The sequence below is a fragment of the Oribacterium sp. KHPX15 genome (assembly GCF_900107835.1).
Taxonomy (GTDB): Bacteria; Bacillota; Clostridia; order Lachnospirales; family Lachnospiraceae; genus Oribacterium.
The window spans coordinates 1-56,713 of sequence record NZ_FNRG01000027.1; the positions used below are offsets into that span (position 1 = coordinate 1).

At 41.6% G+C, this 56,713-nt stretch carries 44 protein-coding genes; 2 read left to right on the forward strand and 42 right to left on the reverse strand.

Features of this window, described 5'->3' with window-relative positions; genetic code table 11:
* Positions 1–622: 622 nt before the first annotated feature.
* The 10 genes from BLV86_RS13730 to BLV86_RS13770 form a co-directional block, all read right to left on the reverse strand.
* A complete protein-coding gene (locus BLV86_RS13730; RefSeq protein ID WP_139297929.1) occupies positions 623–2,578 on the reverse strand; it encodes a hypothetical protein in 1,956 nt (651 codons plus the stop codon).
* 12 nt (positions 2,579–2,590) lie between these two features.
* Positions 2,591–4,483: an ABC transporter ATP-binding protein gene (locus BLV86_RS13735; protein ID WP_242873318.1), complete on the reverse strand. Its 1,893-nt coding sequence runs from the start codon at positions 4,481–4,483 to the stop codon at positions 2,591–2,593.
* An 81-nt stretch (positions 4,484–4,564) separates the two neighbouring features.
* Positions 4,565–6,283, reverse strand: a complete 1,719-nt coding sequence (locus BLV86_RS13740; protein WP_090818554.1) for an ABC transporter ATP-binding protein — start codon at positions 6,281–6,283, stop codon at positions 4,565–4,567.
* Between the two features lie 101 nt (positions 6,284–6,384).
* Positions 6,385–6,909: an S-ribosylhomocysteine lyase gene (locus tag BLV86_RS13745; RefSeq protein WP_090818560.1), complete on the reverse strand. Its 525-nt coding sequence runs from the start codon at positions 6,907–6,909 to the stop codon at positions 6,385–6,387.
* A gap of 148 nt (positions 6,910–7,057) precedes the next feature.
* On the reverse strand, positions 7,058–7,729 hold the full coding sequence (locus tag BLV86_RS13750) for a hypothetical protein (RefSeq protein WP_090818563.1): 672 nt from the start codon (positions 7,727–7,729) through the stop codon (positions 7,058–7,060).
* Positions 7,730–8,239: 510 nt separating this feature from the next.
* The gene (locus BLV86_RS17620; RefSeq protein WP_139297930.1) at positions 8,240–8,431 is read right to left on the reverse strand and encodes a hypothetical protein; all 192 of its coding nucleotides are present in this window, start codon (positions 8,429–8,431) and stop codon (positions 8,240–8,242) included.
* Positions 8,415–9,269, reverse strand: a complete 855-nt coding sequence (locus BLV86_RS13755; protein WP_175456565.1) for a GGDEF domain-containing protein — start codon at positions 9,267–9,269, stop codon at positions 8,415–8,417. The genes BLV86_RS17620 and BLV86_RS13755 overlap by 17 nt, the downstream gene beginning before the upstream one ends.
* A 299-nt stretch (positions 9,270–9,568) precedes the next feature.
* Entirely contained in the window at positions 9,569–11,740 is a 2,172-nt protein-coding gene (locus tag BLV86_RS13760; RefSeq protein WP_242873319.1) for a methyl-accepting chemotaxis protein, read from the reverse strand.
* Positions 11,741–11,880: 140 nt separating this feature from the next.
* On the reverse strand, positions 11,881–13,125 hold the full coding sequence (locus BLV86_RS13765) for a hypothetical protein (protein WP_090818569.1): 1,245 nt from the start codon (positions 13,123–13,125) through the stop codon (positions 11,881–11,883).
* 67 nt (positions 13,126–13,192) lie between these two features.
* Positions 13,193–14,575, reverse strand: coding sequence for a zinc ribbon domain-containing protein (locus tag BLV86_RS13770; protein ID WP_090818572.1), 1,383 nt, complete (start codon positions 14,573–14,575; stop codon positions 13,193–13,195).
* Positions 14,576–14,861: 286 nt separating this feature from the next.
* On the opposite strand from BLV86_RS13770, the gene BLV86_RS13775 reads away from it, so the two are divergent.
* Entirely contained in the window at positions 14,862–16,721 is a 1,860-nt protein-coding gene (locus BLV86_RS13775; protein WP_175456566.1) for a CASTOR/POLLUX-related putative ion channel, read from the forward strand.
* Positions 16,722–16,790: 69 nt separating this feature from the next.
* Here BLV86_RS13775 and mutT read toward each other — a convergent pair whose 3' ends face one another.
* From mutT to BLV86_RS13875, 20 genes are all read right to left on the reverse strand, one after another.
* Positions 16,791–17,183, reverse strand: coding sequence for an 8-oxo-dGTP diphosphatase MutT (gene mutT, locus BLV86_RS13780; protein WP_090818578.1), 393 nt, complete (start codon positions 17,181–17,183; stop codon positions 16,791–16,793).
* Positions 17,184–17,311: 128 nt separating this feature from the next.
* Positions 17,312–20,461: a DEAD/DEAH box helicase gene (locus BLV86_RS13785; protein ID WP_090818581.1), complete on the reverse strand. Its 3,150-nt coding sequence runs from the start codon at positions 20,459–20,461 to the stop codon at positions 17,312–17,314.
* Positions 20,439–20,747 (reverse strand): hypothetical protein, encoded by a 309-nt coding sequence (locus BLV86_RS13790; protein WP_090818584.1) that lies wholly within the window; start codon positions 20,745–20,747, stop codon positions 20,439–20,441. Before BLV86_RS13790 ends, BLV86_RS13785 begins: the two co-directional genes overlap by 23 nt.
* Positions 20,748–20,801: 54 nt before the next feature.
* Positions 20,802–21,239, reverse strand: a complete 438-nt coding sequence (locus tag BLV86_RS13795; protein ID WP_090818586.1) for a flavodoxin — start codon at positions 21,237–21,239, stop codon at positions 20,802–20,804.
* A 97-nt stretch (positions 21,240–21,336) separates the two neighbouring features.
* Positions 21,337–21,855: a macro domain-containing protein gene (locus BLV86_RS13800; RefSeq protein ID WP_090818588.1), complete on the reverse strand. Its 519-nt coding sequence runs from the start codon at positions 21,853–21,855 to the stop codon at positions 21,337–21,339.
* Positions 21,856–21,908: 53 nt separating this feature from the next.
* The gene (locus BLV86_RS13805) at positions 21,909–23,420 is read right to left on the reverse strand and encodes a DEAD/DEAH box helicase (protein WP_090818591.1); all 1,512 of its coding nucleotides are present in this window, start codon (positions 23,418–23,420) and stop codon (positions 21,909–21,911) included.
* 19 nt (positions 23,421–23,439) lie between these two features.
* On the reverse strand, positions 23,440–23,973 hold the full coding sequence (locus BLV86_RS13810; protein WP_090818594.1) for a P-loop nucleotide/nucleoside kinase family protein: 534 nt from the start codon (positions 23,971–23,973) through the stop codon (positions 23,440–23,442).
* Positions 23,974–23,996: 23 nt separating this feature from the next.
* Positions 23,997–24,563, reverse strand: coding sequence for a GrpB family protein (locus BLV86_RS13815; RefSeq protein WP_090818597.1), 567 nt, complete (start codon positions 24,561–24,563; stop codon positions 23,997–23,999).
* A gap of 42 nt (positions 24,564–24,605) precedes the next feature.
* The gene (locus BLV86_RS13820) at positions 24,606–25,472 is read right to left on the reverse strand and encodes an EamA family transporter (RefSeq protein ID WP_090818600.1); all 867 of its coding nucleotides are present in this window, start codon (positions 25,470–25,472) and stop codon (positions 24,606–24,608) included.
* An 80-nt stretch (positions 25,473–25,552) separates the two neighbouring features.
* Complete coding sequence (locus BLV86_RS13825; RefSeq protein WP_242873321.1) at positions 25,553–26,044, reverse strand: GNAT family N-acetyltransferase; 492 nt, start codon at positions 26,042–26,044, stop codon at positions 25,553–25,555.
* A gap of 182 nt (positions 26,045–26,226) precedes the next feature.
* The gene (locus BLV86_RS13830) at positions 26,227–26,445 is read right to left on the reverse strand and encodes a helix-turn-helix domain-containing protein (RefSeq protein WP_090818606.1); all 219 of its coding nucleotides are present in this window, start codon (positions 26,443–26,445) and stop codon (positions 26,227–26,229) included.
* A gap of 121 nt (positions 26,446–26,566) precedes the next feature.
* Positions 26,567–28,189, reverse strand: a complete 1,623-nt coding sequence (locus BLV86_RS13835) for a recombinase family protein (RefSeq protein ID WP_090818609.1) — start codon at positions 28,187–28,189, stop codon at positions 26,567–26,569.
* Positions 28,182–29,900, reverse strand: a complete 1,719-nt coding sequence (locus tag BLV86_RS13840) for a recombinase family protein (RefSeq protein WP_090818612.1) — start codon at positions 29,898–29,900, stop codon at positions 28,182–28,184. Before BLV86_RS13840 ends, BLV86_RS13835 begins: the two co-directional genes overlap by 8 nt.
* Before the next feature lie 10 nt (positions 29,901–29,910).
* Positions 29,911–31,533, reverse strand: coding sequence for a recombinase family protein (locus BLV86_RS13845; protein ID WP_175456567.1), 1,623 nt, complete (start codon positions 31,531–31,533; stop codon positions 29,911–29,913).
* Positions 31,534–31,678: 145 nt separating this feature from the next.
* Complete coding sequence (locus tag BLV86_RS13850; RefSeq protein ID WP_090818617.1) at positions 31,679–31,921, reverse strand: DUF6870 family protein; 243 nt, start codon at positions 31,919–31,921, stop codon at positions 31,679–31,681.
* Between the two features lie 145 nt (positions 31,922–32,066).
* The gene (locus tag BLV86_RS13855) at positions 32,067–33,557 is read right to left on the reverse strand and encodes a glucosaminidase domain-containing protein (protein WP_090818620.1); all 1,491 of its coding nucleotides are present in this window, start codon (positions 33,555–33,557) and stop codon (positions 32,067–32,069) included.
* Entirely contained in the window at positions 33,557–33,988 is a 432-nt protein-coding gene (locus tag BLV86_RS13860; RefSeq protein ID WP_090818672.1) for a phage holin family protein, read from the reverse strand. Before BLV86_RS13860 ends, BLV86_RS13855 begins: the two co-directional genes overlap by 1 nt.
* A gap of 82 nt (positions 33,989–34,070) precedes the next feature.
* A complete protein-coding gene (locus BLV86_RS13865; protein ID WP_090818623.1) occupies positions 34,071–35,474 on the reverse strand; it encodes a hypothetical protein in 1,404 nt (467 codons plus the stop codon).
* Between the two features lie 10 nt (positions 35,475–35,484).
* A complete protein-coding gene (locus BLV86_RS13870) occupies positions 35,485–37,359 on the reverse strand; it encodes a hypothetical protein (RefSeq protein ID WP_090818625.1) in 1,875 nt (624 codons plus the stop codon).
* A gap of 264 nt (positions 37,360–37,623) precedes the next feature.
* A complete protein-coding gene (locus BLV86_RS13875; protein ID WP_090818628.1) occupies positions 37,624–38,661 on the reverse strand; it encodes a YeiH family protein in 1,038 nt (345 codons plus the stop codon).
* Between the two features lie 126 nt (positions 38,662–38,787).
* Between BLV86_RS13875 and BLV86_RS13880 the strand changes: the two genes are divergently transcribed.
* A complete protein-coding gene (locus BLV86_RS13880) occupies positions 38,788–39,681 on the forward strand; it encodes a LysR family transcriptional regulator (RefSeq protein WP_090818630.1) in 894 nt (297 codons plus the stop codon).
* Positions 39,682–39,940: 259 nt separating this feature from the next.
* Here the strand turns inward: BLV86_RS13880 and BLV86_RS13885 are convergent, their stop codons facing one another.
* From BLV86_RS13885 to BLV86_RS13940, 12 genes are all read right to left on the reverse strand, one after another.
* Positions 39,941–40,681, reverse strand: coding sequence for a DUF134 domain-containing protein (locus tag BLV86_RS13885; protein ID WP_090818633.1), 741 nt, complete (start codon positions 40,679–40,681; stop codon positions 39,941–39,943).
* Positions 40,682–40,772: 91 nt separating this feature from the next.
* A complete protein-coding gene (locus tag BLV86_RS18805; RefSeq protein WP_442950766.1) occupies positions 40,773–40,988 on the reverse strand; it encodes a MoaF C-terminal domain-containing protein in 216 nt (71 codons plus the stop codon).
* A gap of 82 nt (positions 40,989–41,070) precedes the next feature.
* Positions 41,071–42,288 (reverse strand): restriction endonuclease, encoded by a 1,218-nt coding sequence (locus tag BLV86_RS13895; RefSeq protein WP_090818639.1) that lies wholly within the window; start codon positions 42,286–42,288, stop codon positions 41,071–41,073.
* 27 nt (positions 42,289–42,315) lie between these two features.
* Complete coding sequence (locus BLV86_RS13900) at positions 42,316–42,612, reverse strand: hypothetical protein (RefSeq protein WP_090818642.1); 297 nt, start codon at positions 42,610–42,612, stop codon at positions 42,316–42,318.
* A gap of 117 nt (positions 42,613–42,729) precedes the next feature.
* Positions 42,730–44,448 carry an ATP-binding domain-containing protein gene (locus BLV86_RS13905; protein ID WP_090818645.1) on the reverse strand — a complete coding sequence of 573 codons (1,719 nt, stop codon included), beginning with the start codon at positions 44,446–44,448 and terminating at the stop codon, positions 42,730–42,732.
* A gap of 3 nt (positions 44,449–44,451) precedes the next feature.
* A complete protein-coding gene (gene drmB / locus BLV86_RS13910; RefSeq protein WP_090818648.1) occupies positions 44,452–46,806 on the reverse strand; it encodes a DUF1998 domain-containing protein in 2,355 nt (784 codons plus the stop codon).
* Between the two features lie 2 nt (positions 46,807–46,808).
* The gene (locus BLV86_RS13915) at positions 46,809–50,465 is read right to left on the reverse strand and encodes a helicase-related protein (RefSeq protein WP_090818651.1); all 3,657 of its coding nucleotides are present in this window, start codon (positions 50,463–50,465) and stop codon (positions 46,809–46,811) included.
* Positions 50,466–50,478: 13 nt separating this feature from the next.
* The gene (locus tag BLV86_RS13920; RefSeq protein WP_090818655.1) at positions 50,479–53,094 is read right to left on the reverse strand and encodes a DrmE family protein; all 2,616 of its coding nucleotides are present in this window, start codon (positions 53,092–53,094) and stop codon (positions 50,479–50,481) included.
* Positions 53,095–53,114: 20 nt separating this feature from the next.
* Complete coding sequence (locus BLV86_RS13925) at positions 53,115–54,227, reverse strand: HpaII family restriction endonuclease (protein ID WP_090818658.1); 1,113 nt, start codon at positions 54,225–54,227, stop codon at positions 53,115–53,117.
* Complete coding sequence (locus BLV86_RS13930) at positions 54,227–55,237, reverse strand: DNA cytosine methyltransferase (protein WP_090818661.1); 1,011 nt, start codon at positions 55,235–55,237, stop codon at positions 54,227–54,229. The genes BLV86_RS13925 and BLV86_RS13930 overlap by 1 nt, the downstream gene beginning before the upstream one ends.
* Positions 55,230–55,652, reverse strand: coding sequence for a very short patch repair endonuclease (locus BLV86_RS13935; protein ID WP_090818664.1), 423 nt, complete (start codon positions 55,650–55,652; stop codon positions 55,230–55,232). The genes BLV86_RS13930 and BLV86_RS13935 overlap by 8 nt, the downstream gene beginning before the upstream one ends.
* A 63-nt stretch (positions 55,653–55,715) precedes the next feature.
* On the reverse strand, positions 55,716–55,955 hold the full coding sequence (locus BLV86_RS13940) for a helix-turn-helix domain-containing protein (protein ID WP_031548910.1): 240 nt from the start codon (positions 55,953–55,955) through the stop codon (positions 55,716–55,718).
* Positions 55,956–56,713: the final 758 nt, after the last annotated feature.

The following is a 56,713-nucleotide window of genomic DNA, read 5'->3' on the forward strand; positions in this document are numbered from 1 at the left end:
AGTCAATGTAACCTGCCATTCAGGATGACCCAAATGCTGGTAACCGGAATATGGGTCAATGTAATGCCTTGTTCACTGCGAAAATAAGGCATCCCGGCTGAACTGTTACATAAAAACAGGGACAGCTCTCGAAAGAACTGTCCCTGTGTATAAGGACTTCTTAAGCTTATCTCACTAATAATCCTTTACAATATAAATGACCTTATGATAAACTCGCCACCCAGGATGTCACCTTTAACACGTAAGTGTGGTGGACGGTAGGCCTTCCGCTTTGTTCGGAGGTCGAATATTCAAATGTGATATGCCCTCCGGACTGGAACTGTTGTACTGGAGCCTATGCTCTTAGTCTTCACCGAGAAGGAGGTAAATGCAGATGTTGACGATAGAAGGATTAATCGCAGTAATCAGCCTTGCGCTGTCAGCGTTCGGTCTCGGATACGCCATCGGACGCAACAGCAAAAACGCAAAAGAATAGCCGCCCCGGTGTGCGAAACTAAGGCGGCTGTCTCTTTGATAGCTTAATCAGGATTGCCTGCCGTTTAACCGGTGGCATCCTTTTTTATTTATCTTTACGCTTTTATCTTACCATTCTCAGAATGCTCTGTCAAACAAAGCAACTATATTACGAGCAGATCTCATTGATCCAGTCAATCATGGTTCCGGTTGATGTCCCCTCGTTGTTGCCATGCTGCATATCCCATACAAGATGATAATCTACTGTCGCGCCTCTTAACTGTGCTGCCAGAAGGATATTGTAGCCTATAGAGAAGGAAGTATGCTGATCGGCGGTTCCGCTTCTGTCTCTCCAGTAGTGAGCAAAGTTTACGGCATTATGGCCATTATTTGCCAGAAGGATTTCTGTTGCATTAAGGAGATTTGTCTGCTCCTCTATGAGGGCGGATTTATCACTGTTCAGAACCTCATCAATGTAATTATCAACGGCTTCCTGATCAAAACCTTTAAGAACAGAAAGTTCTTCATAGTTATCTGAAAGGATCTGCGCCACGCTCTTGGAGAAATGAACTACCTGATCTGTATCTGTACCGAAGGCATCACCTTCTGCCGACTTATCCATGGTGTCAAATCCCGGAATAGCTTTATTACGCTTGCTGACCAGACCTGTACCGATCATGAAGCCATCGAGATCTGTAACCTGCCATGTTTCATCATCATTTTTCGTCAGCCAGTCCGAATAGTTTTTGTATGCCTCATCAGGATTAATGTCTCCGTTTGTGACTGCAGCATTTAAAGCATCGGAAATATTCTGAAGGATGGCGTCATAGTAGCTTCCTTCACGAAGACTTGTCAGGGTTAAGGCATTACCCTTTGAATCCCTGAGGTTAAGGCCGTTAATGTATTCCACAAATGCTTCGGCCTCAAGTTCCTGAAGCCGCTTCTCAAAATCAGTGATGGAGCCGTTATATACACCACCCTTATCTGCAAGGTTAACCCACCACCAGGCGTAAGCGATATCGGCATTTTCAAGATCTGCGATCGGACAGTAAAGCTGCGCGGCATAAACACTGTCATCGAAGACACTGGAGTAGTTTCCGTCAGCATTCTTTGTGACTCCCAGAACTCCTGCCTCATACATGTACGGATAGTAAACCGCCATATTTCCGGAAGCACCAAGTATTGAACTCATCTGTCCGCCGCCTGAAGTACCGGTGGAGATGATCTTTGTCATATCTCCCGGGATGACGTCGGTGTTTGCCCTAAGCTCGATGAGACCGGACTTAAGGTCCACCATCTGTGTAGGCGATTTTCCGGTAATGTTTCCGTTCTCATCCACCGCATCCCTGCTGCGTCCGCCGGCGGAAACGTAGATCATTCCTTCATCAAGGAAAGACGTATCGGCTGCCTTCGGGGAACTTGAGCGCCAGCCGCCCATTTCATTCAGATATACAACCGGAGCTGTGTCGGCAGTATAGTTTCCTATCTTCGCCTCATGATTAATGCCTGTAACATTACCATCACTATCTGTTTCCATATAGTCTTTGGGAACATAGATTGCCATGGTCTGGTACTCGGTGTTAGTGATGTTTGAGTTAATGTAAACGCCCTGATATACAGTGCCCCGGTTCATCATTGCCATCATGCCACCGCCCTGATTCTGACCGCCACCGCCTTGTCTTTGTCCGGCACCGTCACCTTTTTTATCTCCTCCTGCGAGGTCGATAGACTCCTGATTATTGGCGCCAACATTTATTGCTTTCTGTACTGCTTCGATGGGTTCACCCTTTTCATCGAGGGCTGCAAGGATATAGTAATTTTCATCCTCACTGAGAATCCACTTGTAGACGCCTGCTTCGATACCGGCTGAGTAGTCGAGATATAAAGCCGGATCTATGTTGCTGTTTTCAATGGATGAAACATACTGTGAAGCGTCTGTCATTAAGATGTCGGATTCCTTTTCCTGAGTGTTTTCTGTATTATCGGTGGTGTTGGTATCTTCCAGTGCCATCTCAGGCCGGGTTATTGCTTCTGTGGAAGTTGATTCAGGGACAGATGTTGAATTACATCCTGTTGCTATGACACAGGCGGTCATACTAAGTGCTAATAAACTCTTTGATTTCATAATACTCCTTTCCTATATCTCCTGTCCTGCGAACTGTGTCATATAAAGGTCATAATATCTGCCCTTCTTAGCAAGCAGCTCCTCGTGGTTTCCGCTCTCCACTATCTCACCATGATCCATAACGATGATCTCGTCTGCATCTTGAATAGTGGATAGACGGTGGGCGATAATGAGGCTGGTACGCTGATTCATAAGTTCCGTCATGGCATCCTGAATGCACATTTCGGTTCTGGTGTCGACGGAGGAGGTAGCCTCGTCCAGAATCAGAATGCTGGGCTTCGAGAGGAATGCACGACATATAGTGAGTAGCTGCCTCTGGCCCTGGCTGAGGTTTGCCCCGGAGGATTCCAGCACTGTGTCGTAACCGTCTGTGAGATTTGCGATCAGATCATCACAGTGACTGGAGGCGGCAGCTGCTTCCAGTTCTTCCTGTGTGATGTCCCTGGATGCATAGCAAAGGTTATTGCGAATAGTGTCTGTAAAGAGCACCGTATCCTGCAAAACGATTCCGATGGCATCTCTCAGCTCATCTGTGGAGATATCGTAAATGCTCTTTCCGTCCAGAAGTATCTCACCGGAATCCACGTGGTAAAAGCGCATCAGCAGATTAATGATGGTGGTCTTACCGCTGCCGGTGGAGCCTACCAGCGCAATCTTCTTTCCGGAGCATACCTGTAATGAAAAATTCCTGATAACAGGTTTCCCCGGCACATATGAGAAGTTGACATTTCTAAACTCTATTACGCCCTTAATAGGCTTTACGATCTCTCCACCACTCTTATCTTCTTCCTTCTCGTCCAGTATCCGGAAGATACGTTCTCCGCCGGCAAGGGCTGTCTGGATCTGACCGTAGAGCTGGGCGAGTTCATTAATCGGTCGTGAGAACTGCTTTGCATATATGATAAATGCAGAAATCACACCGATGGAAATGTCTCCGCTCAGGGCAAATCGTGCGCCGAAAACCGCTACCACCACGAAGGAGACATTGCTCAGCATGTTCATGATGGGACCCATGGAACCGCCGATGATCTCGGCTATGATTCCGGTCTTCGTAAGTTCGTCTGCCGTTTCGGAAAATCCCTGAACTTCTGCTGCCTGACGATTATAGGCAGTGACGGTACGGGTGTTGGTCACCATCTCTTCCACTGTGCCGTTAAGCTTTCCCAGAAGCTCCTGGCGTTTCACGAAATATTTCCGCATGTACCTGGTGATGTTTGTCGTAAACACCACTGTAAGCATTACCGTAGAGCAGCTGAGCAACGTCAAAAGCGGGCTGTAGGAAAGCATCATGGCGATGGTGCCGATGAGCATAAGCATTCCTGAAAGCAGGCTACTGAGGGATGAAGAAACAATGTTAGCGATGTTCTCTGCGTCGTTGGTCATGCGGCTCATGATGTCACCGTGGGAGTGGGTGTCAATGTATGCGATCGGCAGGTTTGTGATCTTTCGGAACAAGTCTCCCCGCAGTCTGAATATGACTCTCTGGCTAAGCTTCGCACTGAGAAAACCCTGTAAAAGTGTGCTCAGTCCGTGAATCACATATGCAGCAAGCATGAGTATGAGTATCTTTTTGAGAGACCCAAGCTCGGAACTTTTTATGTGGTCAATGGCTTCGGCCTGAAAGCGTGGAGCCATAACGCCCATGCACACGCCGAGGATGATGGTGACACACAGAAGCATCACGTATTTCCATTCATTTTTAAAATAATTTAACAGGCGCTTTAGGGTACCTTTTCTGTCCTTTGCTTTTTCTAAAGGAGCTCCCAGGTTTCCTCGCATACCCCGACGTCCAAGGGAAGGTTGAGGCGTGTTTGAGACAGATTTCCAATTCCCGGGTCTGCTCTGTGTTGAACTCATCGAAAGAATTCCTAAGGATTCAGGTCTTACATTCATTTGTTGACTCATTATTTTTCCTCCGAGATCAAGCACGACTTAGATATATATGAGCTCGTATCTGATCCGCTAATAAAGTTTGGATGTGTATTTTCAAACTTTTGCATCTCCCTTCCGAAGTTGGGAATCATAGATTTCGCGGTAAACGTCACAGTTTTCCATAAGCTCGTTATGGCTGCCAATGCCTACGATTCGACCCTTGTCCATAACCGCAATACGATCCGCACGCATAACAGTTGCAATGCGCTGGGCAATGATGATCCTAGTTAATTTCTCATAACCCTCGTCCAAAGCTTTAAATAATCTGGCTTCGGTACCCAGATCCAGGGCGCTGGTGGAGTCATCCAATATAAGGATCTCCGCCGGCTTCAGGAGTGCGCGGGAAATTGCGATGCGCTGCTTCTGCCCGCCTGAAAGGCTCATACCGGCCTCGGCTACGGTGGTATCATATTTATCAGGCTGATGTAAAATGAATTCATCGGCCTGAGCTGCCCGGGCAGCGAAAATCATCTCCTCTTCACTCGCCTCGGGATTACCGATCATGATGTTCTTTCGTATGGTGCCTGTAAACAGCTCGCTTTTCTGAAGCACGAAGGAGATACGGTCTCTTAATTCGTGAAGAGTAAAATGCTTCACATCCTCTCCATCCACCAGTACACTTCCCTCCGTAACATCATAAAAACGCGCAATAAGAGAAACCAGAGTACTTTTACCGCTGCCGGTGGCGCCGATAACCGCCAGGGTCTGACCCGGGGCCACGGTGAAACTGATGTCTTTTAATACCTCATGATGGTGACCGGGGTAATTGAAGGAAACATTTTTAAACTCGATGCTGCCGCCGCGTTTTTCTATATCTTTTGCGTCACCGTCCCGAATAACAGGTACGGAGGCAAGCACCTCCTTAAGACGCTTTGCGGAGGCAAGACCCAGTGTGATGGTCTGAAAGATCATCGCCATCATCATCATTCCACTCAGAATCTGACTTAGATAGGTAATGGCCGCCATCAGGCTTCCTATTTCCATCCTGCTTGCCGCAACCTCCATACCTCCGATATAGATGATGGCTACAGTGGCTGCATTTAAAACAATGTTCATGACCGGCCGCATCCAGCTGATCAGGATCTGTACTTCAAATCGGGTGTTGACCAAATCAAGATTACTCTTATCGAACTTTTCTATTTCACTCTGTTCCTGTACGAAGGCTTTCACTACACGCTCGCTGGCAATATTTTCACCGATGACAGAGTTCACGCGATCAAGCCGGGTCTGTAAATGCGTAAACATTGGACCGCTCTTCCACACTACAAAGGCGATTTCTGCCAATATGATGGGAATGGTAAACATTAAAACGCGGCTGAAGGCCACGTTGAGAGTAAGCAGGAATGAGCTGCCGGCAAAGAAAAACATCATGCATCGTACAGCGCCGCGGATGAGCTGGGAAACCATAGTCTGCACCTGGGTTACGTCCGAGGTTGTTCGGGTGATCAGGCTTCCTGTGGTGAAGTCGTCGATCTGCTCAAATGAAAAATTCATGATGCGGTCGAACAGTGCTTTACGAAGATCATTTCCGAAGTGCTGTGAGCAAATGTTAACGAACACTCCCGAAAGGATGCCGCAGCAGCCACCCAGAAATACTATAAAAATCATTCGTATGCCAACGCTCCATACCAGATCTGTATTTCCTTTGAGTATACCGTTATCCACGATTTGAGCCATCATCCTGGGCTGTATCAGATCGATCAGCACCTCGCACACCATAAACAGCGAGCCTATAAGACCGATCCACAAATGTTTTTTCAGAAACTTGAGCAAAGTGTTCTCCACCTTTCGATTAGTTTAAGATTTGAGAAATCCCTCAGACTAAAGCAAAGTGCATTAGCTTGAGGGATACTTGAAGCATAAATATTATTCTTTTATGAATCAAAGAACTGACGACCGTCATCGGTTACCAGTCTCTCTGTTTTCGGATACTCGAAAATTGCCTGATTGTTTTTGTTTTCCTCAAGATAATCCGCAAACTTTTCTGCATGCCACTTTGCAAGCCAGAGATTGTGCATGAGGTAGTTTCCGCAGTTCTCTTCATTGGAACCGGGAACACTGTCTGCATCAGCCACAGATCTGAAGGCTCTGAGAAGAAGATCATGAATCTCCTTAGGAGCTCGGTTTCCCTTTAAGATAAGATAAAAACCGGTGAGGCATCCCATGGGTCCCCAATAGATCACTTCATCCTTCCAGTCAGGATCGTTTCTGAGATATGTTGCGATAATATGCTCAAGGGTATGCATTGCAGCCACATCTACCGGGGGCTCCCGATTTGGCTTTGTAACTCTGATATCGTAAGTAGTTACCTTTTCGTTACCCACCACATCTACTCTGCTTACGAATATGCCGGGAATGATCAGTGTATGATCAACTGAAAAACTTGGTATTAAATCCATTATATTAGTCTCCTATTGAAATATTCATTTTGCTATAGGCATTTTAGCATAGGAATCTGTTGATATAAATGTGCTTTTATTATTCTTGTCTGATATGTATTGAGATTATAAATTAAGATAACATAATATCATCGTTATAGACGGTATCTCAGTCCTTCTGCTCCAGCACTTTACTTCTTTCATCAACCTTCAGGGTGTTACGAAGAAGTGTTGTATTCTTCCAGATATCGTCTTCCGACATGCCGGAAATCTCCTTGGCTGCCAATTGCTTTGCTTCTTCCTGATTCTTGGCCTTTACAACGATTCTTCCATACAATTCACAAACAAAAGGAACCTTATACTCTTTATAAAGGGTCTGCTTCTCTGCTTTGTATGCCATATCGCCAAAGATCTTGGCATTGGTATTAAAGGTCTTCTTTGAAACACTTGAAGGCAGGAAAAGGATTACGTTGGTAGAAGGCTCACCCTTTTCGGAAGCCGGTCCAAGGTCATAAGCAAGAATTACGGAAGCTTTAGCAGGAGTCTTCTTTTCTTCCAGTGTTTTGGCTACTCTTTTTGCCATGTCGAGGTCTCTGGTCTGTGAAGAACGGTTGTATTCTGCAACAAGCGCTATACCGTATTCTCCTTTATATTGTGCAAGGCAGCATCTTAAGCCATCCTTGTTTTCTTCCCAAAGCTCCGAATACACGCTCTGCAGATCTTTAGGAAGCTCATCATAACTCAGATCTTTGCCATCTTTTTCAAACTGTCCATGGCTGTCAGACCAATAAACGAAGTTATTAAGAAAATCCTCTTCCATTTCCTTGATGTAGTAAATCATGGTGTTTTCTCCTTTTAAAAATCAGCTCCATTCCCGGAAAATTGTTCTGACTGCGAGAATGGTTTTATCACGTTCATTAAACATTAGTGAAAAGTATTTTTCTCACCCATGTATGTATGAAATGATTTTACCACAAAAGGTGCGGAACTTGCATCATGGAATCTAACTATTCATATTGATAAAAAATGAAAACTGCCATCAGATTATTGAATCTGTTGGCATTCTGCACTTGAAAAATAACCCATATCAGAAAATACCTGTATTGCAGTCAAGAAAATTATGATGATGAAATGGTCCATATCAGAAAATACCCGTATTGTAGTCAAGAAAATCATAATGATGAAATGGTCCATATCAGATAATACCTGTATTGCAGTCAAGAAAATCATGTTCATGTAATGACCCATATCAGAGAATATCAAATTTGAAGTCATTCAACCAAAAAAAGAGCCATCAGCTCAGTGTTACTCAGAGCCGACGGCTAATGGAATGTCAGTCAATTGGACACCATTAATTCCTGATCCTGTTTATATGGACAGCGAGATAAAGCTTCTCCTGCCCTGTCATGGTTTTTCCGGTTTCCTTGTAGATGTAGTCCTGTACGGCATCCACGCAGGCGAATTCCGACTGGCAGGCTGCGGCGATGTTTTCATACAGAAGGCTTTGCCGCTGTGTAAGCAAGGAGTTAGCGATTTGAATCAAAGAACTCTTTTTTTGATTTTAAGTGGTATTCAAAATTGCTTTCATCCACTACCCGGTTTTTACTACCATACTTACCTGCATACAGCTTTTCATCGGCATCTCTTATAACTTCATCTATGTTCGGCTTTCTTTCTGAAGAATGTGCGAGACCGAAGGTCATTGTGACTTTAAGCTCCGTTCCTTCATAGACAAAAGGATGATCCTCTATGGTCTGCCGTAAATCATTCAGAAATGCAAACCGGTCCGGAAGGGTCTCTGACTGCTCTTCTACAAATATAAATTCCTCACCACCCCAGCGACAGCATTGTACTCCTTTTGAAGATAAAATTTCTCCAACTGTTTTCAGGATATAGTCACCGCAATTATGTCCGAAGCTATCGTTTATCTTTTTGAAATCATCTATATCTGCGATGGCGATCCAAAACGGCCTGTTATTGTTTTTCAGTGTTTCAAATTTTTGTGAAAGAAAATATCTGTTGGGTAATCCTGTAAGATGATCGTGGGAAAGCTGATATTCAAGCTTTAACTGGGAAGAATCAGCTATGATGACCATTAGCTGCAGGATGAAAATACTTACCACAAAAACTATGAATCCCCACAGGAGCGACAGCCTTAATTCGGCTATCTTTGGTAGAGCATAGGGTGCGGGGTGATAATTCAGATACACACAGGATCCAAGATATAAAAACATTCCGGCTATGCTCAGGGGAAGTACGGGAAAAACCTTTAGTTTTAGTGTACGTCCGGTATATTCCGCATAAAAAGCAAGGACATTCATGCCGATCAGGGTGACCTGAAATCCGCTTTCCCAGCCTGTAAGAATCACAGCCAGGGTCATATGTACCGCAACCTCCGTATACACTGCGAAGGTATAAAAAGGAAGCCAGCCTTTATGTACAATGAAAAGCATTGACAAATAAAATAATATGCTGAATATATTGAACCTTGCCATAGGGACGACGTTGCATTGTAAAAATACATTGAACATCAAAATATGTATAAGTAAAAAACATATCGCCATCCCAGAGGCCAGGATTTTTGCTTTTTTCATATTCAGAAACATAAAAACCGCCCCCATAACTTATCAAAATCCGTGTTTGAAACTTTATAGGATCAAACACGGATCTTGACAGAAACTTAATTCTTCAACCGGAACTTTGATACAAGATCATCCAGTCTTTCTGCCTGAGTTGAAAGCTCCTGGCTGGCTGCCGCACTTTGTTCTGCAGTAGCTGAGTTTGTCTGTACAACAGAGGAGATCTGATCGATTCCGTCGGTTACCTGCTGTATGCCGGCACTCTGCTGCTCTGATGCTTCAGAGATCTTGCTTACCAGCTCATCGATTCTTGTAAAGCTGTCGGATACCTTGTTAAGGGCAATTGCAGTTTCATCAGTGATTCCTGCACCCTTACGAACAGCCTCAATGGTATCTTCGATAAGCTTCGCTGTACTGCTTGCTGCATCCTGGGATTTCTTCGCAAGATTTCCTACTTCGTCAGCTACAACTGCAAAGCCCTTACCTGCAGTGCCTGCTCTTGCTGCTTCGATGGCTGCATTAAGAGCGAGGATATTGGTCTGGAAGGCAATGTCATCGATGGTCTTGATGATCTTACTGATCTCATTTGCCTTCTCGGTGATCTCATTCATGGATTCAGACATCTCACTCATCTTGTTGTTAGATGTACGGACTGCTTCATTTGAACCCTGACTGATAGCTGCAGCCTCTTTCGTAAGCTCCGTAGTACTGAGTACCTTCTTGGAAATTTCAGTCATGGTCTTTGAAAGATCCTCAACAGAAGAAGCCTGCTCTGTAGAGCCCTGTGCCAATGCCTGAGAACCGGAAGCAACCTGCTCAGCTTCACCTGAAACCTGATTTGCAGATTCTCTTATCTCCCGCATGGTTACAGAAAGCTCTGTACTTATGCTGTTCACTGCATCCTTAAGAGGTGCATAAGCTCCGACATAAAGCTCTCTGTGACGATTGCTGTCTGTGTTGAAATTTCCATCGGCAAGCTCTGTGAGATTCTCGGAGAGATCTCCTATGATATTTCTGAGTCTTTCTATAAACTGATGTATTGAATTTGCCAGAACTCCGATCTCATCATTACCGTTATAAGATACATCAACGTCAAAGTCACCTGCCGCAACCTTCTGAGCTGCTTCACCGATACGATTAAGAGGTGCCAGAGTCCTGGTCAGAAGAGCTACTACAACAAAGCTGAGCACTGCTAATGCTATTACCGCGAAAATAACCACGAAGAAGAAAATCTCGTAATTCGGAGCATAATAATCATTCTGCTGAAGTGCACACTGTGTCCACCAGTATCCGTTTCCTACTACGATCGGTGAGAAGTAACGGATTACCTTACCGTTTTTCTGTGAAGTACTTGTGATCTTAAATCTCTCATGGGTCTTTTCGCCTGCTGTGAAATCTGCAAAGCACTTATCTCCGATGACATCCTTGAAGCTGGTACCAATGATGGCCAGGTTACTGCTGAGAAGGAAATCACCCTCTCCGCTGAATACGTTATAGATCATATTGTTGAAAGGAGGGTGAGCGTCAACAATGATACCGAAGGATTGTGTATCGAGAGTGATGACAACAGCTCCCTTGAAGCTTCCACCGGAAACGATGGGATAATAAAGGGTAACGACCTTCAGTTCATTCAGCTCGTAAGCAGATGAATAACCATTTGCAAGAGATGACTTTGCGTTGGCATAATAATCTGCACCTGAATAGCTGGCGTAATCAAGGTTTTCCACTACTCCCTTTGCATTGTCTTCTTTTGAGATATAGGGCGCAAACTGATTTGCATCTTTGGAAAATGCACCCGGCTCCATAAGAAGACCTGCACCAACTATATTGTCGTAGGTTGAAACTGCATGAATCAGGTTGTTCAGTACAACGGTTTCAGCCGCATATCTGGAACCGCTGATCTTCTCTCCCGTCACACGGCTTATAAAGTTTCCTGTGGTGGGCTGAGGCTGATCATTTACTGCCCCCTCCACTGTCCAGGATGCCTTGATTCCGGAGTCATTATCTTCAGATTCGTACATACGTTTAATAACAGTCTGGATGTTCTCGTCGATATCATCGGAAACATTCAGAAGTGCCTGGACTTTTGATGCAGCATTGTCTGCCATTGCATACATGGTCTTGTCTGTGGCAGTAAGCATTTTACCTCCGACAAAAACAATGATGCACACAGTCATGACTGCAAAAACTCCTAAAAGAACTGCTGCAACGATCACAGCCAGTCTTTTACTGATACTGCCTTTGGTTTGTTTTGTCATCTTCCTGAAACTCATTGTGGTCCTCCTCACTCATTTATAAAATCCCTTTTGAAGATTAAACATACATATGGTGAGTGTTATATCGGCATTATCACCTGAAAAATAACGGGTATCCAAAAAAGATACCCGTTATTTTTGATAAAACAGTATTTTTTTCATTCAATGAGCGGGGTCCAGTAGTGATGGCCGTCATAATCCGTCAGCCGGTATGCCACGCTGGTGACAGTTCCCTCCTCGAGGGCAATGTTGGCGATCAGTGGTTTTTCTCCTACTTCAAATCCTTCGCCCAGGAAATAGTTGTCGATAAAGTCACCTTCATATGAATAAACATCACAGATGGGCTCAATGAGATCTCCCTCGTTTAAAAGCTCCAGTCCGCTGCACATTTCTTCTGTGGACAGGTCTCCTCCGGGACTGTCAGGAAGAGGTTTAACTCCGAGGATTTTTCCGTCAGGATTCGTGTTATCAAACTGCAGGACGATATTTGCGTGCTGACCATTTACAAAAGCAGGAATATATCCCCGGGACTGGTATTTGCTTCCTTCGTGCCAGCCGTCCAACTGATAGAAGGCGACAACATGCTTATCGAGAGACAGCCAGGTGTCGTCGAACTCACCTATGAGGTTAAGGTCATCGTCAAAATCATACAGATTGTCGAGACCAAGGTCTATGAATGCACTTCCGGTATCTACAAATACGTTAAGCTTTACATATTCAACCGCATCCCATTCATCGTCTGTAAGGATCAACACCCTCTGGCCTTTTTTGTTTTTAGACCACACAAGGTGAGATGGATCAATGGCTTTTCCTTCAGGATCAGCATAACCCTGAGAGTTTTGTCCCGAAGAAGTGCCTCCTGCTGCTGAAGAAAGAGCTGATCCTGCGGCAAGACCCGGTATTATACCCTGGCCTCCGGATATAGGAAGCAGATTTCCGTCCTGATAGGAGTTGGTCAACAGTGATTTTGCTGACTGGTCTGCATCTACTTTACTGCTGCCGGAGATCAATCCTGCTCTTCCGTTGTTGTTTTCTCCCGAACCGCCGGTTATACCCTGGACAGCATCCTGTATGGCACCGATACCTGTATCGATACCATCCTTTACACTTCCGTCCTCCACCTTTGTGGCTGCTGTATGAAGTACTGTAGAAATAAGCTGGGATCCACCATTATATATCATTGCAATGATGATAATGACTATAAAGATAAATCCCGGTACGCAGCCGCATCCACTGCAGCCGTTACCACCTCCGCCTCTGTCACCAAGTCCGGGTCTTCCATTATAACCTCCGGAATTTCCTACCGGTCCTCCAAGTCCCAGACCACTGCCTCTGGTGGATACCCGGCTTGATCCGCTTGTTGTATTTCTTTGACGGCTTCCGCCTCCTCCTGTTCTATCCATATGTTTCCTCCCATATTTTATTGTCTGCCTGAGCCACCGGTTATCCACCGTGGAAGGTTTTGTAAGCTTACTTCAAGGTGCATGTTTCTGTGATGCCAGCCTCTGAAACCACAAGTACATTACCGTTATCCATAACTGACATAAGCGCTTTTAATCCTGAGTTTTCTTCAGCAAGATATACTCCGTGGCCAAGGGGTGTAAGGTCATAAACCTGAGGGGTGCCTCCAAATTGTGTATAGGTATATGATGCAGTTCCGTACCTGCCATCTTTTGTGATTGCAACCTTCCATGTTTTGACATAGCCCTCATATGTACCGGTCATGGGCTCAGGATCTTCATTTCGTTGTTTAACGCTCTGATCCCAGGCACCGTCTGAACCGCACCAGTACCCATCTGCACTATAGTTGTCTTTAATTATGGAACCATCAGGTCCTGTGTAATAATATTTACCATTATCCTCTACCCAGACATTCGCGACATAGTCACCTATAGAATTCATGTACATGATTGTGCCGTCCTGAAGTATGTCTCGTTTTCCCTTTTTTGCAAAAGTGGACGGAAGAAACTCTTCATCATTACTGCTCGTGTTTTGACTGCTGTCTGAATTATCATCACTTTGGGTTCCGGACGTTTCTTTTGCCTTACGTTCGGTCATATCGGTATCTTTTGAGTCATTGTCAAGGGCAGCGGCCTGCTCTCGTGCAGATTTACCTTTTGAAGCTTTTGAAGCTTTTGAACCTTTTGAAGTCCGGGTGTCTGAATCATTCTGAGAGGATGACCGGTCAAAACCTGAGGTGGTTTCTTCCGCTATGCTCTCCTCTTTATTTTGTCCGCCTTTGATTTTACCCAAAACAAGGAATGCGCTGATTGCAGCAATAGCAACTAAAGCAACAGCAGCTATTATTGCTCCCTTTGGGAGGCCGGTTTTTTTTGGATTTCCCGGGGCAGGAGCATATCCCCGGTTCTGTACATCGTTCGGAGAATAATATTGGCCGGGCTGTTGACCGGGATTATTATAACCCTGGTTCTGGGCATAATTTGAGTTAAAACCATTAAAGGAACCGGGCTGTTGAGGACCCGGAGCAGAGCCGGGATAACCCTGGTTCTGAAAGTTTCCGGGGTTGAAATTATTATATGACCCGGGTTGCTGTTGTCCCGGAGCAGAGCCGGGATAACCCTGATTCTGAATGTTACCCTGGTTATAACTATAGAATGCGTCGGGATTCTGCGAACCGGGCACAGGTGAACGGTAATTCTGTTCACTGTATTGAGACTCATTTCCAAATGAACCTATATTTCCCGACTGTTGATTATGGTCAAAGTTCTGCCCTGTATCCTGCGCTGACTGTGGCGGTACTTCCGACATGGGAAGTATCTTTGCACCACATTCCTCGCAAAATTTTGCTCCTTCAGCCAACTTCGCGCCACAGTTTTCACAAAACCTGTTCATAATACTGTCCTCCCAACTTTTTTGAAAAATCTATCTTTATTTTATAATAAATCGGATATAGTATTCAATAACCATCCTGTATAACAGATGTAAAAAAAGAACCTTGCCATAATAAAGAGGCAAGACTCTCAAACACTTACTGAAACCGGGTACGTGGTTATGTTTGATGAAAAAAGATCTTTTCAATCAAATTTGACCATGTATTCAGGGTAAAGGTATAATGATAACAAGTGACATATATTCGGACGGAACAAAAATACTGGATGAAAATCGGAAAGGTATCTATATGGAAAAGAAAAATGAGACAAGGAAAATCCAACGATCATATACTCTTCGTGAACGATTTGATTACTGGTTTGACAATCGTGTTTCCAAGGGTTCTCTCGGCTTTATCCACTTTTTGATAGTTGCGTGTGTTGTTTGTGCGGTCCTCATTGCCGGACTGATCATTTTATTTGGATTCAACGAAGAAGGTGAAGTTGCATCAGTATTCTGGGACAGTTTCGCCACAGTAATCAATGCCTGGATGCCTTCTTTTGAAGACGGGAGCCCCGGATATCTTGTAATGATGTCGATCATTGCTATCCTTGGAGTGCTTTTCACCAGTGTACTGATTGGTATCGTCACTAGTGCCATTGAGGAAAAGATAGATAATCTGAAACGTGGAAACTCTCTCGTTCTTGAAACAGATCACATCGTGCTTCTGGGTTTCACTCCGGGCGAATGCACTCTGCTTAATCAGCTGATTCTTGCTTCTGACGGAAAACCCGGATGTATAGTGGTTGCGGAAGATTTAGAGCGTGAAGAAATGGAACAGAGTATCCTGGAAAATCTTGATGTCCCCAAAAACTTCAGAATCGTTTGCCGGACAGTTGATATTACAGACCCGGCTTCCATTGAAAAGTGCTCAGTTGAAACATGCCGGACCGTGATAGTAAATCCAACGGATGATTTAAAGACAATTAAGGCAGTTCTTGCTGTTTCGGCCTTGCTGGAGGAAAAGGGTGTTCCTGAGATACGCGTAAATGCCATTGTTTCCAGGAATGAATATCGATTCCCTCCATCTCTTGTTGAAACAAACAATATCACAACTCTGCAATCCAATGATATTCTGGCCAAATTGATCGCACATTCCTGCACCCAGAACGGACTTTCTAAAACATTCCGGGAACTGTTCAATTTTGAAGGCTCAGAGTTCTTTCTGGTCAGCATGGCCGGGATTGAAGGGAAGACTTTTGAAGAACTGATGGTCCGGATGGATAATGCTACTCCCATAGGCATTATGCGGGAAGGAACAATATCGTTGAACCCACCCGGTGAATGTCTGCTGCTTGAAAGCGACAAGATACTTATATTTGCTGAGAATCCTGATACAGCTAAGCTGCTCTCCTCTCAGGAAACGACATTGTTTGATCAGGAACTGAATATCGTTGATGATGAAACTGAAACCGATACAGTGATTTTTGGTCATAATGAGACCTTGCCTGTAATTCTGCATGAACTGCCTGAAAACATTTCCCATGTCCATCTGGTTGGACAGCAAACCAGTGAGGAAGAACGTGAGGAACTGGAGAATGTTGCTGCTGAGAGGGATCTGGAGTTAAAGTATATTACCGAAAACATCCAGTCAGAAACGGCTCTTCTGAAGATTGCAAAAATTGCTGAGCATATAGTAATACTCAACAATCATGATTTGGATTCGGATGAAGCAGATATGGAAACGATTTTTCTCCTGTTGAACCTCAGGGATATCAGAAAGCGCTATAACCTCTCTTTCAATATCACAGTTGAAATGCAGAGTGAACGTAACCAGAAACTGGTTGGCAGCGGTGATAATACGGATTTCCTTGTATCCTCAAGTATGTCTTCATTATTCCTTGCACAGTTGGCAGAAAGTCCGGAACTGATCGGAGCTTTCAGGGAAATTCTGTCTAACAAAGGCAATGAAGTATATTTGAAAAATGCAGGCTTACTTAATCTTACCGGTAAGCATACCATCAGAGAACTTCGTCAGATCCTGCTTAAACAGAGATATATTCTGTTAGGATATCTCGATAGTCAGAAAAACAGCAGTTTCAACTTTCCATTACAGGAAGAGCTGGATTTGATAAGTACAGACAGTCTGATTGTACTTGGAGAGAATTGATATCCTTTACACTACAGTTTATTTAACCCGGTACCATGAACTGGTACCGGGTATTTTATTCATAATCCTCTACAACTCAATCCGTTCCTTGATCTTATCGATCAAAGTAATATCCGCCGGCAGCCACTCCACGCTGTCTATGGTTTTAATGTCCAGCCACTTCGCAGCCTCATGTTCCTTCAGTGTGAGATGTCCTTCCTTAATGCTGCACCAAAAGCAATCCATGGATAGATGAAAAGTAGGATAGTCATACTCTATCGTATCTATGTACTCGTCTACAGAGATCTCAGTATCAAGCTCCTCCCTGATCTCGCGGGCCAATGCTTCCTCCGGTGTTTCTCCCGCTTCGATCTTTCCACCGGGAAACTCCCAGCCATCTTTGAATTCTCCGTAGCCTCGTTGGGTGGCAAATATTTTATTGTCATTTCTTATAACTGCTGCAACAACTTTGACTGTTTTCATGTGAATTTCAGTTCCTTTAATCAATCAATTAACACGCATTTATTGCGTGTTGATCTTTTTCTGGACCCAGGGACAGAGTTGATGGGTTGTATTTTCAAACTGGACTATCACCCCGTCCCTTTGGTCTATCAGCTTACCAGCATCTTTCTTGTTTTCCTTATATACTTGGCCGGAATCTCATCTGTGAGCCTCCATACTACATTCATCGGATTGCTGCCCTCATGTTTAACATAATCTACAAATCCAAGAACACTATAAGGCGATGCATTTCCCCACGAATCCTTTTTATCTTCTCTTACACAAAGAAGCACTTTACTTCCCTGTGCCCTATGATTAATGTATCTTTGTCCTGTTGGAGAAGAAGCACTTGTTGTACTCTGACTCTGCCAATGGAACATTGTTTCACTAATTGAATAATCGTTATACATTGTCGTAGGTGAATAGTCTTTATCCGATTTATTCAAAGTTACAAACAAAACATCAATCTTCTTATCCGGAAGCCACTTTACACCCTCTCGTACCGTTGAAGGTTTCATAAAGTCCATTGCTACGAGAAGTTGATCTCTCGAATAAGTACAATGTAGATCAAGCGGACAATCAAAATCGAAATCCAGCTTTTTGTCCACAAAATCAATATGCTCATGTAGGTATTTTAAAAGCTCTTTGATTTCATTTAACATGGTTTTACTATTAGCTAAAGACTTCAGATTGTTATATGCAACCTGCGGATTTTCATAATCAATGACATCCGTCCAAATACTCACATAAAACATCTGTAGCATTCGTTTTTCGCCATCATTTAATAAATCAAAACTAAGCTTGTCAATTCCATCATCCAATACCCGAAGAACAAATCCCAATAAGCGTCGTGAATCAATATATGCCAGTCTTGATAATGCTTTGGAAATGTCTTTCTCCAATGGTTCACTGAAATCCTCCAAAACCCCGGCAGTAACACAAAGTCTTGAAAAACTATCCTTTTTATATAATGCTCTGGGATCCATTCTGTAATGTTTCAGGAAATTGGCCAGTGTTAGATCCTTCCCTGTATCATTCGTGAATGATGCAATCTTACCTATGATTCCGTTCTTTGTCTCAATAGAACTCTTTATATTTTGGAGTACATACTCACTTGCCTTCTTTTCAAGATGGATATAGCATCCTTTCGGTACGGACACAAATCCCTTCTTCAGCTCGTACTCCACACTATGCTTTGTGTTAGCGAGAAGAGCTGCGAATTTCTCTTCATAGTTATATTTCTTGTTTGCCTGCCCAATGAAATCCAGAACTGTCAAACAATCCTTACTATCATCCAATCGTAAACCACGTCCTAACTGTTGAAGGAATATAGTGAGTGATTCTGTTGGACGCAAAAACAAAACCGTGTTGACAGATGTAATGTCTACACCCTCATTATACAAATCCACAACGAAAATAGTCTTTATTTCTCCTGCTTCCAACCTTTTCTTTGCAGACGCACGGTCTTCTTTACTCGAATCTGAATCCAGTTCTAATGACGCAATACCATACTTATTGAAGAACTCCGCCATAAATCTCGCATGCTCCTTCGACACACAAAATCCCAAGGCTTTCATATCATCTATAGAGGCTACGTATTTATCAATGTTTCTTAATATGCTTACTGCTCTTTTATCTGCTATCTCACCGCTAAACGAATAAATATTGCTTAATTCTCGCCTGTCATATCCACCACGTACCCATCTAACTTCCGAAAGATCAACATCATCGGAAAGACCAAAATATTGAAATGGGCACAGTAGTTTTCTGTCAATTGCTTCCGGCAAACGTATTTCCGCTGCAATTCGACCATTAAAATACTGCAGGATATCTTCTCCATCCATTCTCTCAGGTGTAGCTGTTAATCCAAGCAAAATCTTTGGTGAGAATTTAGCCAGTGGTTCTTTATAAATAGGAGCCGCAGCATGATGAAACTCATCCACAATTATAAAGTCATAGTAATCATTTGGTAATTCATCATAGAGTTTTTTTGAATTCAGCGTTTGTATGGATACAAATAAATGATCAAGTGATTCCGGCTTATAACTTCCAACCCACAGATCCCCAAAGTTAAGGTCCTTTAATACACCACGAAATGTTTCTATGCTCTGTTCAAGGATCTCTTCTCTATGTGCGACAAACAATAATCTGTTCTTTTGTCCCGGATTCTTCTTACAAAATCTTGCGTAATCAAATGCTGAAATAACAGTCTTTCCACATCCGGTTGCTGCAACGACCAGATTTCTGGTATATCCCAATACTTCGCGTTCAGCATTTAGTTTATCCAATATCTCCTGCTGATATGAATATGGCTGAATATCAAATACAAATTTTCTGTCGTTTCCTTCTCCTATATATTTTTCATTTTTTAGAGCCTGAATCAACCTAGGTTTTTGTGAAGCATCATATAAAACAAACTCTTTATCATTCCAATAACTATCGAAGGTTGCTGCTACCTTTTTTATGGTTTCAGCCAGATCTTTTTCAGTAGCTTTGACATTCCATTCCAAACCGCTTGTTAGCGCGGCATTCGACATATTGGAGGATCCTATGTAAGCAGTAGTAAATCCTGTCTCCCTGTAAAAAACATAGGACTTAGCATGAAGTCGAGTTCTTTTTGTATCATAGGATATTTTGACTTCTGTATTTACAAGCTTGCTAAGTTCCTCGACAGCCTTTACATCTGTTGCGCCCATATAAGATGTACAGATAACTCTTAGCTTGCCACCCTTGCCGGTAAAGTCCTTTAGTTCATCAAGCAGTTCTCTTAACCCGCTCCACTTTATAAAGGATACAAGCATATCTATCCTATCAGCAGATGCTATTTCTTTCTTTAATTCGTTAAGCATCTGAGGTTCCCTGACGGCACCGGTAAATAAGCTGCTATAAGCCATAGATGTTTCCGGACGTTCTATATCTTTAGCCTTTTTCCCAAGCAACAAACGCTCATCCTTATTGCTCATGATGGACAGAAGCTGTTCACCAGACATTTCGACCATAGTTTGATCTTTTGATTCATCATCAATAACGCTTATGACTTTGTTTATATATTCAATCTGTTTGTCTAATGCATCATCCCCTGATGATTCATAAATTGTATCCATCTTACGTTGCAGTAATTCTGCAACATAAGTAGACAGAACTCTGGAAGCCTCTGCCGAATCTACTTTTTCCTGATGTTTACAATCAGCCGGAATCTGCTCCAACTCATTGTTCATTTCTTTATTGATTATCTGCTCATATAAGCCCGGTTTCATCATCGAATAAACCTTCCCACAACATCCTGTTGTAATTTGCATTTGCTTCTTCGCATGCCTTTTTCTCTTTCCATCTGTCGATCTCGTTACAGATGGAAAGCATCTCATCAGCTATAAGTTCAGCACTATGCGGTTCCACATTGTTTAGGTAACCACACATTCTACGCATAGCCTTGGGACTTCCTAGCTGTTTTGCTATCTGGTTGCCAAATTCTTCGGGAAATCCGAGGCTTACAATGGCACTGACTAATTCATCCCGGCACAGTATCCATTCTTTACGATTATCCATATGTTAATTTACCAGTTTTAATAAACTTAATCCCCATCTATATATGGTCATTCATCAAATCTCCGAAGCAGTCCGGATACGTTTTGCATCAACGATATGTCCTCCGGCAACAGATGGCTGAAGCTTCTCCGCAGTTTTGCCTATCCCGCTACCACCTGATGTAGCAAAGATGTGAATGTCTTTGCCGGTCCAGTCGTAGCCTTTACAGAAGGTATGAACCACTCTCGGAGCCTGTCCGTACCAGATTGGAAATCCGATATAAACGGTATCATATTTTCCAAAGTCATCAATCTTCCCATTGACCGGAACATCCTTATTGCCAAACTGCTCGCGGTTGCATCTTGCCAATGGATTTACCCAACGTATATCTGATGCAGAATAAGGTACTTCCGGAACGATTTCAAACAGATCTGCCCCAACCTTTTCTGCGTATTCCTTTGCAACTTTTGCTGTTGTGCCTTCGGCACTGAAGTATGTTACTAATGTACTCATAAACACCTCAACTTCCAAATCTTTATTTTATTCTTTCTAACAATGCATCCACCAGTACAGCCATATGCCCATCTGCCACGGAATTGCTTATCCAGGTTTAGACAATATCTTTAAGAGTTTTCTCTCCGACAGCTATAATCTTATCATCTAGTACAGCAAAGATGATCTTAATGTCATAATCCAGATTATTCTTTATAAAGTCATTGCAAGCCTGGATGGCTTTTCTCCATGCTCCATCCAACGGATAGCCAAAGATACCGGCTGAAATAAGTGGGAATCCGATTGAATGGAGTTTGTTCTCTTTTGCCAGAATCAATGACTGCTTATATGCACTGTATAGAAGCTTTGGTTCATCATGATTGCCGTCCGTCCACCTAGGGCCTACTGCGTGAATCACATACTTCGCCGGAAGATTAAATCCCGGAGTAATCACTGCATTACCGGTCTTACACCCGCCGATAGCGTTGCAGGCCTTTGTCAGTTCTTGTGATCCTGCATCCCGGAAGATTGCCCCGCATACTCCTCCGCCCTGCCAAAGACCTTCATTGGCTGCATTTACAATGGCATCTGTATCAAGCTTTGTTATACTAATCTTCTTAATATCGATAGAACTCATGAATATCCCCTTTTAGTTAAAAACATAACAGATTTTCTTCTAACAACTAATATTTATACTCCGCCCATATCCTTGTAGTAATTCTTCAGGTCGTTCCGCAGCTGCTTTTTGATTCTGTCAAAATCCTCTTTTGTAAGTTTACTGTACAACGCATGATTCATAGAGATAATGCTCAAGTTCTTTGAATAATATAAGAACCTCTTTCTCTCAAACTTTTCAAAAGGATTTGTCAGCATATTTCTTTTAACCGCGCTTTTATCCTTAAGCATCTTATCATCATATGGACAAGATTTACGATCTACCTGTAATCCCCTGTCAAGTCTTGATCTATAGAACGAAATATAGTCTTCAAGTATATCCTCAATCTTTGCATCACCTATGGAATTCAGATGCTTCAATAAACTAAGCATAAATGGCATCTTATAGGAAAGTGAATAATCCCTCTCCTCCATAAACTCAAAGAAATCTTCCTTGATTGTTTCATCGTTATGTTCTTTTATTTCAAGTTCTCTTCTATACTTCTCCACAGCATCCGGACTGAACAGATACATTGATTTACTTCCGAATTTGTATTCCACTGATGGTTCTATTTTACCCTTTTTTATCCAGCTTGTAACAGTACCTGTACTTACAAAATATTCTCTGGCAACCTGCTCCTGACTGAGATAATCACCATACTGATCCTCAAAGGAGTTAATGTCTACTTCGGTTATCTTTTCGATTCTTTCCTCAAAACCATCGATGGTTATCATGTCTCCGCTCTTATAATCCGTCTTTGTGATATCTCCAAACGGAACATAATACGGATTGGCAAAGATGGTATGCATATTGCAGGCCTTGACCATTGCTCCATATTCATCAACTACATCGATAACGATAACATTTTTCTTTTGATCAGTTTTTCTCAATCCTCTACCTATCTGTTGCAGGTAAAGCACCTTGGATAGTGTCGGTCTCGCCATAACAAGCAGACCAAGCTCAGGATAGTCCCAACCTTCAGATATCATGTTACAGGAACATAAAAATCGGACTTCTTTATCCTTAAATTTCCTTATAATCTCTTCCGGATTTCTGGACTGTCCTGATAAACTTAGTGCAGAAATACCGGAATTGTTTAAAAGTTTAGCCATCTCATTCGCATGAGAAACATTAACACAGAAAACTACCCCCTGCCGTTTCCCGGCTTCACCATCTACGAAATAATCTTTAATAACATCTACGATCAGATTATTCCTAGATGTGACGCGGATGTTCTTTTCCAGATCTGCATTAACATAGTCCTTACCGTTAAACCGGACTTTCGAGAGATCAATGTTTGTTTCGATTCTATAGACATTGGCCCTGGCAACGATGCCTTTATCCATGGCATCTTTCAACGACAATGAAGAAGTATAGGTTCCGAAAACAGTCTCCAGTTTCTTCTTGTCAGGACGCTGATCTGTGGCCGTGAGCCCTATAGTGAAATCAGTTTCAAAGTACTGGATCACCCTTTTAAGAATCGGTGCTACGGCGTGATGTGCCTCATCAGAGTATGTCAACATAGGTCTAAAAGTTTTTTCGGACATTTTTCCGGATGGCAGTTTTTTATAGGCTTCTGCAATCTGTCAACTTCTTTATGGTTCCTTCAAAGTCCTCCTGAATGATTTCAACCTTCTCCCCAGACTTATGATATCCATCAATAATCTTCCTGTTGTCTCTTTTCACCTCTTCAATCGTGCAAAAGGAATCATCCAGTCTCGCCTCTATCTCAGAGCCATGTTCTTTTATCTCATCAAAGTGTGTGTCAATATATTCATCCGACATGGCAAGGCATATAAACTGTATCGACCGAATATACTGCTCATCGAAGTCCTGTCTCCAATAGAACGGCACATAGCATCCTTCGACAATAAGATTCTGCTTGTTTTCAATCGCTGTCTTTATCATCTCACGAACTATCGGCCAGAGATATTGGGTAAGATCATCGTCGTCTTCAGGTGTCAGATCCGTATTTCCACTTCGTATTAAACCCATCTTCAGATGGTCGATGGACAAATATGGGTATTTGTATTTTTCAAGCATCCTTTGTGCCAGAACCGTTTTCCCGGTGTGCGATGCTCCCGTTATCAGTATAATCATTTTCACTCCTAAAGATGGAATTGTCAGTATCGGTCTCCATATTCCTTTCGTGCTTCCGCTGTCCATTTAGATATGAAGTCTGTCTTTGCATCTGTATATGCGTCCCGGTTATGTTCATATTGTTTCCAAAGCCTGAGTTTCAATGCTTCATATTCTTTTGCCACGTCAGGATGCTCATTCAAATAGTCACGGAAGTACAGTTCATCATTGTCTCCGGTGTATCGCAGATGGATATGATATACCTTGTCCGCAAATCCATTTTCAGTATATCCCTTATTGAGTGAGATCCGGTTCGCCTCGGCGGACATGACGGTAAAGCCGTTCTCTTCTAATATCTGCGCTATATCTTTCATGTCAGCGCTTTGAGGAATCTCAACCATCACATCAATGATATTCTTGGCCCATATTCCCTGGATGGCAGTGCTTCCGATATGACTGATCCGATCAACAGTCTGATCGGATAATAGTCCGGTCAGCATCTCCTCGATCTCATTGAAGTTGTCTTTCCACTGATCATCGTGCGGCACAAGAAAGATAGGAAATAATTCCCATAACTCTTCCAATGTCATTTTAGATAAATCTTTTCCCATGCCAAAGGTCTCCATAAACGAGAATTTGCCGTTATTTGTTTCCTATGCCCAGATTGCCATCGCCAAAGTGCCGACAACGATCAGAATCAACCCGGCAAGCGCCTTTCTGCTCAACTTTTCTTTGAATACGAAATAGGAAAAAGCGATGGAAACGATAATGCTGAGCTTATCGATCGGTACGACAACGCTGACGACGCCGTTCTGTATGGAGTAATAGTAACAGAGCCATGATGCGCCTGTGGCAATCCCGGACAGAGCTATGAATACAAGTTCTTTGGAATCAGTATTTTTCAGTTCAGCACCTTTGCCTTTAACGAAGACGATCAGCCAAGCCATAACAAGAACAACACCTGTACGAATCGCCGTCCCGAGATTTGATTCTACATCCGTTATGCCAATCTTTCCCAGAATAGAGGTCAGGGCAGCAAAAACAGCGGAACCGATTGCGTAGGGCAGCCACGTGCGCTTTGTGTCCTTTGCTTCAGTTTTCTTCTTTTCGATCATCAGAAACACGCCTGCCGCAAGAAGCGCAGTACCGATCAGCTTGACCGCCAGATGTTCTGTCTCACTGAAAAGGATGATTGCGAGAAGCACTGTCAGAACCGTGCTGGATTTATCAACGGGAACGACCTTGTTCACATCGCCGACGGACAGGGCTTTAAAATAGCAGATCCACGAGGCTCCTGTCGCAAGGCCGGACAGAATTAAGAAGAGGATAGATTTTGCCGATATTTCCGTGATCGTTCCGGCAGAGCCAACGATAAACACCATGATCCAGGCAAAAAGGAGTACAACGACCGTCCGCAGAGCAGTCGCCACGTCTGAATCAGTCTTTTTGATCCCGCATTTCGCAAGTATCGCCGTAAGTCCGGCAAAGAGCGCGGACAAAGCCGCCATGATCAGCCACATATCTTCCCCTTATTCATTGTCATATATTCTGGTAATTCTCGTCCATTAATTATCTCTAAGAGAAATCCCGATCTTTTGGTCTATAACTCACACACCATAATATATTCTTCGGCATTCTCATCTACCGTCTTAAACCCAACATTCTCATACATCTTCACAGCGTAATTGGCTTTCTGTACTGCCAGGGATGCCTTCTCAAACCCCTGCCACTTCAGCAATTCCAGCATCTTCACCATCAACTGTGAACCTATGCCCTGGCCCCGATATTCCTTATACAGAGAAATCGCAAAGGACGGAGTCTCATCATCTACATGACCATAATCGTTCATGATACGTGTCCAGACAGCACCGACCACTTTCCCGCCAAAATCAGCTACCAGACAGTTATCGCCCTTTTGGCTGTTAAAATCATCTGTATAGACTCTCAGTTCCGGTTTTTCCACAATATCCTTCGCAGGTGGTTCTACTCCTTCCGGAATAAAGATTGCTTCATACAGGAAGTCCTTCAGCAATTCTGTTTCGCTCTTTCTCAAGCTTCTGATAACATATTTGTTCCGTTTATCGCTCAGCATATGAGAAACATGCTCATGCTGAAGCTTCACCTTCATTTCCAACATCTGCTTTCCGATCTTCTCAGGATCATATTCATTACCGGAACAGATTATTTCCAGAGTGTCAGGAGTCCAGATATATCCATGCGACTTGTTGTAAAGGTATTGCTGGAACTCTTCGTATTCTTTTTCCTTCAGTTGCTTCATTCAGATTCGTCCCTCTTAACATAGTGCAGTTCAATATCATAACCAAGTGCCTCCATCATCTTAACGAAGGTGTTATTGACCACACTATCATTCTTCTTGATCACACGGTTTACATAGGCCTTTGTGGTTTCAATCTCTTCCGCCAGCTTTGCCTGCGTCTTTCCCTGCTCTATGCACTTTACTTTCACATCGACTTCTATATTGTTCTTGACCATAATTCACTTCCCAAGTTCTGATCAATCGTTATCCTATTTGTATAATTTATAGTATAACAGAACCCGTCGTTTTTTCAAGCAGAAAAAGAACCGGTCAGATCTCTCCAACCGGCTCCGCCGCCTACCCTTCTATGAACTTTATTACTTCATCCGGAAGTTTCCACTGAATCTCAATATGCTTCGGATCATATATCAGAATCCTATCAATGAACACATCCACTATCTCTTTGGTCAGTTCCGTTTCCCCGGAATACTTCTTCATCGTACTGACAGCGTCCCGCACGCCATCATCGGCAGCCGCTTCACTCTCATGAAGCTTTGCGGTAACCTCTGCTATCTGCTGATCCAAACTTTCCGCCTTCCGGGACAGTTCCTGCCGTACTCTCAGGTAATCATCCTTTTCCAATTCTCCGGCCATAAACCTGTCAACATTAGCAAACCGCTCCGTTTCACACTTCTTTTTATCTTTCTGAAGCTTTTCAAGTTTCTTGGCCAACTTCAGGTTTTCACTCTGTGTCTTATCTGTACGCTTCTTCAATTTCTTCGTGGCTCTTTCTGCCATATCCATAAGGTTCCTGATCGAATGCCAAACCATTTCATTCACATCTGCTTCCCGGCAGTATTTCTTGCAACACTGGCCGGCTTTCTGATGCTTTGCGTGAGGACAAAGGATATAGCTATATTCCCTGCCCTTTGCAACATATGCCCGGAAGTTCATAGACCTTCCGCAGGTTCCACAGATGGCTTTCCCGACAAGCGGACGTTCCTTACTGTAACACCTATCATCCTTCTTCGGATACTGCTTTCTGAATCTCTTCTGAACTTCCAGAAACTCTTCCTTCGTGACGATCCCCGGATGGCAATTCTCAACCATGATCTGCTCGTCCTCAGGTACCGAAACGGTATGTGAACTGCATGGTGCTATCGCCTCACGCTTATGTCCCACAACCACTCCATAATAAACCTTGTTCTGCAGGATCTTATTCACAGAGTAAATATTCCAACAGCTCAACTTTGATGTATTGGCAAACTTCTTCGTTCCTGGATTCGTTCTCCGATAATATGCCGCCGGAGTATCATATCCCTTATCATTAAGCTGAGCAGCAATATCCACGGTCCTCATTCCATCCAGAGCGGCATCATATATCTCCCTGACAACCTCAGCTGCCTCCGGATCTATCTCGATCCTGTACTTGTCATCCTTGCAGCGTCTGTAGCCATAAGGAACATGGCCGCCAATATAAAGGCCTCGCTTCATCTTGGCGCGTTTCGCGGTCATAACCTTTACTGAGAGATCCTTGCTGTAATAGTCATAAACGATATTCTTCATGACCACATCCAGACCACCGGTGGTACCCTTGTAATCCAGACTGTCATAATGATCGTTGATGGAAATGAACCTTACGCCCATGAAGGGGAATATCCTTTCGAGATAATCCCCCAGTTCAATATAATCACGCCCGAAGCGGGAAAAATCCTTCACTATGACGCAGTTGATCTTCCCCTTCTTTATCTGCTCTATCAGTTTTTCAAAGGATGGTCTGTCAAAGTTGGTGCCGGAGAAACCGTCATCAAAAAACTCATACTGCTCACAGTCTTTCAGTTCATCCTTTTCATTTACGAAGTTCTGGATCAGCGCCTTCTGGTGTGACACGCTCTCGCTTTCCGTCTTGCCTTCCTTCTTCATCAGATCCCGGTCAGCATCGGACAGGCGGATGTATTTTCCGATAACCCACTTACTCATCCGAATCCCCCTCCATCATTTCTCCGATAATCCGCTCCATGACCTTCTTCTGTTCTCCGAAATTCAGTTCTACCTCAACGCGCTTTTCCTCATAGATCTTCACTGTCTTGATAAGATGCTTCACAAGTTCGGAATCAACCTCCGTCTTATCTTCAGCTTCACGCATGGCGGAAAGCCATTTGTTATCCAGTGTCAACACCCCATCCAGCTGTTTCCTCTTCGCCCTCGCCTCAGAAAGCCTCTTCCCAAGTTCTGCTGCCTCATCGTCATATTTCTGTTTAGCGAACCGGTATTCAGCCTCATCCAGAACGCCCTCCGTAAAGCTTTCAAACAAATGCTCCCGCCTGCCGTTCACCTTCTTCAGTTCCTGAGAGATATAATTGATCTGTCCAACATACTTATCGATCAGGCTTTTCTCCTTCATTGACCCTCGCATCTGTTTCAGCAGTTTTTCCTGATCAAGAGCCGCCGTTACCTGCCCCTGGATGACAGCACTCACAGCCGCTTCCACATCAGAGTATCGAATCATCCTCCTTGAACAGTTCCTGTATCCGCTGTCGAGATAACCGCCGCAGACATAATAGGAATGTGCCTGATCCATAGGAATGTGCTTTTGGTTCGCCTTTACAAACCTCATCCTCTTCCCACAATCACCGCAGTAAATCCTTCCCTTGAAATGATTTACGATCTGTTCTCTGAGAGGAGCATGCTTATCCATTTTTTCCTTCATTTCCTTTGCGCGTTCATCGAACAAAGCCTGTACCTTGTCATACAGTTCCCGGCTGACAATCGCCTCATGCGCATCCGGTATTATTCTCCATTCATCAGGTTTTGCCCTATGGCACCTGATTCCCTGATATAAAGATTTCGGCATCCTCCCATATACCAAATCCCCTGTATATGTAGAGTTTTTCATGATGTCAATGATCGTCCTTCCATGCCAGATGGTATGCTTATATTTCTCCGCATGCCAGATACCCAGTTCAACCTTACGCTTTGCCGGCGTAACAGCGCCCATATCATTAAGCCGCCTGCAGATCTCGCTATGTGAAACTCCTGCTGCCTTCCATTCAAAGATCATTCTCACATACGGAGCAACTTTTTCATCCACTTCATAGCGATATGCCCTGGTCTTTGACTTCACATAGCCATAAGGCGGAAATGCCGGCAGGTATTCGCCCTTTTCCTGCCTTGCCCTGAAGGATGTAATGATCTTCCGCGAAATGTCCTTTGCGTACACATCATTCATCATATTCTTCAGCGGGATCATCAGCGCCCCTTCCGCATCATCAGAAGTCAGGCTGTCATACCCGTCAGTGATTGATATGAACCGCACACCCAGGAACGGAAAAATCTTTTCCAAATACTGTCCCGCTTCTATGTAGTCACGTCCGAAACGGCTCAGATCCTTTACCAGAATGCACTGAACTTTTCCGCCCTTAACATCCTCCATCATCCGCTGGAACTCAGGCCTGTCAAAGTGAGTACCTTTCTTCCCGTTATCCTCATAGATATCGTAAAGCTTCAGATCCGGATGCTCGGCAATATACTCCTTGCAGATACTCGTCTGGTTCTCAATGGAGTCCCCGTCATCATCTTTTCCGCTGTTCTCAATGGAAAGCCTCACGTAAACCGCAGTTTTGTAATAGCTGTTCTCAATTACTGGCACTGCGACTGTTGTTTCAAGATTCTTTCTGCTTTTTCTTGCCATGCCGCACCTCCTACACCGCCTGACTGCCGTAATCTTCCAGCACCTTTACAACCTTTTCCGCTTCATCAGCGTGGCGAAATACAACCTCAGCCCTGCCACCTTCAAACACATTGATCTGTCTGATCAGATCCACAACCATGCTTCTGTTCACGGAAGTAATGCTCCGGTACTTTTTGAATGTTTCCATCCATGAAAGAGAATCCCGGTTCCTGCTGACTGCCTGTTCCCTTTCATCTTCAATCGCCCGGATAGCAGCCTCCGCTTCCGCAATCTTCGCAGCATAGCTTTTCTTGAACAGGAAATATTCATCCTGCCCGATCAGGCCTTCCTGCAGGTTCTCATACAGTTTCAGTTTGAAGGACTTGTTTCTCTCAATTTCCTCCTTCAGCCTGACCACCTGCGCATCATAATTAAAAACATTGGCCTGCTTCTCCGGAAGGGAATCCACTATATCAAGCATCTTCTCCATTTCACAGACAGAATCAATCTGCTTTGACACCATCTGCAGAACCACATCCGTAAGCTTTTCTTCCGATATGGAATGCGTACTGCATCCTTTTCCGGCTTTCCTCGTGGAACAGATGAAATAGGAATATGCCTTGCCGTCGGAATTATAGGATTTTCTGACCATGTTCTGACCGCAATCAGCACATTTTACAAAGCCGGAAAGCGGATATACCACATCTTCTTCCGGAGCAATGCGGATATCTTTCGCAAGGATCATCTGCACAGAGTCAAACATATCCCTATCAATAATCACTGGAATAACTCCCTCAACCCGGATCCAATCTGCTTCATCCCTTGGCATTATCTTTTTGATCTTATAATTCGGTGTGCCGACTTTGCCCTGTACTAAAACGCCGGTATATATCTCGTTGGTCAGTATCCTTGTCACTGTCTTGGACGACCACAATGCTTTCTTGTGTACCCTGAAGTTCGTCTGAACCTTCATTCCAAGAGAAAGCTTATATTCCATCGGGCATAACACGCCCTGCATGTTCAGCTTATTTGCAATACGCCCCTGGCTCATTCCCTGTATCTTCCATTTGAAGATTGCCCGGACGATCTCTGACGCATACGTATCCACTACAAGCTTATTGTGATCTTCTTCATCCTTCAGATACCCATATGCGGCAAATGCGCCTATGAACTGTCCCTTTTTCCTCTTGATCTCCAACTGCGACCTGATCTTTACCGAAATATCTTTGCAGTATGCGTCATTGATCAGGTTCTTGAACGGAATGATCAGAGAATCCGACTGATTCCTGTCCAGACTGTCATAATTGTCATTGATTGCAATAAAACGCACACCGAGAAATGGAAATACCCTCTCGATGTAATTGCCTGCTTCTATATAGTTTCTTCCAAAACGGGAAAGGTCTTTGACCACCACGCAGTTTATCTTCCCGGAACGGATGTCTTCCATCATTTCCTGAAATGCCGGTCTGTCAAAGTTGACGCCGGAATATCCATCATCGGTTTTCTCCGAAACAGCATGGATCTCCGGATGTTTTGACAGAAAATCCCTGATAAGGGCTTTCTGGTTGATAATGCTGTCGCTCTCCAGCTTATCGCCATCATCACGCGACAGTCTTGCGTAAATGCACGCATTGTAAGAATTGATTTTACTCATATTGGCAGCTCCTTTCGACTTGATCGCTCTTGCCGAAACAGCCGCCTGTAACATGACCGCTCATCCCCAGTCACAATTTAGTTCGACCTGAGCCTATATTACCGTGCTTTTTCCAAACTTTCCATGACGTTCTGACGGATGGCGGTCATCGGTTCCTGAGATAGTGTTCCATCCTGTCCTCCAGCGTTTCATCCGTATCGGAGAAGGTAGCCTTTACAATGATGTCACCGCATTTATAGACATACGGATTCTTGATCTGCCGGATAAAACTCTTAATCCGCTCTTCCTTCGGCAGCGTCCTGTCTATATGCACATCCCTGATATCCACAAGCGTTTCCGGATCCACGGTTCTTATATCCACGGCTTTCATTTCTTCCAAAGTCATCATTTATTTGCCCGTCCTTTCTGAGGACTCTTTCCTCAAGTCACAGGCAACGAAAATGACCCGAATTTTACCCTCCAACGAAAAAAAGCCTGCGAACATCAGGATTTCTCCCAACACCCGCAGGCTCAATAACGATTCGTTATTCAGTTTACAATCGCCGACAGAAGTCAAGGCTCAGCCAGCCTATTCCGCTTTTCAGCTTCCCCCACATGGAAGCACCTGCTCCTTCTGATACCGCCACTATGGTATAAACACCCGGAGGACAGAACTGGACACGGCTGTGATTGACTCCAGGACCCGTTCGTATATTCAGATCCGAAATACTGACCTTCACCAGGAACGGCACCTTCACCTCAGGTTCTGCCGCCTTCGGCTGATACACCACCTTGCCATCCGCATCGAACACCTTGTATCCCGGATTCTGATCCGCGCACTTCTTCGCATTGTCCAGAATCTTATAGGCTCCTTTCTGGCTCTTGGCATCCGTCCAGGACTTCCTGACGCGGTACCAGCGGATCACTTCACCGCCGGTGTCCTTAGCATCATACTGAGTCAGGTTCCACTTCTCAATAATGGATATCAGTTTCTCCACATAGGTCAGGCTTGTCGCATATCCGCCGTCCTTGATTATCTGCACAGCCTTCTTATAATCCGTGCACCCCTTCAGGCCTGCATATCTCAGCTTACTGCCGTTCTTCGCTCCAAGCAGGTATGCGGAATGATCCGCAATGGAATCCTCAATACAGGGATACTTCCGGAAATCAGCCGTGATCGTGACCAAGCTGCCGTCATGATTCTGTTCCTGCGTCTTCTTCGTGTACTTGCTCTTGCCGTCCCAGCTGGATCCGCTCCAGCTATTCCCTGACAGACTGCACTTCATCCCGAAGATATTGTTGGCGTTCTGAGCCAGCTCACTCTTTCCATACCCGGATTCCAGAATGAACTGAGCCAGCGATACCGATGCCAGGATACCGCTCTTCTTCTGATCCGCAGTGAAGAGTGCACCGACCTTCTTGATCGCATCCGCCTCAGACAGGTTCTTCAGTGCAGATGCCTGAATCCCCTTTGCAGTCGAACCGCCACCGGAATCAGAGGAACCCTGCAGCGCCTTCGTTACCTTCTCAGCCAGATCTCCCATTCGTGCATACATCCAGTTTCCCGGACAGGACTTATTTGCAAACCACCTGTGAACGGTCAGGATCATCTCCCCGCTCTTTGGAGAATAGTTCAGCGTTTTATCCTTATCCCCGAACCAGATCAGCTTGTTCTTGCCGTTGCGCTTGCAGATATCGATGCAAAGCTTGATCAAAGTCTGATACACAACATCCCTGAAAGCATACGGCTCCGTGGTATCGGAAGCGCACTCTATCGTGATCGCCCTCTGGTCATTAGCATTACTGGAAGTACACCAGGAACGATTCTTCTCTTCCACATACAGAGCCACCCTACCGTCCCGGTCGATGCCGTAGTTGCTGGATGCCTGCGTAGACTGCTTCTCAAACCATTCCCCCAGGCCTTCCGCTGTACACTGGCCAACAACACAATGCGGCGTAATCCGATCAATACTGTGCGTCCTCTGCCCGGAGTGGTTCGGAGAAAGCTTCTTATAAACCACCATAGAACTGTTCGTGTAAGCCATTATTCCTCACCATCCTTCTTATCCTTTTCCTTCTCGCTCCGGTCATGCAGCTGCTCCAGCACCTTGTGAAGCTTTCCCGGAATCGGAAGTCCCAGATACGCCGCATTCTCTACAAGGCTCAGACCTTCATTGGAAATGTAGAAGAAAACGATAGCGGTTCTGAGCACACCGGCTTCTCCGAAAATGTGAGTATCCAGCAGATGTCCGATGCCTACCATCGCAAAGATCAGAACTTTCCTGCAGATCCCCTTGAAGCCCACAGCGCTCGACAGCTTCTTATCCGCCACTGCACACATGACCCCTGTGATGTAATCCAGTACCACAAAAGCCAGAAGTGCATAGAGCAGGCCGTCATTTCCGCCCAGGAAATAGCCAAGCCAGCCACCTACCGCCGCAAAGATTGCCTGAATCACATTCCAAAACTCTTTCATCGCAAATCCCTCCTTCGCATAAAAATAGGCGGCTCCCATTCCGGGATAACCGCCTTAACAACACTGTTCATTTATCCAACCCTTACGTCACCGTCTGCTCCGTCAACGTATAAGTGATCTTCATCGTCTTATCCGCATTCTTCACCACCGCCTGACTCAGATTGCAGATGGTAGCCAGATACGGAGTCAGGATCCATGTGTACCTGTACTGGTTCAGATAAGCGCCGCCCCAGGCAAATACATATTCCTTATACCGGAAGAACGGTGTGGAAACATTCCCACAGCGCTCCCCGGCAAATGTAGCGATCACGTTATCATTCACATCAATCTCAAAATCATAAGCTACAATAATGTCATTGATGATGGACATGCAGCAATCACAGCTTCCTGTCTCACCTATGCACTTCATGGTCGATGTGAATCCCAGGCTGATCAGCGTCACATCCGTACTGTTGGAGATATTGATCTTGTAAACGCCGGTCTTGTCATAAGTCGGCACATACAGATATCCGTTTCTCACAACCGCGCTTCTGTTCCCGGAGGGATAACTCGATCCTTCCTTGAAGCTTCCCATCGTCATCAGCGTTGCATTGGAAAGCGTCCACTGACCTTCTGTAAATGTATAATCGCTCTTCCTGATCTTTATCCAGAGAACCGTTGCACTTCTGGATGAATTGCCCTGATTGGCAAATCCATACCAGTACCCATCGCCGCCATCCATGAAAATTCCATACGGAGTATAGCTTCCGTAGAAATGGAAAGTACTGCACTGGAGAACCGTCGTATCCTCCAAAGTCAGCGTAGAATCATCCAGCTTCTCATTCAGGCCGATATCAAATACCGGGATCCGGTACCGCTTAATCGTTACGGTATTGCTCGCATATCCCAGGGAATAAAGCTTCGCATTCTCAAAATCCACAGTCACCGTCCTGAACAGATCGTTGATGAATCCATCCCCGTCATCCAGGCTGACCTTCTTGATTTGAAGCAGCGTGGTATCCACCGCTACTTCGGATCCGTAGGCATTCGCCCCACCATGCTTGGAAGTAAGTCCAACCGCTGCAATCGTGCCGTTTCCCTGCGAAGGTGTGAACTCCCAGACAAACTTGAATCCATCCGACAGCTTCATGCTCTCTGTCAGATTCATGCTGCCCCTTTTCGTGTTCGCCGTGGCATTGACATCATTACTGGCATAAGCCACCGGCAGATTCGTTGACGGCAAATAAAGGTTATCTGCTTGCTCCGTAATGGAACTTGGAAAAAGAAGGATGCCGCCGATCATATTCGGACAGATCGGAAGCAACTCCTGATTCCATGTCAAGGAATCATCATATTGTCCGCCGGCTTTATACATGACACCCATCGGATTTACTCCCAGAATGTCATTGACGGCATTGGTGACCATATTGGTCTCCGATACCGTCTCAATCGTTCCTGTATTCTGGTCTTCCAGCTCAATAACCAGATTTCCTGTATATCTCTTCATCGCAACCTCCTTAAGTGTTACTTCCCGGCACATCCACCGGCATAGCGAATCCACCCACGCTTGTTCGTCCTGACTTCACATCCGAATAGAACCGCTTCACAGTCTCCTTGATTTCCCAGACATCACTCTCGGTAAATGCCTTCACCTGCAGCCTGTCAGTCTGAGAACCATTGCCGATCCGGAACAGATCCACATACTCTTCAATATCGATCCTACCGTCCCATGCCGCCGAAGCGCCCATGCTCTGACCGGAAATAGAAGCAATGCACATCCCGGTATCCACCGCAGCCGTGCCGCCCTCGCAGCGCATGTAGACATTGAAGATATTCGTGTAGTTTGGCACCACATCCTCAATCGGATAATACAAAAGGATCGTATGCCTTCCGGAGTGCCAGTTCTCCTGCGGATAATGCACCGGGATCATCTGATTATTGAACTCAAAGGAAAAGATCACATCCGCGTGACCATCCTCCGTCCAGCTCATCGGAAGGGATACCGTTATCGTCTGTTCTTCCGTATTTCCGATCACTTCCGGATTATCAGGATCCAGCGGCTCCGGCTCATCCACCGCAACCGACGGGATCACCACATCCCCGGAAGCCGTTGCACTCTTCGTCACTTGCGGAGCCGTCACATCCACAATTACCTGCCCGAAAAACTGAGCGTGATTCGCTTCCGTTGTAGCAAACTCGATGGAAATGATCTTCGTATCCACATCCCTGACCGTAAAAGCCGAAGCGTTGGTGAAAGTATGGATTCCGATCTTCCCTGCCTCGATCTGAGCCAAAAGCCCGGAAATATTCTTATCATTCTTGCTCTTCGCCTGGGACAGCTTCGGATTCTTTCCCACGCACTTGATACTCTGCCTGCCGCCAATCTTGATGCTGTTCGATGTAATGCAGGCATACTTCGTCGCATCCGCTTGTCCGCCGGTAAAGGAAAGGATATCTCCCACATCCAGAGCCGGATTCCCAATCGTGTCAGAATCAAACGGAACATAATTTACTACAGCCAGATCATTCAGAATGTTAGTGCAGAGCTGCCGCCTGGTCTCTTCAAGACCAAACTGCAAAAGCGGATTCACGCCCAGATTCATCGTCAGTCCGTCATCCGGATCCAATGCGTAATACTCCGCAATCTGCGTTCTTAGGTTCGTTGACGAAACCGCCGTGTATCTCGTAATGAAATCCGAAAAGCTGGAAGTGAACCGATGCTTCCGTTCCACCACAAGCACCGGCTGATTGCCGTACTTCCTAAGTTCCAATTCCCCGGCACGATTGATCACAAAGAACCCGCCCAGCACCTGACCGACATAGAACAGGATATCCCTGTAGGTCTCTATGTCATTGTCAGAATAAATGGAAAGATTCTCTGACCCATTCGGCATCGCCTCGATCGTTGCCCTGCTCTGAGCCAGATCCACATCACAGGCCGTTGAACACAGCACCATGAAATCATAGGCGTTGCCGATGGATTCCAGAGAAGTGAATGCCTTCTCGAATCGCACCATATAGTCATACGCCTTGATCTCCAGGCACTTCGCTTTTCTGTTCGCTTCCGATACTTCAAATATCCCCATCGGGATCGTCTCATAAGAGCCGCCCGCCACCTGCAGGTGATAGAACAGTTCCACCATGGCATCTTCCAGCGTGTACCTGTTGATTTCGGAGAAAAGCGAAATCCCCATCTCAGCGGCATACACCGTTCCAAGCTCGATCTCCGTGCTTCCGCAGCACTGGCTTGTGATATACCCGCTTCCCTTGACCATATCTTCCTGGTCGAAGTTGTAAACCGTCCCGGCAGTCGTCGTGATCTTACCGGTCCAGTAGTATTTTCTGTTGTTCGCCTTCACCGCATTCAAGAAGGCCTGGCTTACCGGATACAAATGACCACCTCCCTCCGGACATGAAAAGAGAGCCGATTTCTCGACCCTCTCTAAAACTTTACATATTTATATTCAGATATAACCTACTTCACTTTTATTCTATAATCATTTGATCTGTACTTTGATTTCACACCATGCTTCTGCTAAAACTGCCTCATTGTCCTTACCGTCTATCGCTTCATATACGGCGGTTTCTAAGGATATAATCGATTCCTATTTTTGAATGAGATCTGTCTATATTTGTCAACATCTATTTTAAATCGTTTACCATATCCCCATTACATGTTGCATCACAAGGCTTACAACTGTTATTCCTATCCAACAGCAACCACCAAGCAGTATCGGTTTTCCGCCGGATTTAATGAGCCTGATTATATTGCTGTTCAGGCCTATAGCAGCCATGGCCATTATGATAAAGAACTTACTAAGTTCCTTAAGGGGATTAAAAGCATTCGAAGGGACTCCCAATCCCAGGCATAGTGTTGTGATTATGGAAGCAAGAACAAAGAACACTATGAACATCGGAAATGCTCTCCTAAAGCTGAAACCATTGGTACTGCTTCCATCCTTTTTCGCTTCCCTTGCCCGCAGATACGCTAGTACCAGCGTAATAGGAATAATTGCTAATGTCCTGGTAAGCTTCACTGTAACAGCCTTGTCCAAAGTCTGACTACCCAGGTTCCACATGCTGTCCCAGGTTGATGCAGCCGCAGTTACTGAAGATGTGTCATTTACCGCAGTTCCTGCAAACATGCCAAATGCTTCACCTGTTGTGATATCAAAACCTATAAGTTTCCCAATTGATGGGAAAAGGAGTGCTGCCAGCACGTTAAAGAAAAATATTACGGAAATTGCCTGCGCCACTTCATCATCATCCGCATCAATGACCGGCGCTGTAGCTGCTATCGCTGAGCCACCGCATATTGATGAGCCAACTCCGATAAGGGTCGCCGTATTCTTCTTTATATCCATAACTTTATGAAAAATCCATGCAACGATAAGTGATGTTGATATTGTGCAGATAATTATTGGAAGAGACTGCTTTCCGGTCTGAAGAACAACCGACAGATTCATCCCAAATCCCAATAACACAACCGCAGCCTGCAGAATCATCTTTGATGTAAACTTTATTCCATCTGCCGCCTTTCCCTTATCATTCCAGAATAAAGCTATTATCATACCCAAAATGATTGCAATTACCGCTCCGCCAACGACAGGGAATCTCTTTCCCATTAGCCATGAAGGAAGCGCAATAATGAAGCATACCATTATTCCCATATAATTCTTTTTCAAAAAATCCATCTCAAGACCTCTCTTACTTTCTACTCTGTTCTTTCGCAGGTCTTATTCTATTCTATCTCTTGAAAAAATAAAATTATATATTATTATATATCCATAAATATTTCTTATCGTTATGGAGAACCGATTATGCTGGATTTCAGAATAGATACCTTTCTATGTGTTTGCAGGCACCTCAATTTCACCAAGGCGGCTAAAGAGCTGAATATTACTCAGCCCGCTGTTTCTCAGCATATACATTACCTTGAAAATGAATATGGGACAAAGCTGTTTACCCAGGATGGGAAAAAGCTTTTACTAACTGACAACGGAAAACTTCTGTATCAAAAAATGAATCAGATAAAAAATGATGATGAAAGCCTCAAAGAAAGGCTTTCACAGAACAATCGCGGGTTAAAAGACATCTCTTTTGGTGTCACCATGACCATAGGAGAATACATAATTGCTGATCCGATCGGCGATTACATAAACAAACACCCGGATATTAATCTTAAGATTACCTTTGGCAACACATCGGAGCTTTTGAAAAAGCTCTCGGAGGGTGTTATAGATTTTGCACTTGTAGAAGGGTATTTCCCTGAAAACGATTATGAAACCCTGCTTTTTAGCAGGGAAGAGTTTGTCCCTATCTGCTCAACAAAGCACTCTTTCACTCAGAAGCCGCGCGTGATAAAAGATCTCTTTTCCGAGCGAATCCTTATAAGAGAACCTGGTTCAGGAACGCGCAATATATTAGAAAGAGCTCTTGCCCTGAACAATTACTCCACAAGTGATTTTAGCCATTTTATCCAGGTGGAGAACATGCATGCCATAATAAGTCTTATTGAAAAAGACTGTGGCATCACCTTTTTATATAAAGCAGCGGTTGCATCAGGACTTCAGTCCGGATATCTGAAAACAATCCCCCTTGAAGACTTTAGGGTAAAACATGATTTTACCTTCATCTGGCCCAAAGATACTGTTTTCAGTGAAGAGATCCGTGCAATATGTGAGGAAATACAACCTATTACTCATTCTGCATGAAGTTCATGTTCTTTTTCATAAAGCTTGTTATCCTGCCGTCTCATGAAAAGCATCCGGGGCAGAAAAAAAGAATCAAGCTACTTCCTACAAAAATCTGAATCGGATATGTGGTTCTCTTTGCTTTGTATTTTATCTTCCTTTAGGCATATTCACCTCGCAATTTGAAAACCATTTTCAATTTTAGTGATATACTTAAAAAGTCAATATGAAAATCATTTTCATATTGACTCAAATCTATCAAAATATTAAGTATGCTTTTTTAAGCGTGACACGAATGATTTCCACCGCATTCATGATTTCCTGCATCTCCACATTTGTGATCGTTACCATGATGATGATCGCATGTCGCATTTCCAACCTTTTGAAGACTTCCATCAAGTAACTTCTTGACAGCATCATCTGCACTACCAATGTTACCAGCATATAACTCAATTCCTGCTTCATTAAGGGCCATCTGTGCTCCTCCACCGATACCACCGCAGATAAGCACATCTACAGCTCCTTGTGCAAGTACACCAACCAATGCCCCATGCCCCTGACCATTTGTATTTACAACATTCTCATTCGTTACTAATCCATTTTCTACATCATAGATTTTAAACTGCTCTGTATGCCCAAAGTGCTGAAAAATTTCTCCATTGTCATATGTTACTGCTATTCTCATTACATCATTTCCTTTCTCGTGCATTTTTAAATTTTCTAACCCAGTCTCAACTCGATACATGCCACCTTGAAACATTATTCTTTTCCCATTAATTATTCCATCTGCGATTTTTTTTCTGGCAGAATCATAAATTGCAGTCACTGTTGTTCTTGCAACCAACAACTGTTTTGCAGCATCTTCCTGATTTAATCCCAAATAATCAATAAGTCGGATTACCTCGTATTCATCCAATGTCAAAAAGACCGTATCTGTTACAGCAAAATCTGAATCATTAGGTGAAAAGATCCAGTAATCTGGGAATCTCTGTATTCTTCTGCATTTTGGTGGTCTTGGCATGCGATCTCCTTTTTTGACATATGTCAGTTATCTATGTGTAATAGAATAGCGCTATTGGTGACATATGTCAACAATAGCGCTTTAATATTATTTATACTTCTGTAGCATATGATCCAACTTGAAAATTTGTTACTTTTCCATGATCGTAGGATTCATATCCGGCGATTTTTCCAAAAGACCTCATGACTTCCGGTGAAAGATCTTCGATAACTGTTCCAATTGTTGGAACTACCTTTTCAAGCCACACATTGGTACCGTGTTCTGTGAACAAATTCTTACGACTGTAATTTTTTTCGAAAAGGTACACGGTACCAATGCACTACGTTAAAAAATAATTCTTAGTACCAGTTCAGAAAAACTAGGGAATAAAACCAGCTATGCCATTTTTTCTATTCTTTGCAGTTTTCATCAAGCCATCTATCTATATTTTGTGGCGTAACATTTGCCTTCTGTCGAAGAACTTCAACTATATCCTTTCCTGTAAAGAACATGATCGGATGCCCGTCCTCTTTTATTTCTTCATACGCTTGCTGTCCAATATATGCAGATGTCATCATTACACCAAATTGTCTGTTTTTAATTCGAGAAATCAAACGCGATGTTTCCTTTACACCTACGGATTTATTCCCACATGGATTGTAACACTTTGCTTCCATGGCACACTCGACCACAACAGAATTCGTTGGTGCAGAAATCTTATATTTCATAACTGCGTCTCTTCCACCATCGCGTGTCGGACGAGTAAGAGATATGTCTTCATAATTTGGATCTGTCATGAAAAGCAGTCTTTTACACAGCCTCTCAAACCCTGTAGGATCGTCCTTTCCAAATCTTTTATGAATTGCTTTCAAGATTTTCATTCCATCATCATCTGGTAATTGTGCCTCTTTTCCAGGCCAATGGATATCCATAGGTGCCTCGAGCGCTTTTATTCCATTTAACCCCTTCTTTTGAAAAGTTTTCCACGCTTTCGGTGCATATTTGTCGCTATTCTCAGGATCTGTCATTAATGTTTCTAGCCATTCTCGATGTATTATTTCATCTTCAATATCTAATATTGTAAATTTTGCAACATAGTTAGGGAAGCGAACACCATCTTTGTTTGTCCGCCATACTGTACTAAAAAAAACATCTTCATGAACATCTTTTACTCCTGGCACTGCCAATCCTAGAAATCTTACATCTCTTTCTATACCCGTATTCTGAAAAACCAAAACAGGCGGTATGTTTTTTAATTTAGCTCCACCTTCTGATAAATTATCAAACATCTGATGTAGTAGCTTGTTTCCACCTATATCTGTCTTTTCGACTTCATTTCCACCTTTTCTATTATCGCCATAGTAGGTGAGAATTCCTGTTTCAACATTAAAATCATCAGGCCAAGAAGGCTCAAATCCACATAAATGTAATCCAATATACGGTATACTTCCATCAGCACGATGAGGGATCCTAAACCCCCCAGTATTTCTACAATTATGCAGCATTACAGTCAACACATCATCCGCATATCCTCCTTTACGTGGTCTGGGACTGCAAAATATTGCATCAACGTAAAGATCGCTTTTAACAATCTCTTCATACACAATTCTTTTCACATCAACGTTCATAAATGAATTTCTGCTCCTACTTAAATCTTATTTGCAAAACCATGTACAAAATCTATAATAATTATTAAAACCTGCTGAATACATCTGATGACCACGTTTATTCAAAGAAATAAAATCTTGATCACTATCTAAAATAGTCTTAATATCGTCAAGCCTTCTTAAATCACAAACCTCAAATAGAGTTTCATTAATTATTTTGTACTGAGACAAATTGTTAGAAATATAAATAATTGCATCTAAATAATGTTTTATAGACGATTCTTTTAATTTCCTAACTTCACGTAAATAATTGCAATAGTTTTCTTTAACACATTCAACTTGCATATCTCTACCTCATATAAAAATTAAATAACGTTCATATGATCAGTTAAGTAATATTAATTAATAAATTCTTATTGATTAATACTGACAATTATTAATTACATTCCTGTTTGTAGTTAATTATTGTACTTCATTGGATTCAATACTTGGAAGAGCGTTAAGTGCATAAGCCAACTCTCTCATCGGTTTCTTGATTTTTTTGCTATATTTTATTTTTTCATTGAGAACCCTTGTACAGGCATTGTCATTCATTAATGTTACTATTTCTAACCTTACTCTTGCCCTTGATGCTCCTACATAATATCTAAGAACATTTTCTTCATCGAATGTAGTCTCATCAACATCAACCATTACTATAGCGTCAGCTTCAAGTCCCTTGAACTTTCTACATGTTGTAAACAATTTCTTTTTATATTTTCCTTCGGTTGCTCTTGATGCTAGAATACTATCAGTCTCAGTATTACAGGTTAGAATTACAACATCACTGATTCCTTCAGTTTTTAAGTCTTCAATTAACTTAGATACACAATTCTGGGCACCTTCTTCATTATCACAAAAATGAATTGTTGCCGGAACTCCTTTTATAGCACCTTCATACAATTTAGGCGTTCTTTCGGTTATAGGTTTTAATGATGTTAATGCTATGTTTTCTGTATTTCTGCAGTTTTTATATAGAGTTAGTTTACAATCGGCATCTGCAATATAGCTAGGTATTGCATTTGCTTGTATAAGCTGTAACTTATCGTAAAAAACATAAAATGTTCCATCCACTTCATCATTATCAACAACTGTATCGTGTATAGCTTGTAATAAATCTGATTCTTCTATTTCATCCTTTCCAAAATCTTGACCTTCATCAACAATTACATGCTTGTAGGGGAAGGATCCTGTAAGATACATATCAACTATTTTGTCACTTGCCTGTTTATAATCCGCTTTTGAAGTTTTGCAAATCTTGCAGGCAAATCCGTCTATTGTCATGAAATCTATATTGTTATTTGAATACTTCTCTTCAAGATGTTCTCGTAAATAAGCATTAAAACAAAGGAACAATACCTTATCGCCCTGATTTGCATGCCTCGTTGCTTTTTCTACGGCTATCATTGTTTTACCCGTGCCTGCAGCACCGTTTATTACAGCACTTTTTTGTTCAACAAGATAGTTCAACAGTACTTTTTGCTCTTCGAGTAATCTGTTAAATGTAATATTTTTTAAGTCTACATCGAAACTAGAAGATGGGAAAATATCAAACTCAGGACATATTATTTCTCGAATCAGTCGCTTAGTATCATTTTCACTAAGATTTGTTTGAATGTTGTTCTCTAATTCTATTTTAAAAATAGAATCTATGTATTTTTTCGGATCTTCTAAAGCTTCCATTGTCATGGTAATGTGTCTATCAAATTCGGGCGGAAATCTGTTTGAAGATAGCTCTTTTTCTGAAATCGACGGAAACCAAACTGCGTGTAACAGTTTACATCTATATTGTAAATCTTTAAGTGGACTATTCTGTATCCGTGTTAATAAATCCCATTTATTTTGAGATGCTTGATTGTATGGCCCACCATGCTTCATAACTTTATCTGATGCGTATTTCCAGCATCCACCTTGATATTTAACATGTCCGGCTTTAGCTTCCACGCAGATGATTCCAAAACTCGGATTGAAAATAACAAAATCAGCCTCTCCTTCATGCAATACATTATCCTCTACAAAAACATTCTTAAAAGAATGTATTACATAATAATCTATAGGCAAATTACGTAAAGCATTAAACATTTCGCCTTCAAGACTTAATGGATCGTAGTCTCTCGGCGCTTCAGGAATCATAATGGCCATATACTAATTCTCCTTTAACATACTTTTTATGGTTTTCCATGTTACAGCTTCATCACCGGCATAAATACATTTCCAGTCTCCATCCTTTGCCGAAATATACTCATCTTCGTTTTCACACAAAAAGAACATAACTTTAGATTCTGTCCAAATCAGATCTACTCCTAGATTTTTCTTGTCAGATATACAGAAAGTGGCTCCACTACGTGGTTTTTCGGATTTTTCGAATTCTTTTCCATTTTCAATTAAGCACTTTAATAGTGCCTTTTCATTAGTGTTATCAGCAAATTGTATAAGATTCTTCCAAATGCTTTCATAAGTGGATCCCGATAAATCCATACCATAATCAGTAATAATACAGATGGGTGTTTTTTCTTTTATTATATTTTTATGTAATTTTGTGGGCGCTTTCCATTTATCTTTGGTTCCAACATATGAAGAATAAAAACCAATTTCGGGATTTTCAAAAGTGCCTATCACTGAACCACGATCTAAGAAAACATTAAACTCTTCACAACTCGTTTCGGGAACAAGAGTACATGAATAACAAGCTGAAAGATTTAACGAATCTCTGCCCTGTCCCTGGCTCAAACTGCAAACCGGGTCATTTGAGCAAGTCACGGCAGCTTCTATGGCTTTTCTGAATATTCCAGGGAATACATCAGGTCTTCCTTGTCTTACAAGGCCACCCATTGTTCCCTCCGAATCACCGCTTGCTGTATAAATGAATACTCCTGACATATTTCTACCCTGTGAAGGCTCACAACAATAGATTCTTTCCTTTAAAGAAGCTATACTATATCCACATTCGAAACTAAGTTGTTTCATCAATAGATGTGATAATGTGTGCAAAAGCAAAAACTTTGCAGTTATCTCTCTATCTTTTAATGATCCATAATATGATTTCCTATAATTATCATTAAGCAGCTTTACTCTATTAAATAGTTTTTCGTTATTATTTCGCCACTCGTTGATTGCATCTTCATCAAATTCAATAAATATGCCCTCACCTCGTACTTCGTAGCCCGGATACCATCTGGTATCATCTTCTTTAATATTCACAGCAGAAATTTTACTGTTATCAGCAATGATATCGCTGTCAACAGGCTCTAATCTGGAAAAGCCCACCAGTGCTTGCACTTCTCGAACTTTATGAATAAGGCTAATATTCCTTACAAAAGGAATATCATAGTCATCTATATCGGTGCCCTCTCTGATAAATTCGCCGCCTTTGTCTTCTATTACGACTTCACCATTTAATGCCGAGTATTCCTCTGCTCTGTATTTAATACTTGTTGTTGTGTATTCAGGATCACTTCCGCCACTCCATTTTCGTTCAAGGATTGTTTTTATCTGATCCTCTTTTTTGCCAATTTCCATAGAGATCTTTTTGGAAAATTCAGATATTTTTTCCTTGATTACACCTTCTTTTATCTCTTGTGTAACCGGTATCGGTAATGAAGACAATGTTTTTAATGAATCTGTAATAGCCTTTCTTAAATCAGAAAAAGCAATACTATTCTGAACCTGTCCCGTCAATATACTGGAATATGGTGGAATAACCAATGAACTCACAGATATTGGAAAATATACTGAAGAACTACCTCTCTGTAATACATGTGGATATTCAATGCATAATTCTCTTTGATTTTTCCATGGGTGACGTCCTGTGCAAGTAAAGTTATACTCAGATCCTGTGAGTTTATCTAAATTTTGGAGTGCTCCTTTATCAAATGCTCCTCTTAAAGTCGTTCTGCAATTACAGCTTGTGCATGATACGGTTAAACCTTCGAGTCCTTCTGTAGACGATGCACTTGTTGTGAATTTTAATTCCGGATGATCACATATTTTTTTAGAACCAAATGAATTTTTTGCATGTACCCATTTCACCCAAGGAAAATCATCTATATGTCCATGGGGACAAGCAACGACTATACGTGCAACTACTAAATCTTGAAAGCAAGTAGGACATCTTAATCGCTTTACCATATAAGGATCATTTTCCCTTGTTTTTTTCATTTTTGGAGAATTCGTAAACTCGTTAATCCATTGTTTAAGAGGCTTAAATCTTCTGCATTTTGGGCAAAAATACCATTCAGGAAATCTTACATATGAAACTCCGTTCTGATACCTGCCCTCATCACCACTGCCGGGCATGCCAAAAAAATCAACTTTTAGAACTTTTTCTAATCGCTCATCGTGAATTTCTATAACACTGCTCTCCCATGTTTCAGGCGCAGCTGTCATCAATGTTTGTTCCGGGAAATCCACCATGGCTCCTACTCCATATTGAAGGACTGCTTGTGATGCTCTGACAGAATGAGTGACCTTATTTAGTTTTATTTTTTCCTTAATCTTCATCTTTAGTCCTCTTCCCAAATAACAACGCTGCTTCCTGATGAAATGTCTACATTACGCATGGATGTCATCGTATCAAATGCAGGATCAAAACGATTTGTATTATATACTTTCATTAATCGCCCGTCCTCCTTATCCGGTGGCATAACTAAATATTTTTCTCCATAATAAAAATGATCAGAATCATATCCATTCATCATAGATTCCCACTGCTCCAGTAACAAAGATATTTCTTCTCTAATATCATTGTCTTCTGTGGCCATATCAGGATTTATTCTGTTGGTGATACTATTACTCCTTGAAACAATATATTCTGTTACATCAGATATCTCTTTAGAATATTTTTCTCTGGAAAACTCTGAAACTCCCTTTTCATCGGAAAGCTCAATATTCAATTGTCTCAACAATGATATAACGACAGCATGCAATGCTCTTTCTCTTGCAGGTTTAGAAAATGGGGTAACACCCGTCGGTTCAACATGTTTGTAAAATGATTCATGATAGCTTTTAAACTGCTCATAATGAGATCTATCACGGCTCTTAGACCCGTCGTACATGGTAAAGGCAACTCCCGGGAATTCTCTTCCAACTCGGCTTGATGCCTGAATATATTCACTTGTCAGCTTGGGCTGTCCAACGAGCAACATTACGTTTAATCTGGCTACATCTATCCCGACTGAAATCATATTGGTTGCAAGCAGGACATTTGATGGCCATCGCTTATTTTCAATATTCTCTTTACTGTAGGCAAGTTTTTCAAGCTTATCAAGTGTTTGATTAAGCTGTGTAGTTGAGACTCTGCTGGTCAATTCATCGGCACTTGTTATCATTCTTGCATCTTTAGCTGTACCGATTCTATAGGCCATCCTTTTTATAAAATCCTTAATATCGTCATCAACGAGAGTTGAGCATTTACCCAGATCTTTAAGACTGTTAAAATAAACAGTTAAGGTCCAATATTTATCTTTGACTTCATCGCTGAGATTCATCGAGTTTATTTTTTGTAGCATAGCAGAAATTGCCCTGATTTCCATCATTGCTTTTGTTTTACCGGAAGGCATTAATCCAACATATTTTCTGCCAAAAATATCTTTCGAATAATTCACAATAGACTCTCTTGCAAAGAATGAATCTTCTGCATCTATCCCGGGGTGAGGAAATTGATTAATATTTCTATCATAGAGAGAAGCACATTGCTCTACCGCTCTTCTTATTGTTGCAGTTGAAGCTATTATTTTTGTGCTGACACCTTTACTCTTACATAGTGCATCTATTGCAGCTTCATATAGTCCAACCATTGTGCCAAGTGGGCCTGATATTAAATGCAACTCATCCTGTATAATCAATTCCGGTGATCTATTATATGAACCTATACCAAAAAACGAACCTATTCTTGGATTCCATGGAAGCATCGCAAACTTGTCCACGGTACCAAACAACAACGTCGGAGGATTATTATACAATTCTTCATCAACAACCTGAATCGGCAAACTACCTGCAGAGTTAAAGAAACAGCTTTCTTGCGGGCAATATAATTCAAGATGTCTGTTATTCTTCATCCTGTATCCAAAGACGCCTATTTTCTTGTGATTAACAATATCCTGTACAAGCTTTGTGCCACACCAAGGGCATTTTAAAACTTGAAACTTATTGAAACGATCTTTTTTGTGCTCTAATTCTTCGGTTGATGCCTTTAACAGTTCATTTAAATTAGATTTTGCTTGATCATCTTTATTCGGTGTATGATCACCACCAATCCAAAGACCTATGGTTATTCTATCTTCTCCTAAAGGATATCTGCCATACTGTGGTTTACGTGAAGTTGCGTCAACTCTTATATATTCACAGGCACAAATTAAAGTTGATGCTCTTGTAAACTGTTGAGCAGCGAGCAAACGCAGAGTATATCTCATGATAACTGTAGTTCCTGATGAAACTTCCAGATTAGATAATCTGCGATAAAAGATAGTAAATGCGGTAAGACCAAGGTATGCTTCAGTTTTTCCACCGCCGGTTGGAAACCAAATCAAATCTACCAAATCTCTGTCATCACAAGAATCATTAACTATAGATTCTATACTCATAAGCAAAAAGGCAATCTGAAATGGTCTCCACGAATATTTATCCTCAAATTTCTCATCAACCTTGGTATAATCTATTTCATCTAGTAAGGCTGATAATTCTTCATCATCAGGATACCTGTTGATATTTGAAGTTACTGATTGTAGTTTAAGGTGTGCACGTTGCATAAACATGGCTCTGTTTGCAAGCTGAAATGCTTGCCATGACTTCTTGTTATTTCTTAAAATGTCTATGCCTTTCCTCATTCGCTTCGCAGAGGATCTACAGCCTTCTATATTTTTTAAAGCAACAGCTTTATACTTTGGATCCAATCCTTTAGTTTTCTCGTACAATTCACTTATCCACTCTTCATAGGCATCAATGATTTTTTCTTCTGCTGCCAGTTTTTCTTCTTGATCAACTGTGTTCAGATCAGATAAATACTTCATTGAGAAAGCTTCATCAGGAACTTGAATTTTACTCACCAACTTAAAATCCATTGATGGGACTTCCACTTGTGGAAAAAAATCATTTGAAATCCAGCCTTTTCCTTCTTCATCTATCTTCCAAGCCATGGATGTCCCCAAACCTGTTCCATATACTCTTTTATTTCTGTATTGCATTAATAATGATTTTTCTTCATCATCCAATGTTTCAAAATCCTGATACCCGTTATATTCAACAAAAATGAAAGCATTATTATCTGTTGAAACAGCAATTGATGGCTGATAAATGCACAAATCCGGCTTAGCCCTTCTAATATCATCATTAACAAGCATTATTGTATAGGAATAAACATCTTCTGAAACTTGTCGTCTGAGTGAAGTTATTTTCAGCTTGGTATCAGCAAGATCTTTATTTTGATCGATATATTCTTTATCGCCATATTCCAGTTGCACTTCTATTTCATGGGGCACTCTGACATATCCCTTTGATAACTGATCCGCAAGCTTATACATACAGCTTATTATTCCATGTTCATCGCCGCCAAGAAGGTCTCTCTCTTCAAGTTCGCGTACCTTTTTTCTGGTCATTCCACCTGTTGTAAGCCTTAATGTTTTTTCGTCTGTGTCTATATAAACTGAAGATTTGAACAAATCCGGAAGTTCATACGTTTCAATACCTTCAAAATTTATTGGGATACGGCAATCGCTTGAAAGAGCCTTTTTATATGTTGCGAATTTTACAATACAATTAATTTTATCCACATGTCCTTTTGCAAAGAATGTAATTCCCATTGATGATGGCATATTTTGTGTTGCCAAACCAACTTCTTCATCAAGGTTCTCTTCATCAGAAGGAGAAACAGATTCTTTGTGTGAAACAAAGTTTTCCGAATTATTAACTTCAATTTCAGTATTTTCAATTTCATCTGCATTATCGTCTCTCTCCTCAATACGAGAAGAGTCGTTATTATCTGCATTCATTTTGTTTTCTTTGGTATATAAAATACCAATAGAATATCTGGTATTTGGCGAATCGGAAATTAATTCATGTTCTTCATCAGGTAAAGAAATCTCTGACCCGGGACCCAGCAATTCTTTTTTTACTAACTCTATATATTCTTCACGAGCTGCTATTAATTTGCTTTTCTCAATCATTTTCTTTTACCCTCTATAAATTAATAGGCCTATTTGAAACATTTAGTGGCAATACCGTTTCTATGGGGGTTATTCGATCAATTTGCAATACTTCCGCCAATGAATTGATTTTTTCATAAACCTCTGAAAACTCACTATTCTCAGATGTGATAGCTCCACTGAATTTATTAATTATTGCTCGACCTATTTCTCCAAGAATTCGTCTTCGTATACTTCTTACTTCCCTACAAGCTTCAAAATATAATTCAGGATTGTTTTGAAGTTCGGAATTCCCCGTTAATTTGCCTATTGCCTTAAATGATTCAATATTTCTGGGACCAACAATATGCGCATCCTCATCTAACCATCGTATAATAGTGGCCTCTTGTACCGGTACATTTATATTAAGCATTTCTTCGACTACCTTCATAGGCGTTAAATTGTTATCCTGCATGTAATCAATTAAACTGTGTTGCCACTCTTTTGATTTGTCATAAGCATCAAGGAGTCTTTGTCCGATCTTGCCGTCTAAAATCATTTGTTTTAACATTGAATCTACAATATCTTTTGTTTCATTATTGTTTTTAGTAAAAATAATACTGTCGCCCTCGCTAAGATCTGTAACACCCACTTCTTTAACCGTGCCATTATCAGAGTCAAGAACATATGCTCTATAATGCTTACTGAAAAAAGCTTTACTATCATCAGTAAACGTTGCCACTGCGATGATTTCGGCAGTAACATTCACTCTTCCTCCTTGTGAGAATGAATTCAGCCTCACTGAATCTACAAAAGTGTCCAACTGAGAAATATATCCTTCAATCTCATTTTCCTCATCTAAGAGATTATTTATCTGACTTTCTTCAACTTCTTCACTTTCAACATAATTCTTCAGACGAATTGTGGATTTTCTATCCCATTTTTTTGAATTATTAGAAGCTCTATTCTTTTTGAACCTAAAAGCCTTTTCTTCGGGTTTATACAATAAAGACACAATTTTCTTTGATGCATTGCAACTAAAGGCATTGAATCTTTTACCTTCATAATCACCCAAAACAATAACGACATCATAAAGGCGCGTATTATCAAAGCGCCCGGGAGTCATAAAAAAAACTCCTCTGGAATATCCCGGAACATACCCAGGCTTTTCTTTTATAACCGTTGCATAATAAGCTTTTGGAACAACAATAGCTATAAACTGATCTGTATGATTTTTTATGTAATTCCTTAACTCTTTCTCTTTTGGAGTAGAATCTGTCATGTATAATGAAATATTTTTAAGAATGTCTATCACACAATAGGCTTCCTTACGAAGTGACTCACCTAATTCATCCGCCATCTGCTCCAACCTTAGTATCTTTTCATCAACCGGCTCAACAGATACCAGTCCGTTATAAGCACATTTATTCAAATCATTAATCGAAAATGGTGCCGTTATCAATAAATTGAAGAGAGAATGAGCCTGTATAATAAAATTTTCCTTATTTTCAGATTCATACTGGTTCCTTTTTAGCTTTAAGAGAGTTTTTTTAAATGTTCGGAATGTATCACTATCAAGACCTTCATTATCAAGTATTATTATCTCATTTTCCTTTTTCTTGATTGTTTCAATCTGACGTTTTAGTTCTTTAGTTAATTCATTTGGTTCAATGATTTCCATGGAGTCATTTTCTGCAAGAAATCCTTTTGTACAAGCAAATACCTCTATTTCTTCGATTTCTTCAAGTAGATGTCCTATATAATCGGAATCAACATTTGAACAAATATATACATACTGTAATGACTTTCTGTTCACCAATTCATGAAGCTCAGATTCGCCTTTATTTATTATTTCTTGCCCCATGATGATAAGACCGATATGACTATTTCCATTTCTTGATAGAATAAGATTTCTTGCTACAGAGACCTTTGCACAGACTTTAAGCACAGGTTCATTTTTTCCTGTGTTTCCTCCAAATGAATACTCATCATCTTCTGTAAAGTATGACGCAGTAACCAAATCTAATAATTTGGCTTCTTTTCCATCAAATCTGATAGTAATTCCTTTTATTAGCCTGTCTGCCTCATCTCTTGGCATAACCAAAACTGTGGATGTATCAATCAAACTAGGAATATCCTTAGACTGTACACCCAAAACTTCTATAAAGAATTCTTCTCTTTGCTTTCCCTTATTTCTTATGCCTCTTCCATCTAACCGTTTTGCTTTACCGTTATATGGTTCAATTAATCTCCATGAATTTTCTGCAACGTATTTAGAACCACCGTCATCCTGGCTCAATTTAATATATCGTGCCCCCCTATACACCTTTCCGATTACACTACCATCAACATAGCCATTAAATATATAACGTTGTTTTTTCTTTTCTCCGTAAAGTACGATATCCCCCGTATTAATAGATTCCAAAATATCTACAGTGTTTGTTTGATTAAACATTAAATTTGTAATGGCTGCGTATGTAATAATAAGTGCATCGAAGCATAAGGAGCCGGAATGCAAAACAACACCAACATTATGTTTCTTTTTTTCTATAGTCTGAGATAAAAACTCTGCAAATGAACGCATCAATACTTCTTTGGAAATAACATTCCCGTCAACTAATATTTCACATTTATCCATTACATTGCGCATAGCTTCAGAAACTGTGTTCATTCCGATCTCCTTGATTATTATTACCTGATACGAATTTGAAAATTCATTTTAAAATAGAATTCGTCACCTTGTTTATACACTTCTCCATATGCTCCATGACCCTGGTCTGTCGAAGGAAAATCCAAATAACAATGTGTATACAAAAAATTCTTAAATGCCTCAGATTCAAGAGCATAGTTTGCAACAACTTCGCCGGTTTTTTTAATTGTTATATATCCTCCTTTGACGGTACTCTTTCCATCCCAGATGGTACTTGCAGTCATCCCGCAATACGCCGAATATAAAAACATTTTTATCATATATGGGTACTTAGTCTCGGGAAGAGTAATATTACATGGATTTTCAATTATGATTTTTTTCATCACAGATACGATATCTGTTTCTGCCTGTCGTTCCATAAAATGATTCCAAAGTATGCGTTGAATCACAATCGGAAGATTTGGGTTAATCAAATCAAGATTTTCCTTAAATGCTTCGCATTTTGCTTTTGATGCAAGTTCATATCCAACATATTCTAACTTGCATCCATGCTCACGGATTGAATTGCACCGTTCTGATACAGCAGCGTGACCTTTACCGTCAACTAACGAATTAATTTCTTTCATCAGTACATCATTCATTCCACTAATTTTAAATTTAGCAGCTGATGCCTTTGCTGTGTTGAAAAGCGTTGGATTCTCACCGAATTCACATTTTATAGAAAATCCAATATTTTCTCTGACTATTGAACTACGAGGATCTCTTGTATCAAGAAAAATATCGCTTTTTTCAACACTTTTTGCTTTCATGTGTTGAATTTCTGCTTTTTGAAGAAAATCCACAACCTCATCAGATACATTAAACGATCTACCGGTTGAATTAATAATGTCATTCTTCAATAAATCCGCTATATGTTTGAATTTATCGGCTTGAATACTAGCTACAGGAACATTATTAATTTCTATATCAATATCATGGTCTATTCCGTTACAGTGATATGTGACAATACGGTCATTTGTTTCTTGACGAACAATTTTCAAAACATCCATCCATTCATTGGGATTTGGATCACCGTTTTCGTTTGCAATAAACAATTTCTTATATCCTAGTAGTCTTAAAGCAGCATAAGGCTCGCCCCATTCACCTCTATTCATTATTTTCCCTCCAAGACTTTTAATACTTCTTTTGCAATGGATTCAATAACATTAACAGTGACACTGTTTCCGAACTGTTTATAAAGATGTGTATCTGCCAATTCCAGCTTGAAATCTTCAGGAAAACCCTGCAATCTTGCCCACTCTCTTGGTGTCATCTTTCTAATTCCTTCTTTGTTAATTTCTCCTTTAATGTGAGTAGTCGGTGTCATAGAATGCTCACGCTCATCAACAATAAGATTTCTTTCACGTCCCATTCCACCACATACAATTGTTCCTGCTATTCCGTCCAGATCTCTAACTTCATATCCAAAACCGTGCCCAGCTGCTTCATGGCGTGCTCTATGTTTTCTAAGAGTATCCAAATATACATCACTCAAATAATATTTAGATGGCACTGGGGCCGGATCAATGATATCTCTTATGGTAGTTTTTTCTCCTTCGCCAACAGGAAATACAAATCCCTCAGGGCATTTTTCTTTAAGTAAATCATTCCTTATGCATACCAAATAGATTCTTTCTCTGTTTTGAGGAACTCCAAAATCTTTACTGTTGAGAATCTTGTCATATACCGTATACCCAATTTGCTCAAATGCTCCCTTTATTACTTTGAAGGTTCTACCTTTATCATGAATTGTTAATCCCTTTACATTCTCACAAAAAATAATTTTTGGCTTATGATATTCACATATTCTTACAACATCTTGAAATAGTGTTCCTCGACATTTTCCTTTATAGTCATCATCAAAGCCCATGTGTTTCCCAGCCATAGAAAATGCCTGGCATGGAAATCCCGCCAAACAAATATCGAATGAGGGAATATCCTTTTCATCTATTTGTGTAATATCACCGGCTATTTCAAAATCATCCTTGTAGTTCGCTTTATAAGTCTTCTGAGCAAATTCATCCCATTCACTTACAAATACTGTTTTTATGTCATCTCCGAAAGCATTATCAAATCCCTTACGGATACCTCCGATTCCTGCAAATAAATCTATTGATTTATACATGTTTTCTCTCCTTTATCGCCGCTTCTATTTTATCTGCGCATATCTGAGTATTATTCTTTATCTCTTTACCCCAAAACCTTAGCACTAACCATCCGTCATTTTCTAAATATTCATTAACTTCCCTATCCCTCTTCATATTTCTTTCAATCTTAGGTATCCAGAATTCCCTGTTAGATTTAAAATCATTTTTTCTGTTTTCCCAATCATAGCCATGCCAGAATTCGCTATCACAGAATACTGCTATTTTTAGCCCAATAAATGTTATATCCGGATTCCCAAATATCTTTCTAACGTTCTTTCTATAACGTATTCCTCTTGACCAAAGTTCTTTTCTGAGCAATAGCTCAATTTGTGAATCTTTATTTTTTACTTGCTTCATATTAAAGCTAATTTGTTCAGGCGTTTTTTTGCTCATTTGATTCCTTTTTATAGACCACATTGATCATTTTAGATATATAGCAAAATGGTAATCTGTTTTTTATCTTTCATCGAAGTTATCTTTCGAAGGTGACTCAATGGATTTTTCAAAGCTAATAATGTCTCCAATATCACAGTTCATGTAAACACATATCTTTTGCAATACTTCCAGTGAGACCTTCTCTCCTTTTCCCATTTTCGCCATAGTCGCAGAACTAATATTAAGTTCTTCTGCTAAATCCTTCTTGAACATTTTCTTATCGATTAACATTTTCCATAAGCCATTATAAGAGACTGCCATAATAATACCTTTCCATATAAAATATTAGCCACCAGTCTCATTATATCATTATATGATCAAAATGTTATGCATATCTTTAGATACCTAAATATTAACTTTTGTACAACAAAATAATAGTATAATTATCAGATAAGGTTGGCTATTTGGTTGGCTATTTGGAGTTGGTTCTCGTGGTTATACCGAATTTTGAGTTATACCGAACACTTATAAAATCCTCTGTATTAATAAGGAATTCCCATGGTCTTTTTGGTATAACTTTTTACTTGGTTAGAAACAAATTTTGATTCTCTGTCCAATTTTCATTTCACATTTCGGTATAACTTTTATTCCTGCAGATCACATCATAGTGTAGGCTTTATCCAAGATATTGAAATCTCAGCACCATATCTTGATAAAAATTAATCGAAAAATTATACCGAAAACAGTTCTGGCACTTGATGTAACGCGTCGAATTAATCTTCTCACCTACCGCAGGTTTGCCGCAGATTAATTTCGGCTCCTCCTAAATATTGTCTATCTTAACGTGCTGTTTTATACCGCACGTTTTTTTCTGTGCTTATTGACCATTCTCCAACGTTACTCTATATTCATAAAGTTGCATAAAAATAAGGAAGAACAGCCCCTACCACAGTTCGTTCTTCCTCATCTACATTTAAGAGCTGCATACAGGTCCGGTGCAGGGTCTATGCCCTAATTATGGTTTCCTGTTTATAAGCAGTCATCTTAAGTACCCCAGCTCTTAACACTGAGTACGTTGT

Coding starts and splice junctions, on each gene's coding strand:
- BLV86_RS13875 (WP_090818628.1), bottom strand. CDS start 38,661: ATGGATTTTTTGAAAAAGAATTATATGGGAATAATGGTATGCTTCATT.
- BLV86_RS13730 (WP_139297929.1), bottom strand. CDS start 2,578: ATGAAATCAAAGAGTTTATTAGCACTTAGTATGACCGCCTGTGTCATA.
- BLV86_RS13755 (WP_175456565.1), bottom strand. CDS start 9,269: ATGACCCTGGCTGTGATTCTTACAGGCTGGGAAAGCGGATTTCAGGTC.
- BLV86_RS13775 (WP_175456566.1), top strand. CDS start 14,862: ATGGAAAAGAAAAATGAGACAAGGAAAATCCAACGATCATATACTCTT.
- BLV86_RS13810 (WP_090818594.1), bottom strand. CDS start 23,973: ATGATTATACTGATAACGGGAGCATCGCACACCGGGAAAACGGTTCTG.
- BLV86_RS13850 (WP_090818617.1), bottom strand. CDS start 31,921: ATGATGACTTTGGAAGAAATGAAAGCCGTGGATATAAGAACCGTGGAT.
- drmB (WP_090818648.1), bottom strand. CDS start 46,806: ATGAAGATTAAGGAAAAAATAAAACTAAATAAGGTCACTCATTCTGTC.
- BLV86_RS13825 (WP_242873321.1), bottom strand. CDS start 26,044: ATGCTGAGCGATAAACGGAACAAATATGTTATCAGAAGCTTGAGAAAG.
- BLV86_RS13815 (WP_090818597.1), bottom strand. CDS start 24,563: ATGGGAAAAGATTTATCTAAAATGACATTGGAAGAGTTATGGGAATTA.
- BLV86_RS13840 (WP_090818612.1), bottom strand. CDS start 29,900: ATGGCAAGAAAAAGCAGAAAGAATCTTGAAACAACAGTCGCAGTGCCA.
- BLV86_RS13790 (WP_090818584.1), bottom strand. CDS start 20,747: ATGGATAATCGTAAAGAATGGATACTGTGCCGGGATGAATTAGTCAGT.
- BLV86_RS13905 (WP_090818645.1), bottom strand. CDS start 44,448: ATGGCCATTATGATTCCTGAAGCGCCGAGAGACTACGATCCATTAAGT.
- BLV86_RS13735 (WP_242873318.1), bottom strand. CDS start 4,483: ATGAGTCAACAAATGAATGTAAGACCTGAATCCTTAGGAATTCTTTCG.
- BLV86_RS13835 (WP_090818609.1), bottom strand. CDS start 28,189: ATGAGTAAGTGGGTTATCGGAAAATACATCCGCCTGTCCGATGCTGAC.
- BLV86_RS13915 (WP_090818651.1), bottom strand. CDS start 50,465: ATGATTGAGAAAAGCAAATTAATAGCAGCTCGTGAAGAATATATAGAG.
- BLV86_RS13830 (WP_090818606.1), bottom strand. CDS start 26,445: ATGGTCAAGAACAATATAGAAGTCGATGTGAAAGTAAAGTGCATAGAG.
- BLV86_RS13770 (WP_090818572.1), bottom strand. CDS start 14,575: ATGAACAGGTTTTGTGAAAACTGTGGCGCGAAGTTGGCTGAAGGAGCA.
- BLV86_RS13935 (WP_090818664.1), bottom strand. CDS start 55,652: ATGAGCAAAAAAACGCCTGAACAAATTAGCTTTAATATGAAGCAAGTA.
- BLV86_RS13805 (WP_090818591.1), bottom strand. CDS start 23,420: ATGTCCGAAAAAACTTTTAGACCTATGTTGACATACTCTGATGAGGCA.
- BLV86_RS13750 (WP_090818563.1), bottom strand. CDS start 7,729: ATGATTTACTACATCAAGGAAATGGAAGAGGATTTTCTTAATAACTTC.
- BLV86_RS13800 (WP_090818588.1), bottom strand. CDS start 21,855: ATGAGTTCTATCGATATTAAGAAGATTAGTATAACAAAGCTTGATACA.
- BLV86_RS13855 (WP_090818620.1), bottom strand. CDS start 33,557: ATGGCTTACACGAACAGTTCTATGGTGGTTTATAAGAAGCTTTCTCCG.
- BLV86_RS13900 (WP_090818642.1), bottom strand. CDS start 42,612: ATGCAAGTTGAATGTGTTAAAGAAAACTATTGCAATTATTTACGTGAA.
- BLV86_RS13795 (WP_090818586.1), bottom strand. CDS start 21,239: ATGAGTACATTAGTAACATACTTCAGTGCCGAAGGCACAACAGCAAAA.
- BLV86_RS13920 (WP_090818655.1), bottom strand. CDS start 53,094: ATGAACACAGTTTCTGAAGCTATGCGCAATGTAATGGATAAATGTGAA.
- mutT (WP_090818578.1), bottom strand. CDS start 17,183: ATGAAAACAGTCAAAGTTGTTGCAGCAGTTATAAGAAATGACAATAAA.
- BLV86_RS13785 (WP_090818581.1), bottom strand. CDS start 20,461: ATGATGAAACCGGGCTTATATGAGCAGATAATCAATAAAGAAATGAAC.
- BLV86_RS13925 (WP_090818658.1), bottom strand. CDS start 54,227: ATGAATAGAGGTGAATGGGGCGAGCCTTATGCTGCTTTAAGACTACTA.
- BLV86_RS13940 (WP_031548910.1), bottom strand. CDS start 55,955: ATGGCAGTCTCTTATAATGGCTTATGGAAAATGTTAATCGATAAGAAA.
- BLV86_RS13885 (WP_090818633.1), bottom strand. CDS start 40,681: ATGCCAAGACCACCAAAATGCAGAAGAATACAGAGATTCCCAGATTAC.
- BLV86_RS13895 (WP_090818639.1), bottom strand. CDS start 42,288: ATGAACGTTGATGTGAAAAGAATTGTGTATGAAGAGATTGTTAAAAGC.
- BLV86_RS13820 (WP_090818600.1), bottom strand. CDS start 25,472: ATGTGGCTGATCATGGCGGCTTTGTCCGCGCTCTTTGCCGGACTTACG.
- BLV86_RS13860 (WP_090818672.1), bottom strand. CDS start 33,988: ATGAAAGAGTTTTGGAATGTGATTCAGGCAATCTTTGCGGCGGTAGGT.
- BLV86_RS13765 (WP_090818569.1), bottom strand. CDS start 13,125: ATGGATAGAACAGGAGGAGGCGGAAGCCGTCAAAGAAATACAACAAGC.
- BLV86_RS13760 (WP_242873319.1), bottom strand. CDS start 11,740: ATGAGTTTCAGGAAGATGACAAAACAAACCAAAGGCAGTATCAGTAAA.
- BLV86_RS13930 (WP_090818661.1), bottom strand. CDS start 55,237: ATGTATAAATCAATAGATTTATTTGCAGGAATCGGAGGTATCCGTAAG.
- BLV86_RS13865 (WP_090818623.1), bottom strand. CDS start 35,474: ATGAAGAGATATACAGGAAATCTGGTTATTGAGCTGGAAGACCAGAAT.
- BLV86_RS13845 (WP_175456567.1), bottom strand. CDS start 31,533: ATGAGTAAAATCAATTCTTACAATGCGTGCATTTACGCAAGACTGTCG.
- BLV86_RS13745 (WP_090818560.1), bottom strand. CDS start 6,909: ATGGATTTAATACCAAGTTTTTCAGTTGATCATACACTGATCATTCCC.
- BLV86_RS13880 (WP_090818630.1), top strand. CDS start 38,788: ATGCTGGATTTCAGAATAGATACCTTTCTATGTGTTTGCAGGCACCTC.